The 57671-nt window shown below is 47.1% G+C and carries 46 protein-coding genes and 5 pseudogenes (1 of these 51 running past the window's edge); 8 read left to right on the top strand and 43 right to left on the bottom strand.

The features are described 5' to 3' along the window. The 9 genes from ISF27_RS11795 to ISF27_RS11755 all read right to left on the bottom strand — a co-directional run. Positions 1-1140: the 5' portion of an ATP-binding protein gene (locus ISF27_RS11795; protein WP_207727448.1), read on the bottom strand. The gene continues 369 nt to the left of window position 1, outside the view; 1140 of the gene's 1509 nt are visible here — the first part of the coding sequence; the start codon lies at positions 1138-1140; its stop codon lies off the left edge, out of view. A 134-nt stretch (positions 1141-1274) separates the two neighbouring features. Beyond that, the gene (locus ISF27_RS11790) at positions 1275-2390 is read right to left on the bottom strand and encodes a cysteine desulfurase family protein (RefSeq protein ID WP_194611689.1); all 1116 of its coding nucleotides are present in this window, start codon (positions 2388-2390) and stop codon (positions 1275-1277) included. A 14-nt stretch (positions 2391-2404) separates the two neighbouring features. Beyond that, positions 2405-2602, bottom strand: a complete 198-nt coding sequence (locus tag ISF27_RS11785) for a hypothetical protein (protein WP_194611688.1) — start codon at positions 2600-2602, stop codon at positions 2405-2407. Beyond that, complete coding sequence (gene brxL, locus ISF27_RS11780; RefSeq protein ID WP_194611687.1) at positions 2599-4047, bottom strand: BREX system Lon protease-like protein BrxL; 1449 nt, start codon at positions 4045-4047, stop codon at positions 2599-2601. The genes ISF27_RS11785 and brxL overlap by 4 nt, the downstream gene beginning before the upstream one ends. A 15-nt stretch (positions 4048-4062) precedes the next feature. Further along, positions 4063-6378, bottom strand: coding sequence for a BREX-4 system phosphatase PglZ (gene pglZ / locus ISF27_RS11775; protein WP_194611686.1), 2316 nt, complete (start codon positions 6376-6378; stop codon positions 4063-4065). Positions 6379-6382: 4 nt separating this feature from the next. Next, positions 6383-10600, bottom strand: a complete 4218-nt coding sequence (locus ISF27_RS11770; protein WP_194611685.1) for a hypothetical protein — start codon at positions 10598-10600, stop codon at positions 6383-6385. Between the two features lie 14 nt (positions 10601-10614). Beyond that, on the bottom strand, positions 10615-13026 hold the full coding sequence (locus ISF27_RS11765) for a phosphoadenosine phosphosulfate reductase domain-containing protein (protein WP_194611684.1): 2412 nt from the start codon (positions 13024-13026) through the stop codon (positions 10615-10617). Between the two features lie 4 nt (positions 13027-13030). After that, the gene (locus ISF27_RS11760) at positions 13031-15451 is read right to left on the bottom strand and encodes a hypothetical protein (protein WP_194611683.1); all 2421 of its coding nucleotides are present in this window, start codon (positions 15449-15451) and stop codon (positions 13031-13033) included. 32 nt (positions 15452-15483) lie between these two features. Then, positions 15484-16518 (bottom strand): helix-turn-helix transcriptional regulator, encoded by a 1035-nt coding sequence (locus ISF27_RS11755; RefSeq protein WP_194611682.1) that lies wholly within the window; start codon positions 16516-16518, stop codon positions 15484-15486. Between the two features lie 333 nt (positions 16519-16851). Here ISF27_RS11755 and lexA point away from each other — a divergent pair, with 333 nt between their 5' ends. The 8 genes and pseudogenes from lexA to ISF27_RS11720 all read left to right on the top strand — a co-directional run bounded on the left by lexA (position 16852) and on the right by ISF27_RS11720 (position 24802). Beyond that, positions 16852-17457 (top strand): transcriptional repressor LexA, encoded by a 606-nt coding sequence (gene lexA / locus ISF27_RS11750; RefSeq protein WP_194611681.1) that lies wholly within the window; start codon positions 16852-16854, stop codon positions 17455-17457. 291 nt (positions 17458-17748) lie between these two features. Beyond that, positions 17749-18126, top strand: a complete 378-nt coding sequence (locus tag ISF27_RS11745; RefSeq protein ID WP_194611680.1) for a plasmid mobilization protein — start codon at positions 17749-17751, stop codon at positions 18124-18126. A gap of 52 nt (positions 18127-18178) precedes the next feature. After that, positions 18179-18487 (top strand): annotated as a pseudogene (locus tag ISF27_RS13640) (relaxase/mobilization nuclease domain-containing protein); the annotation flags it as partial. Between the two features lie 309 nt (positions 18488-18796). Next, positions 18797-19735 carry a hypothetical protein gene (locus ISF27_RS13635; RefSeq protein WP_407926088.1) on the top strand — a complete coding sequence of 313 codons (939 nt, stop codon included), beginning with the start codon at positions 18797-18799 and terminating at the stop codon, positions 19733-19735. 184 nt (positions 19736-19919) lie between these two features. Beyond that, positions 19920-21452, top strand: a complete 1533-nt coding sequence (locus ISF27_RS11735) for a hypothetical protein (RefSeq protein WP_194611678.1) — start codon at positions 19920-19922, stop codon at positions 21450-21452. After that, complete coding sequence (locus ISF27_RS11730; RefSeq protein ID WP_194611677.1) at positions 21445-23259, top strand: SEL1-like repeat protein; 1815 nt, start codon at positions 21445-21447, stop codon at positions 23257-23259. The genes ISF27_RS11735 and ISF27_RS11730 overlap by 8 nt, the downstream gene beginning before the upstream one ends. A gap of 77 nt (positions 23260-23336) precedes the next feature. Continuing rightward, the gene (locus ISF27_RS11725) at positions 23337-23636 is read left to right on the top strand and encodes an HIRAN domain-containing protein (RefSeq protein ID WP_194611676.1); all 300 of its coding nucleotides are present in this window, start codon (positions 23337-23339) and stop codon (positions 23634-23636) included. A 173-nt stretch (positions 23637-23809) separates the two neighbouring features. Further along, positions 23810-24802, top strand: a complete 993-nt coding sequence (locus ISF27_RS11720) for a helix-turn-helix transcriptional regulator (RefSeq protein WP_194611675.1) — start codon at positions 23810-23812, stop codon at positions 24800-24802. Positions 24803-24899: 97 nt separating this feature from the next. Here the strand turns inward: ISF27_RS11720 and ISF27_RS11715 are convergent, their stop codons facing one another. The 34 genes and pseudogenes from ISF27_RS11715 to ISF27_RS11550 all read right to left on the bottom strand — a co-directional run. Beyond that, positions 24900-25472: a YodL domain-containing protein gene (locus ISF27_RS11715; RefSeq protein WP_194611674.1), complete on the bottom strand. Its 573-nt coding sequence runs from the start codon at positions 25470-25472 to the stop codon at positions 24900-24902. Beyond that, positions 25465-25680 carry a transposon-transfer assisting family protein gene (locus tag ISF27_RS11710; protein WP_194611673.1) on the bottom strand — a complete coding sequence of 72 codons (216 nt, stop codon included), beginning with the start codon at positions 25678-25680 and terminating at the stop codon, positions 25465-25467. The genes ISF27_RS11715 and ISF27_RS11710 overlap by 8 nt, the downstream gene beginning before the upstream one ends. Beyond that, positions 25677-27110: an ArdC family protein gene (locus tag ISF27_RS11705; RefSeq protein WP_194611672.1), complete on the bottom strand. Its 1434-nt coding sequence runs from the start codon at positions 27108-27110 to the stop codon at positions 25677-25679. Before ISF27_RS11705 ends, ISF27_RS11710 begins: the two co-directional genes overlap by 4 nt. A gap of 101 nt (positions 27111-27211) precedes the next feature. Next, positions 27212-27508, bottom strand: a complete 297-nt coding sequence (locus ISF27_RS11700; RefSeq protein ID WP_194611671.1) for an immunoglobulin — start codon at positions 27506-27508, stop codon at positions 27212-27214. 11 nt (positions 27509-27519) lie between these two features. Then, positions 27520-27657, bottom strand: a complete 138-nt coding sequence (locus ISF27_RS11695) for a hypothetical protein (RefSeq protein WP_194611670.1) — start codon at positions 27655-27657, stop codon at positions 27520-27522. Positions 27658-27670: 13 nt separating this feature from the next. Beyond that, on the bottom strand, positions 27671-28993 hold the full coding sequence (locus ISF27_RS11690; RefSeq protein WP_207727447.1) for a DUF5688 family protein: 1323 nt from the start codon (positions 28991-28993) through the stop codon (positions 27671-27673). Further along, on the bottom strand, positions 28968-29129 hold the full coding sequence (locus ISF27_RS11685; RefSeq protein WP_194611668.1) for a hypothetical protein: 162 nt from the start codon (positions 29127-29129) through the stop codon (positions 28968-28970). The genes ISF27_RS11690 and ISF27_RS11685 overlap by 26 nt, the downstream gene beginning before the upstream one ends. Then, positions 29122-31224, bottom strand: coding sequence for a DNA topoisomerase 3 (locus tag ISF27_RS11680; protein ID WP_194611667.1), 2103 nt, complete (start codon positions 31222-31224; stop codon positions 29122-29124). Before ISF27_RS11680 ends, ISF27_RS11685 begins: the two co-directional genes overlap by 8 nt. 124 nt (positions 31225-31348) lie before the next feature. After that, positions 31349-32191, bottom strand: coding sequence for a class B sortase (gene srtB, locus ISF27_RS11675; RefSeq protein ID WP_194611666.1), 843 nt, complete (start codon positions 32189-32191; stop codon positions 31349-31351). Beyond that, entirely contained in the window at positions 32188-35691 is a 3504-nt protein-coding gene (locus ISF27_RS11670; RefSeq protein WP_194611665.1) for a VaFE repeat-containing surface-anchored protein, read from the bottom strand. The genes srtB and ISF27_RS11670 overlap by 4 nt, the downstream gene beginning before the upstream one ends. A 20-nt stretch (positions 35692-35711) precedes the next feature. Further along, positions 35712-36623 (bottom strand): DUF4366 domain-containing protein, encoded by a 912-nt coding sequence (locus ISF27_RS11665; protein WP_194611664.1) that lies wholly within the window; start codon positions 36621-36623, stop codon positions 35712-35714. Then, positions 36613-36870: a DUF4315 family protein gene (locus ISF27_RS11660; RefSeq protein WP_194611663.1), complete on the bottom strand. Its 258-nt coding sequence runs from the start codon at positions 36868-36870 to the stop codon at positions 36613-36615. The genes ISF27_RS11665 and ISF27_RS11660 overlap by 11 nt, the downstream gene beginning before the upstream one ends. A gap of 57 nt (positions 36871-36927) precedes the next feature. Further along, positions 36928-39213 carry a C40 family peptidase gene (locus ISF27_RS11655; protein ID WP_235986381.1) on the bottom strand — a complete coding sequence of 762 codons (2286 nt, stop codon included), beginning with the start codon at positions 39211-39213 and terminating at the stop codon, positions 36928-36930. A 31-nt stretch (positions 39214-39244) separates the two neighbouring features. Next, positions 39245-39832 carry a hypothetical protein gene (locus ISF27_RS11650; RefSeq protein WP_194611662.1) on the bottom strand — a complete coding sequence of 196 codons (588 nt, stop codon included), beginning with the start codon at positions 39830-39832 and terminating at the stop codon, positions 39245-39247. Beyond that, positions 39825-42176, bottom strand: coding sequence for a VirB4-like conjugal transfer ATPase, CD1110 family (locus tag ISF27_RS11645; RefSeq protein WP_235986383.1), 2352 nt, complete (start codon positions 42174-42176; stop codon positions 39825-39827). The genes ISF27_RS11650 and ISF27_RS11645 overlap by 8 nt, the downstream gene beginning before the upstream one ends. A 43-nt stretch (positions 42177-42219) precedes the next feature. Continuing rightward, the gene (locus ISF27_RS11640; protein WP_194611660.1) at positions 42220-42645 is read right to left on the bottom strand and encodes a PrgI family protein; all 426 of its coding nucleotides are present in this window, start codon (positions 42643-42645) and stop codon (positions 42220-42222) included. A 22-nt stretch (positions 42646-42667) separates the two neighbouring features. Beyond that, positions 42668-43537 carry a VirB6/TrbL-like conjugal transfer protein, CD1112 family gene (locus ISF27_RS11635; protein ID WP_194611659.1) on the bottom strand — a complete coding sequence of 290 codons (870 nt, stop codon included), beginning with the start codon at positions 43535-43537 and terminating at the stop codon, positions 42668-42670. A 61-nt stretch (positions 43538-43598) separates the two neighbouring features. Continuing rightward, a pseudogene (locus ISF27_RS11630) lies at positions 43599-43697 on the bottom strand (Maff2 family mobile element protein); the annotation flags it as partial. Positions 43698-43848: 151 nt separating this feature from the next. Then, the gene (gene ltrA, locus ISF27_RS11625; RefSeq protein ID WP_194611658.1) at positions 43849-45732 is read right to left on the bottom strand and encodes a group II intron reverse transcriptase/maturase; all 1884 of its coding nucleotides are present in this window, start codon (positions 45730-45732) and stop codon (positions 43849-43851) included. A gap of 724 nt (positions 45733-46456) precedes the next feature. Continuing rightward, positions 46457-46585: pseudogene (locus tag ISF27_RS11620) on the bottom strand (Maff2 family mobile element protein); the annotation flags it as partial. A 19-nt stretch (positions 46586-46604) separates the two neighbouring features. Then, positions 46605-47654: pseudogene (locus ISF27_RS11615) on the bottom strand (VirD4-like conjugal transfer protein, CD1115 family); the annotation flags it as partial. 135 nt (positions 47655-47789) lie between these two features. Then, a complete protein-coding gene (gene ltrA / locus ISF27_RS11610; RefSeq protein WP_194611656.1) occupies positions 47790-49697 on the bottom strand; it encodes a group II intron reverse transcriptase/maturase in 1908 nt (635 codons plus the stop codon). Positions 49698-50387: 690 nt separating this feature from the next. Next, positions 50388-51140: pseudogene (locus tag ISF27_RS11605) on the bottom strand (type IV secretory system conjugative DNA transfer family protein); the annotation flags it as partial. Beyond that, positions 51137-51640 (bottom strand): PcfB family protein, encoded by a 504-nt coding sequence (locus tag ISF27_RS11600; protein WP_194611654.1) that lies wholly within the window; start codon positions 51638-51640, stop codon positions 51137-51139. The pseudogene ISF27_RS11605 and the gene ISF27_RS11600, both read right to left, overlap by 4 nt. Positions 51641-51706: 66 nt before the next feature. Continuing rightward, the gene (locus ISF27_RS11595; RefSeq protein WP_194611653.1) at positions 51707-52567 is read right to left on the bottom strand and encodes a DUF6017 domain-containing protein; all 861 of its coding nucleotides are present in this window, start codon (positions 52565-52567) and stop codon (positions 51707-51709) included. A gap of 71 nt (positions 52568-52638) precedes the next feature. Beyond that, a complete protein-coding gene (locus ISF27_RS11590; protein ID WP_194611652.1) occupies positions 52639-52836 on the bottom strand; it encodes a hypothetical protein in 198 nt (65 codons plus the stop codon). Beyond that, a complete protein-coding gene (locus tag ISF27_RS11585; RefSeq protein ID WP_194611651.1) occupies positions 52833-53084 on the bottom strand; it encodes a hypothetical protein in 252 nt (83 codons plus the stop codon). Before ISF27_RS11585 ends, ISF27_RS11590 begins: the two co-directional genes overlap by 4 nt. Continuing rightward, positions 53065-53355: a hypothetical protein gene (locus ISF27_RS11580; RefSeq protein WP_194611650.1), complete on the bottom strand. Its 291-nt coding sequence runs from the start codon at positions 53353-53355 to the stop codon at positions 53065-53067. Before ISF27_RS11580 ends, ISF27_RS11585 begins: the two co-directional genes overlap by 20 nt. A 597-nt stretch (positions 53356-53952) precedes the next feature. Continuing rightward, positions 53953-54144: a helix-turn-helix transcriptional regulator gene (locus ISF27_RS11575; protein WP_194611699.1), complete on the bottom strand. Its 192-nt coding sequence runs from the start codon at positions 54142-54144 to the stop codon at positions 53953-53955. Between the two features lie 20 nt (positions 54145-54164). Next, positions 54165-54686, bottom strand: a complete 522-nt coding sequence (locus tag ISF27_RS11570) for a DUF6442 family protein (protein WP_194611649.1) — start codon at positions 54684-54686, stop codon at positions 54165-54167. Between the two features lie 163 nt (positions 54687-54849). After that, positions 54850-55143 (bottom strand): hypothetical protein, encoded by a 294-nt coding sequence (locus tag ISF27_RS11565; protein ID WP_194611648.1) that lies wholly within the window; start codon positions 55141-55143, stop codon positions 54850-54852. Positions 55144-55171: 28 nt separating this feature from the next. After that, on the bottom strand, positions 55172-55504 hold the full coding sequence (locus tag ISF27_RS11560) for a helix-turn-helix domain-containing protein (protein ID WP_194611647.1): 333 nt from the start codon (positions 55502-55504) through the stop codon (positions 55172-55174). A gap of 133 nt (positions 55505-55637) precedes the next feature. Continuing rightward, on the bottom strand, positions 55638-56456 hold the full coding sequence (locus ISF27_RS11555; protein ID WP_194611646.1) for a protein-ADP-ribose hydrolase: 819 nt from the start codon (positions 56454-56456) through the stop codon (positions 55638-55640). Then, positions 56407-57671, bottom strand: a 1265-nt coding sequence (locus tag ISF27_RS11550) for a helix-turn-helix domain-containing protein (protein WP_207727446.1), incomplete at its 5' end; no start/stop codon positions are given. The genes ISF27_RS11550 and ISF27_RS11555, both read right to left, overlap by 50 nt.

Here is a 57671-nt window from a genome sequence, read left to right as displayed (position 1 = left end):
AAGTCCTGCCTCCTCCATATCGGAATAGATCTTCTTTACACCCTCATTCAGCTCCCGGACCCACTCGAACTCCGTCATAACTCTGGAGATCTTCTTATTTCTGGAAAAACGTGTGTAGGTGATATTGTCCACGGTCACAATGTTCGGAAGCCGTCCCGGAGTCTCGATCTCCATCCGGTCATCATACAGGCTGACCTTGATATACTGCCCTGTCGCCGCGTAATCTCTATGGGCGATGGCATTAATCAAGCCTTCCTCCCACGGAAACCGGGGATATTCCGGACTGCTCTCGAATCTTCCGCTCTTGCGGTTCTGATGCGTAAAATCCCTCAATTGTCCGGAGATATACGCCTTCGCATCATCCACCAGACGAAGGATCGGCTCATCAATATTCTTATCCTTTACGACGTTGTACTTCTCCCCCACCTGCATCTGTCTGCCGTCAATCTGGATTATGCGGACACGGCAGCTAACCGAGAACTGCATCACATTCTTGGCAAAAAGAAGGACAGCAGCATTGGTCAGACGTTCTCCCCCGTTCTGCTCTGTAAGAAAGCCTCTTGCCCTGAGAACCTGCCGGAAGGGAAGTCCCTCCGCGCCGATACGCCTCTCATAAGCCTTCAAAAGCTCTTCATCCAGATCTTCCACCCTGGCATACGGGCAAATCTCCTCTTCATAATGCCGGGATCCCTTTGCATATTCCAGATTTCGGAGATTATCCCCTAGCATCTCCCGCGTTTTATCGCCGATTCTGAGATACGTCTTGTCATTGGACGTCCGTATGATCTGATCAAGACTGCTCTCAATGTGGAGAAGGAGAAGCCGGTCGGGTTGTCCCTTCTCATTCGTGATATCAATAAACTCTTCCTTGTACTGCGGCATAGGACGGCAGCAGTCTCTCGGGACATTCAGAAGCTCATTGATCTTGTCCTCACCAATACTGTTAATGCCTTCCAGCGTCAGTTTCTTATCGCTAATGCCGATAACCAGTGTGCCGCCATCGGCATTAGCAAACCCGGAAATATGCGGTGCGAGATCCGATGGACGGATCGCCGCAGATTTCCGGTCAAAATATTTGTTCTCATGCTCCGTTTGCATATATTCAAGCGTCAGCATCGGAGTAATTTTCGATCCATTCATAGTTGCTTTCCCCGCTTTATTCCAAATTATTGCTACCTGTTGTCATTAACACCGTCTTAATGGTAACAGGCGGTAATGTTCCTTTTTCTTATTTCCAAATAGCGTCCCATAAGCACTCGCTTTTACGTTTATCTTTATATCAAGATTTTTCTCAAAGCATTAGCAATTTCTACAGCTTCTGATATCGTGTTTTCCGCGCCGAAAGTAATCCGGATCGTCCCTTGGGCATAGTCAGCGGGAACGCCAATTGCCTTAATAACGTGGGAAACCTGTGTGTGTACAGAGTCACATGCTGAACCTGTAGAAATGCAAATTCCCATCAGATCAAGGCGGTGAAGAAGCATTTCTCCATCTGCTCCGCGGAAAGAAAGACATACATTTCCTGGCAGATGGTATTCTGAACCATTGCGAATAAAATCAATATTACTCTCTCGCAACTTGTTGAGAAGAACGTCTTCTAGAGATTGAAGTTTATTTGCCACGTCTTTCATTCTGGCAGTATTAAACCTTAACGCTTCCGACATTCCAACAATAGACGCAATATTCTCTGTTCCAGCACGGAGACCATTCTCTTGAGAACCGCCGTCTTCATAAGGATGGATATGAACCCCGTTACGGATATATAAAAATCCAATGCCTTTTGGTCCATTAAATTTATGCGCAGAAGAAGATAATAGGTCAATATTTTCCTTGTGAACATTTATTGGAATATGGCCAACTGCCTGAACTGCGTCAGTATGAAAGAGAGCACCATGGGCATGAACGATTTTAGCAAGCTCAGCAATAGGTTCTATTGTTCCAATCTCATTGTTTCCATACATGATAGAAACAATGGCGGTCTTATCTGAGGTGGCCTTATCGAGATCCTCTTGGCTGACTATTCCTTTCCTGCTTACCGATAGGTAATGTACAGGGATACCAAGTCTTTGGATGGTTCTGCAGGAATTTAAAATAGCATGATGTTCAATTTCGGAAGTAATGACTTCGTTTTTCTCTTTTTTTAGAAAAATCGCAGACTTCAACGCCCAGTTATCACTTTCTGTACCGCCGGATGTGAAATAGATTTCTTCAGGTGATGCGCCAATGCAATCCGCAATCGTTTTACGAGCCAATTGCAAAGCTTTTTTTACTGTTCTTGAAAATGAATATGGCTGTGAAGCATTCCCGTACTGTTCAAGGAGGTAGGGCTTCATGGCATCAAACGCCTGCTTGCATAATTTAGTTGTGGCTGCATTGTCTGCATAGATCATTAAGCTTTATCTCCTTAATCAAAGAGGGTGCAGCCCTCATCCTTGAATTCTTCTATTTTGTCATTTAGATCATCTACCGTGCATTCTAAATAATCAGCAAGACAATCCATGCAATAGAAATTTTTTATGTTCTTGCCTAACAGCTTCTTGTTAAGGCCAACTGTGTTTTTATCTAAATTTTTTTTGCCACAAATAACGCATTCGTAACTCATGAGAATTCCTTTATTGTAAAAGTCGGCATCTGTTTATCGTCGTTCTTATATTCTGGATCGAGGATAGATAGTTGTCGCCATATAATTTTACGCATATTGATGGCTGGACGGAGGCAGTAGCGATTAAAATCTCGTGGATTTATATCATCTACAGACTTTACGTTTGGAAACAAAAGCTTGAGATACGCGGTTGCTATCCTCTTTACAGCCTCTGTGTGTCTTACGTAAGCGTTTTCAGAAGTCTCAACAAGCTCATCAACAACGGCCCTGTAGCTGGCATCATCACGAAGCATATGCATCACAGTACAGAAATATTCCGTATTTAATGCCCAGCCACAAACCTTTAGGCTGTCGCTCATCTTCGGAATCTCCCATCCTTTAATAAAACCATGGATCCGGTCAACAAGAGCACTTTCCTGGAATAAAGAAGGAAGTTCCGTAAACATACTCTTATATTCATCCATGTTGTCGATGGAAATATTTCCTAGAAGGACAATTCCAGCGGACGACTCGCCCTCATACCCGCCGATATTAAAGCGACCTCTTTCCATATAACCCTGCATGATAGAGCGCATTTCGTTGATGTCATTAAAAGTCACGAGCTTGACCTCATCAATGGCTACATAATCTGTTCCAACAACAAATCCTGGGGTGTGCCGTGCTGTATCATAAAACATTTTTGCACGGGTAATTTTGCCACCATCAGTCAGAAGACCATATTTACTTATGTTTCCGAATACATAGGACTTTCCGGTTCCCTTTGGCGCTAGTTCAAGCAGATTCAGCCTTTTTTCCAGGAATGGAAGCAGACGAGTTAGCATAGCCAGCTTTTCATCGGTATTTTTGTAACCATTCGCATTGTAGTCAATTGCTCCAAGTAAAACATCGATCCATTCTGAAATCGAGAATTCGGACCGAGCGTCCTTGAAGTATTCAAGGTCAGCAATGTAGGGGCGAAAACTTGTGAACCCTGTTAGCTTGATTTTTCCAGGAATCTTAGGTTTTGCCGTGTCATCCGGAAGCCTGTAGCCCAGTTCAATAATTCCCCATGTTTCCTGGCTTTGGGTAAGTTCATCCTTATATCTTTCCCAGACTGCCGGTTCTATGATGGTTTCTTTATGAGTAAGATCAAAATTCGGAAGAGAAAATGTAATATCTCCAGTTCGAATATCGATATCGACACTTATTTTTGTGAGAATTTTGACACGTTCATTCTCATAAGTAATCCGATTCTTTATGCTTAACCACTCATCCTTTTTGGGGAGATAAGTACTTACAAATTCGGTGACATCTTCAATATCATAATTTCCTTCTTCATCCTCAAATCTTTTTAGTACCCAATCTCTTAGAAAAGAGGGCAGACCAAGCGAAGAAAAGAAGTTGCTCTTCGTAAGATCTTTATATACTACCATATCCTCAAAGCATTCTCTCAGCTTGTCATCCATTTATATAAAACCTCCCTATAGCAAATCATTTACTTTCTGACCTTCACGTTCCACGATCAGCGGAAGTTTTTCAGCAATTCGGTTATCTCCGGAATACACATCTACATAATATGTGCCCTTTTTCTTTATATCAGGCATATCTACCCGATAGTATCCATTTCCCATAGGGTCAGCCGAATACTTCTTCTGATTGATTCTGACAGAGACATCTTGTTGCTCTTCTGTGAGGAATATTTTTATTGCTGCCTTCTTACGGAAACTGACTTCAATTTGAGGAATTGTATTTATATCATCCAAGTGGGAGTCAACCGGCATAATGTAAACTTCAATGCTCTTGTCCGAATATGTGAGGGTAATAAGAGGAACACATATCTCTTCAAGTGTAGCGCCTCCATGTGTTTCAACTCCTATCTTTCTGCTTCCTTTGAAACGGTCATAATTTGCAAGGACCCAGTAATCTCCGGCATCAACAGCATATTCGGGCTTTTCATCTAGTTCACTCTTTTTACAGCATCTTCCCGAATGAATCCCTTTTTCAGCCATTTCGTAAACGTTTTCCCTATCATGGAGAATGACCAAACGACTTGCTCCATGATCAGCAATCATTACTGCTTCAGCAATATCCCCATTCAGAAGCTTTGCCTTGATCTTTCCTAATACATCTCGGATGATCTCCAATTCTTTTATCAGATGGATCGGCAGTTTTGAATGCTTGTAATAGTCGTAGTTGTTTTTACCCTGGTGCTTGACCTCATCAATATCCTTAATGTTTACAATATGGTCTTCAGGCCACCCTTCCACAAATTCCCTATTGCATTCTGTAATAGACGGAAGTTCGGAACGACAGACTTTAATCTTGATTTTTAACTTGAGATCATTGCAAACACTCTGGATATATCCAAGATATTCAACTCCCATTGCGTCCATAAAATAGAGCAAAGCATTTGGCTTTGAAAGATTCTCCACCACAGCAGATCTCGGCTGAAGGATGGATATATAATCGCGTTTTTTTGCTTGTTCAAGCACAAGATCGTAAAAATCAGGGAAGATTTTGTTGACCACCTTCTGATATTTGTACTCAGAGAAATAATGATTAAGCAGGTCGACTTGGAAATCATATGGTTTCAAATAAGCAGCTAATTCAGGATATATTTTTTCAAGGATATTAGTCAGCTCTTCTCGATTTTCTTTTGTGCCATAACGATTCAGATACGCGAATATTTCCTCCTTTTCCTTTTCTGTATTGTCCGTCAAATAGTAAATTTCTTCTGCTTCTTTAGCATGCGCGATCTTGCAATAACTGACAAGCTCAGCCGATGGATTTCCTATCTGGTTGAGCAGGATTTTTCTGCTTGAGTAACATTCCCAGAAGTCATTATCGGAGGGAGACTTGCTGAGTATTCCGCGATAAATATTAGAAGCCATTTCCTTTATTGTAGAAGCATGCGCGGCTGCATAGTTAAGGCACCAATTGTTTTTTACGCTGTAAAGTTTCAATGCAATATAGTACAACCACAGGCGATTATAATTGAGCTGCATATCTTGGATGCTGGAGACAAAAATGTCGAGTCGTCTGTGATCTCCAAATGTGCTATCTATGGCATTCGCCCAGTTGGAATTTTCATTGACTAAAGTGAGGGCATAATTCCATTCCATTTCTGTGCCCATGCTCTCGGAAAGATTTTTGGTAAGAGGATCCTTCAAGGCGAGAACATCATAGGCCTTATTCAGATTAGTAATATTGTATAGTGCATATGGAAACTGCTCCTTAGTCTTGTTTGTAACCAGATAAACCTTCGGTTCAACTGCCTGCTCTACGGCAACAGCAAAATTCTCGAGCCCGCTTGCAACTTTTAATTTTTCGGGAAGTGGCAGGTTTGAAGAGCAGAAAAAAATGTCCGGAATTTGAGTCACATTTCCTTCAAGTAAGGCAATTCGGCGTTCCAGACGCGGATCCCGAATATTCAAAAACTGTCTGCATTGATAAGTGAAGATCACAACATGCCCATTTGTCGACATGTTAATTATTTCAGATAACCGACTTGTTAAGTTCTCCTCTCCAATCAACCTCAGATACGAAGAAAGTCCGGTCACAAAACAGTTGTGATCTTTTGTCTGTAGATCATGAAGAAGATCTTCGATTTTGGGGAACCCGTCTCTGGAACAATAGTTCGAGGCAGGGATGACTTCTGAAGTTGTTGAGGTTATAGGGCATAACTCGGTCAGAAGTCTGGAAAGATCATCTCCATTCTGAACATCGACGATTAAAGGCTGATAGTCGTCCTTCATAAGGAATCGTTTTGCTTTTTTGATACATTCCTCGTAATTCATAAGATCAGTTTCCTTTTATGATTTCCATTCCAACAATCATATTGTCTCGAATCAGTTCCTTCAGATACCTCTTTACAGCATCGACATCCATTTCATCAATCTTTTTCAATGCCCTTGCTGAACCGCTCTGATTATACTTAGCTTCTGCCATTTGCCTCAGCTTTTCATTTACTACAGGAGACTGGAACCAGTCGTAAGGCTCATCAGGAACCCGCTGGGTGAGATATTGCTTTACTTCATTGATATCAGTAAGCAAAACTGCGTAATTATCAATGACTTCTGTAACAAATATCTGATCTAGTGCATCATTATCGCTCAATTTGGCAAAGATATCAGTTGTTTCAAGATATTCTTTAGCTCTTGCTACAGATGCGGCATCCGGATGATTTCGATTAAGCGTTCCGAAAGCATCTCTGGCTTTTGTAATTTCATCTGCTGGCACAACAGCAAGGATTGGCATTTGATGCTTCAATGACCATTCTCTTGGTGTTGCAGAATGGGTTTTATCCCTCCAAAACTTCTTGAGCTGTGCATATCCGAGAGAATCGCGATAATCTTTGACAGTATTGTCCACCATAGTAAAATAGGCGGACTTGTCCATTACGAAGGTTCCAGAACTTGGGATCTTATTGAAGAGTTCCTGAATCTCTTCATTGTCAAAAGCGTTCAAATAGTATTCGCATACTTTTTGGAATAAATCTGTCTGGTTCCTATAAAAGCGCTCAAAGGCTTCACCTTCTGCCTTCAACAGATCAAGGAACTGCTGTTTCTGCTGTTCATCCGATAGTCGACCACTTCTCTTCAAGTTATAGAGCATCTCAACAAACGGTTCGATTCCTCCAAGCGAATCCCTTGCAGCAGAAAAGGCTATTTTAATATTATTACAGCGGCTGATCCAGGCGTCCAATGTTCCGGCGTAAGAAGAGTTTCTCGGGAGAATTTTATTGCTTTCACCCACAATCTGGTATTCGAGAATCACTTCTTCGATCTTCTGATTTGCCGTGTCGATACTCCATACCCAGGTAGATGCATCCGCATCAAATTTACGGCGCACTGCATTAATGTACTGGCCACCGTCTCTTATTTCATTGGCGAGAGATGGGAGCTTTCCTGCATCGTATCGCTGCAAGTATTTTTCCATACCTCTTGTGCAGTTATCTTTTGTGAGAAAAACTTGCAATTCTGCTGCAGCATCAGGATTGTCAATATAAAGTTTCCCGATTTCATTTGCAATATCACTATCGGTTTTTGTACTGCTAAGATTACCGTTATTTGCAATTCCCGTATATTCATCAATCAATGATGAAATAACGCTTGCTTGTGTTTTGAAAGAAGTCTCCGGTATTAACTCTTTCAGAGTCCAGATGGGGAATCCATATTCTTTCATCTTGTTCCGGATTACCCCTCTTGTCTGTTCTGCAGATGTACAGAGAGATTTTGAGACATTAAAAGCGGTCGCGCTGGACTCATTGAATGCTTTTTCTTCTGCGGTCAGCGCAACAATATATTTATCCTTATATTTATTGTTCGGGGTGATCTGTAACTTAATCACCTCATCAATCATTTCTTTAAGTCTGTCCAGTGTAAGAGCATCATTCGAGAGGCCATCACTCCATGAATATGTACCATCCGTGTACTCTTTCAGCACAAAACCAATAATAAATGCAGAGAGATTACAAGGCATAAATCCATATGGATACCCTTTTAGAAAGTCATAAATTTCACGGATAGAAATACGTCCTGCGCTCTGAAATCTTGACTTAATTTCATTATCCACAGCAATTTTAATTTTTGAAATTAAGATGTTAGGATGTGTTTCCCAGTATACAGAATCATCCCACGCATCCTTCAGAGCTGTTTCCAACTTAGTGTGAACATTTCCTGAAGAAAATGTCTGTCTTGTTTTTCTGTTAACACCACATTCAACACCGAGCTTCAAACTAGTCGGTGTATACATGGTTGGAAGGACATTGTACTCAGCTTCCAAACAATCCGGAAATTTTTTGTGATCTATCTCCTGAAGAATATTTTCAAGCAACTTTTTTGATGTAGCTCTTTCTCCTGCAGGTTTCTTCTCAGTAAATACGATAAATTCCCCCGCACTGATACGTTCTTTCCATTTTTTTAATGCTTCTTTTGCATTTCTTGCATACTGACTGGCGAGACCGTTATCTTTACCAGTCTGGTACATAGACTGCGCCATTTCATCACGATACTGATTGTATCCATCCTGACCGAAGGGCGTTAGAGTAGCATCTATGAATATCAGATGATAAGAGCCGTCTTGAATAGCACTTTGAATCTTCTTCCCCAGAAGAATGGATTCATTATCGTCTTTGGCATAGCAAATAACAGCTGGGATCTTACTTACAGATTCTTCTTCTAAGTTCCGCATGCGACGGATTGTCGAATCAAAATCAGTTGCGGATACAGGCTGTATTTTGTAACGCAATTTCAGAGCGGCATCATCCAGGGTGAGGGCATCTGATACCGTGGAATTGTCATTTAACTGCTCTGTGATCAGTGCTGATGTGGATTTTTTATCTATTTCTTTTTTGAACTTATCCAGTTCAGCGCCGCTTATTTCATTGATATAAGCGTTATATTGAAATTTTCCATTTCCAAGAGATTTTTTATATAAAATCTTGTCACGGACAAGCTTATCAGCAATATGCACAGCTTTGTTTTCCAGATCTGATCCTTCAAACGATAATTCAAGATTCTTGTCGTTAGGAATAAACATTTCAACAGCATCTGCTGCATGTTGAGAAATAGCCTGCAGGAGTAAGACTGCTTTAAGAATGCGTTTTTCTTCTGAGTCAAGACCACGGTTCGCAGTTCGCTCATAATAATCGAGGACTGTACGTACATCGTGAGCGAGACTGTCTCTGCCCTTGTCATAGAAAAATTCCCAAAGCATATCGACAGTTAGCAGAGGGTTATCACTGTCTTTTCCACCATCAGGGCCATAGTTATCTATAAACCACTGAAACCCTTTGATTTCATCCCCACGATCATTTTTAATGAAGTCGAACATGCTTCGCTGGTTCGAGTCAAACACTTGAGAAATGTGTTTCAGAAGCATGGCGGTGTAAGGGTGGATTGGCAGAATGTCAGTCATCTCCTCATCTTTAATTCTGGCAGCGTTACCGATAACTTTTCTGGAATTTTTGGTGCGATCAATCAGATCCCCCAGCATATCATCCCATTCCTGAAGAACGGCAGGATCGTTTGTTTTCTCCATAGCTGCTCCCATGAGCTGGAATGCGATATTCTCAGGAAGAGAAATCTGGCTGTGAGGTGCGACGAAACGACCATTCAGCTTGATATAATCCTTGTCTCCTTCTGGAAAGAGACCGGCACTTACGTGCGTCACCAAGACAAAATAGAAAGGCTCTGTTTCACTTAGTTCGAGAATTTGCTGAAATCCAGTGAGGTTTCTAGAATTATTCAAAAAATATTCTGTAAACTCATCCCATATAAAAACAATAGCCTTGAGATTGTTAGCCCGAATAACCTCCTTGATCCAATTAGTAAGATCTTCGGGAGTCATGGAAAAGGCACGAATCTGACGGTCATGTGCAACTTTGAAAATCTTTTCCATTAGGGCATGAAGCGACTCACCCGAATATTCTCTTAGTTTCGTTACAATCGAGTCAACGTCATCGCCACCAAAAAGATTTGCATATCCCTTAGTCACAAGAATGTTAAAACTCTGTTTATTAAGGTCGTCTGAAAGATACCTGATGATTGCTTCCTTTAAGGAGTCCTGGCCCTTATTTTCTAATCCCGCCTTTTCAAAAGCTTTTTCAATGCTTTCCTGAATGGCAAAAACAAGATCGTTGTCGCCGTGGATATTGGAGGATCCATACCGATGCACGGTAAGGATTCGTCCACTGCTCTTAATCTGCTTGAAGTTGTTTTTCAGATCATTGTCCAGCCCATATTTGTTAAAGTATTCTTCTGCTTCATCATTACCAGCATCTAGCAGTTTTTTCAGCGTGAGGACCGCATGAGACTTTCCTGTTCCATACGCGCCCTCAACCCAGATGGAAAGTTTCTGTTTCCGGTTAATAACATTAATAGTTGTTTTAAGTAGGCTAATAAAAGTCTTATGTGGATAAAACTTCTTCCACATATCTGGGTTGTCATTTATAACCTTCTCATTTACTGCCGGAAAATAATCCGGGTCTATATCAAAGTAATGGCGATAGGTTTCCATTTGTAGATTCCTCCTTAAAACAGTTCAAGCACATCGCCGGATCTCTTCTCGGCATTTAATGTTATAGTATCCAGGTTCAAGTTAAACTGCGTTGTGAGGAAATCTGGATGGTTGATCGAAAGGCTGGTTATAATTTTCTCCATTATATCTCGATCGAGGCCGAAAATTTCTGCCGGACTGACCCCGTTGCTGTCCACACTGAAATCAAGCAGACGAGCGAGAGTAAACTGATAGTAATCACCGCAATTCTCCGCAAATTTATAAAGAGAGTAAAGGATTACTTTCGGATCAGGAGAATGCCAACTTCCTCTGTGAAATGAATTAAGAGTTACAGTCTCGTTTCCTGAAGCGTTTACCTTTTCTGTATAATCGCAGTCACCAAGACCAATGGGCTCGCCCAGTGGTGTTTTAACTAGGATTATTTTAAGAGCATCAGAGATATTTCTTTTCCCAAGTCCTTTTGTATCGTTCGTCATGACTTCATTTAACATATATTTAAGCCTATCTTGAGTTATATTCTCATTAAATGGAACGCTTTTAATAAACCAGTTAAATTCAGGTGTATAGGCTAAATTGCAAAGCATAAGAGCCCAAGCAGAGTCGGATTCACTTCCTAAATCAAAAAGAATATCTGCGAATTCATTTGGCTCATTTCTCGTGTATTTATCGTCTCCATAAAGCCTATTAAATGTGACGAGACCGGCATCCTTCACAAAATTTAGGAATGCATCTTTCTTCTTGTTTGCAACTTCTCCATGCCCATCCGAATTCCAGAATTCTGTTGTTCCACGGTCTTGAAAATAGAGCTCAATCCACCTTTTTCTTACGCCAAAACTGAAATACCTATCTAAACTTTTCATTTGTCGATCCCCTCCAGCTTTATTACGGATTGAGTTATATCTTAAACAATGTTCATATATGTCATGGCATTGGTAACAATGGATACAGCTATCAGATATCTTTAAGCCATTCGTCATATCGATACAATTTGCTGTACAGTTTGCTTCGCAGACGCCGCAGCGAACGCAATATACGCTTTTGACAATTACGCTTCTAAAAAGCGATATAAATTTAATATCATCCTTTCCAGTGCCACATTGAGGAAATGTAATTCGTATTCCCTCTTTTTCTGTCTGTAAATGAACAGAATAGTTCTTTTGCTTAAAATTTATGGTAAAATCGGTTGGGGTAAGTTCAACAAAATCACCGATTGTTTTAGCCCATACTTTCCACCGATCATTTAAGTGCCGAACCATAATTGTTGTTTTTCCGTTTTTTATGTCAATTAAATGGCTATCGGCACCGAAATTGAGTTCACGCCCTGTTTTTCTTGTTTTCCATAGACCATCATCAACAAATTCATCCATCTGACTTTCAGTCAAATTTATTTTACCACTGGTGGCTTTTATTTTGTCCAGCAGTGAATTAACTTCTGTTGGGTAACATACTGCCTTCATATATTCATGTTTCCCAGAGGACATCGGACAAACAAGGCATCCAACTCGTGAATTTCCTTTTTTATAAGCTGCATTAAGGCGAAGTTTACGCTGATAAATATAGGAAAAAAGCTCAGCAGAATTCCACTCCAGAATTGGGTGAAAACTAAACTGGCCTCTTATTTTTTTCCCGTCGTTTACTTCTTCGTATTCGCTTCTAGATAGGCTTTCATCACCTCGAATACCGGTAAAAGCCATGCCTCTCACATTCGGGTTCTTTGTATATTCTCTGAGCAATAATATCTGAGGAGCAGATTTATGGACACTGCAGCACCACCGTATCGTTACTGCTGGGGGACCGAAAACATTCCAGCTTTGAGCAGGTGATAAACGAGATTTTGCTTTTAAAAATTCTATTTTTTCTTCCCTGCAATCATTTTCAATCGATCGCATTTCCTCATACGTATCTGGAAATTCCATCCCAGTATCGCCAAAAAGCACCTTGAATTTATTATGCGGTAAAGCCCTCTGCGTAAGATCAAGTGTCACTACGCTGTCTTTTCCACCACTGAACGCCACATAAAATACATCAACCTTATTACTGTATTCTATATAGGTGTTGTAAATTTTCTTAATCGTATCCTGTGCGAGAGTGTCGATAATTTCCTGATTTTTTGAAACCATAGCCGGAATATCAACAAAACGCAGGGGCATACCATCTGGTTCAGGGTTTTCAAGCAAAATGAGTTCCGGCGCAGTATAGACCGAGCCACCTTTTGTTTTGGCCACAAGCCTGCCTCTATATATATAATTATTCGCCTCAGCCCACATATATGGGTAAGAGTCGTCTTTTTCGTAATTCCAGTATCTGTCAAATCCAAGAATATCTAGCTCTTTATAATATACTGGTCTTGGCTCCTTACTGAACTTCAGCGGCGAGCTATTTAATAGAAGCCCTCCTGTTTCAGGATCCCAGTTATATGAGTACATGTTGTTATTGTTCCTTTCTGTTTCGTATCTCGCGCGCTTTGATTAATAGAGCCTCAATTCCCTTATATGTACGACGACCTATATACCCTTGCTCATAAAGGAAGGAAAGTGCATCGGATTTTTTCAACGGCACATCAGCGTCAGCTATTACCCTAGTTATAAGATCGTCATAATTCTGAATCCCACTAGATTTCCTGACCATGGCTCCAACAACGCAATTATTGTTATAGCCAGTGTGCATAAGCTCAAATAGCTCGCTGTGGAACGCAAGATAATTCTCAAGCAGATACTGGTTCCACGGATAAGAAGCATCCGGAAAAAGCCCGAAATTATCGATTTCCGAAATTGGCACATATGCACCTGGGCAAAAACGGTTCAAAACCCTATCAGTTTCTTTTGTCTGATATGACACATAGTCTTTCCTGACAAAATTGGTTTCACTGATACGCGTCGCATATTCGTATAAAGAGTCAAAATAGATTACCTTTGATCCGATGTCAGATACAAGGGCTAAAACATCTGCTAACGTAAAACTTTGTCTGTTTTTCCCATACAGAGAAAAAACATCGCTCATCGAAAGGGCATTTTCTCTGCTGCTGATAATGTTCCCATTGAATGAAAAGCGATCACGAAGTTTGTATTTTAGAGTGTCGCGAAATCCAATCATAGGAAAAGCTTCGTTCTTCTCGTAGACATATGGAAAAAGTCTCTTTATATTGCTATAAAGTTCGTTGCCGCTTAAATAACCATTTCTATTGAGTTCATCCTGAATAAAATCAGCAATATCATCTAATTCTTCATCGGATACTTCAAAACAGTCTGCATGAAAATACACACCCTTACTTGCACGGACAAATTCCAGATTGGTGCCCAAGATACTCCGGATATTTTCTTCTGGTATATGAGGCAAAGTTTTGGCTATATCTGTAATCTTCATTGGGAGAACGTGATTTTTGAGCAGTTCTCGTATCTCGGTCGTAGGGTCGGTTTCTCCCAAGTGATCCTTTGAAAGATAACTTCTTTCTAGGGCATAGTTATCTCCAGCATAATATGCAATGTAAGATTTCAGCATTTCGGCATCATAAATCCCATAGTCGAGGAAATCATCATGGAAATGCTGAAACAAAGCTTCGTAGTATACTGCTGTTGCTCCACCAGAAAAGCAATGCTTAATGTAATCAAAAAGTCTTGTACGGAGATTTTCACTTAGCAGCACATCTGGAAGGTATATCCTACCTTCATGTTCAATTCCACAGCTCCTGATAATGCGATCTAATTGATCGTTGTCAAGAGAAAGCGATTTTTCATTGTCTTCCTCGTAGTATCGTCTGAACTTACGAATATCGATGGCTGATCCTATACGAAACCCATTATTAAAATGTTTCTTCAGAACGAATTTGAAAGGATCCGTATCAACTTCCGAGCGCTCATTTCCCCTTGTGTTCACAATCTCTGAAGGCGCCTTTTCTAATTTACCCCCAAGGAACTCAAGAAGTTTGGTTATGGCAGCTCGAAATCGATTATGTTGGTCAAGATCATAGGCGGCAAAATCGCTATCAGAGTACAGGGCATCTGTAGTATTGCTTGCTTCTTCCAGACTCGCAAAAAACAACTTTGTAGAAGCGAGATTATGCGTCTGCGCATATTTTTCAGCCGAATAAATGTTCGAAACATAAGAACGGCAAGTTGACTCAGCAAGCTTTTTTTCATGAAGCATCCACTGAAAAAAGTCATCTACATTGCCATCAGACTTTTTATACACAACCTTCTTGTTATCTTCATTCTTTTGATTATGGCTAGAAGAGTAATTTTGAACAGACTTTCCCTTGTAATCCCTAACCGCCAAAACATATGCTAATACTCGTGTAGAGAGTTGTCTGGAGTGAATGATTTTTTTTGTTTTTATCCGTGCGACAAGCTTATCAATAGTGCTAAGAGCATTAATGTCTAATACAGATCTTTTTATTTCACCACTTTTGCGAAGGAGGAGGTCAGCAGTCGATATAGAATTTGTTATTTGTTCCGATTTTTCCGCTGACATATTCCTGTCAAGCCATGCTATGAAATCAGACCTTGTATCAATAATTGATTCTGACACGATATTCACCTCCTCCAACATTTCTTTATATCTCTCAGGATCATTCCTAAAAATTTCAATAATGTTGTATTGCCATTTATGCGCAGGACCAAGCCCAGTTTTTCCATTGGTTAGGGCGTACTCAAGGTGCGACATTTGAAGACTTATCCCGTTTATATTCCGGAACTTTTCGTCAACCTTATGTCCGTTCTGAACTGCCAGAGAACGAAGGCGAGACGATATGATTTCAATAGTCTCAGCTCTCGGCGCCTTATTTGCTCTAATATCTAAAAGACCTTGCAGCAGGATAGCAGCCTCGCGCAAATCCCACGGTATTCTGTTCGCCACAATGTCATTCCTTCCCGATAATTCATTGAAGTTTATGCCTTATCCTCTTGAACCACAGGTCTGTCATCATTGACCTCCGGTTTTTCCCCAGTCAAGACTTCCTGGCATCTGTCCTTATATTCCTGCGCCAGTGTATTCGGTGAAAGTATCCTCATTCTCCCGACGAATTGAAAGATCCATCCCCAGAAGGTGGGGCTGACCTGAATCTTGACAGTGGCGATGCACTTATTTCTGGAAAGACGGATCATCTCCGTGTCCTCGCCAAACTTGTCGTAGACCACGCCAATAAGAGTATCGTCAAACTCTATTGCGCAGTCGCAGACCTGGCCGCCATACATCTTGAATACCTGCTTCGTGTATTCGCCTGCATCAGCAATATGAATGACGGCTTCCTTCATTACGTTTTCATCCTCCACCTGAACTTCATCCATCCGATCCACACGGTAATTGCAGATGCCTTCGTACTTGCCTGAGTAGCACATAAGATAGTAATTATCTTCGTTATATATAAGGGCAGTCGGATCAGCGACATACCTTTTCTTATTTTTGCGGTAAACCCGCTCGCCTTTCTCATTGAGGTCAAAGTAGTAGAAGGACAACTTTTTTTTATTTTCAAGAGCATCCTCTATCACATCGACACTGTAGAAAATCTGCTCGTTCGTATGCTTTCTCGTATTGAAGCAAACGATATTCTTCTTCAGGAGATCCGCTTTATGCACACCGCCGAGACTAGCAAGCTTATCAACAAGCTCCGCTGTCTTCTTATCCGTGATGAATGCAGCAGCCTGCACGGAGTCCATCAGGATCTTTATCTCCGGCAAGGAGAAGGAACGATCCTTCACATAGTAGGCCTTCTCATGACCGATGTTCATGGACATAATCTCAAATCCGTACTGGTTGAGAAGATTCACATCTTTCGTCAGCGTTCGACGGTCGCAGATGATGTCGTCTTTACCAAGCCGTGCACATATCTCCTGTGTGGTGAGTGGGTGCTGTTCATCGGTTTCCTGCAGTAAAAGCTCATGCAAATACAGAAGCTTCACTTTCTGGTAGTTCTCTCTGGGCATGGTCTCATCTCCCTGGAACGCAGACATAAAAATACTTATTTATCATACTATAGTATACTGCTAGAGTCAACGAACACGAGTCGCAGAAATATGACTTGTTCAACAAAATTACTTTATTCGATAAAATGCTGTCTTAATCGTTTAAAGTCAAAAATGAATACGTGTTTTAAGGCTGGATTTTCATACTTAAGTGCAGAAAGCATAACGACCAAATTTCAGGATGAATTGTACTGTGTTGTGCCTGTTGACCTATGTTTCACTCATGACTATTATATTTTATAATGGATCATATGAACCGTTTAATGGCGATACGGGAAGGGAGGCGCGTACAGGTTGAGAGCCTTGCAGCCAGAGAGGGAAAAACGAATACAGAATTACATTCAAGGATTCATTGAGAGCCATGGTTGTTCTCCATCCAACAGGGAAATTGCCGTAGGTACAGGACTCCCACTGACAACCGTGCAGCGGTATTTGAAACGGATGAAGCAGAATGGAATTATCAACTATGATGGTGTTCGCAGTATTACAACAAGACAGCAAAATCAGACAAAGGAAACCTCGAATCTTGTCCCCGTGCTTGAGAGTGTAACACGCGGCGTTCCTAAGTATGCAGAGGACAACGTTAAGGAGTATGTGAGACTCCCCGTAGCTCTGTTCGGTAGGGGTGATTTCTTTCTTTTACGTGCGTATGGAGACTCCATGACAGGAGCAGGAATCGATGATGGTGACCTGGTTCTTATCCGCCAACAGAACTATGCCGATCCAGGACAGATTGTAGTAGCCCTAATGGAAGACGAAGCGACGCTCAAACGTTATTACCCGGAGCCCCGATACCACAGGATAAGGCTGCATCCGGAGAATCCAGACTATCAGGAAATCTACGTTAAAAAATGCATTATCCAAGGCGTGGCCGTCAAGCTCTTAAAGGATCTCGTTTGAAAACGAATTTGACCATACGAACAGAGTTATGCTGAATTCGGGATAATCAGAGCAAGTTTCGCCTTGTTTAACAGTTATCCGATTCCGGACCTCTGTTAACCGGCAACTTGTTGGGAATTCCGCTCCCCAAGCCCTCGTGAAAAAGCGCCGGCTTTTTCAGCACTCTTGTCATTATCCGTCCACATCTAATCTACAAGAGTGCATTCATTTACTGTCGCACGGATGCTCCGGTTCCAGCCTGCGGCAGTCACAGTTTTTGACCACCTGCGTGGTTCAAAAGGAGGGATTCCCATGAGCAGAAAGAAGAAAGAGATTCCGCCGACAAAGGAACATTTTGTCGGTGTCCGTATAACAGACGAGATGTGGAACGTACTGGAGAAAAATGCTGTGCTGGCCGGCATCTCTCCATCGGAATATATCCGGCGTCTGATTCTGAACCAGAAGATTGTCTTAAAGCCCGAGCTTGTGTTTGACAGCGCAGAACTGCTCGATGTCTTCCGCAACCTGGGCAAGATCGGAGGCAACCTCAATCAGATTGCCAGACACCTGAACGAAGGCGGTACATTCACAAAAGAAATGGCTATAGAAATCTCAGAGTGCATCACACAGCTCCACCAGATGAGGGATACGGTCAAAGAAATGGCAGGTGAATATCGTGGCGATTGTTAAGCATATTTCCATCAAGAACGCCAACTATGATGCCGCGATCGATTATCTGACTATGCAGCATGATGAATTCACGAATAAGCCCATTCTGGACGATTCCGGCAATGAGATTCCTCGCGACTTCTATCTGCTGGATGGCATCAACTGTGATCCCTTCAGCTTCCATGCGGAATGTCAGGCAGTGAATGCAAAATACGGCAAAAACCGCAATCCATCCGAGATCAAAGCTCATCATTACATTATCAGTTTTGACCCGAGGGATCGTGATGAAAACGGTCTGACTCCGGAGCATGCCCAGGAGATCGGCATGGAGTTTGCCTGCAGTAATTTTCCCGGCCACCAGACCATTGTCTGCACCCACAGGGACGGTCATAACAGCGCCGGCAATATCCATGTGCATATTGTGATCAACAGTGTCAGAAAGCTGAATGTGGAACAGCGGGATTTCATGGAACGGCCCGGTGATGCGCTGGCCGGACACAAGCATCACGTGACCAAAAAATATCTGAATTATCTGAAGCAGTCCGTCATGGATATCTGTCAGCGTGAAGACTTCTATCAGGTCGATCTGCTCTCTCCTGCCAGGGTAAAAATCACGGATCGGGAATACTGGGCGAAACGCCGCGGACAGGCGGATCTGGATCGAAAAAATGAAAAAAAGATGGCTGCCGGAATGAAGCCGGAGCAGACTACCTACCGGACAGAAAAGGAGGTGTTGCGTGCAAAGATCCTGGCGGTTGCCGGTGACTGCCATAGCCTTGATGAGTTCCGTAAAAAGCTGCTGGAGCAATATGGGATCTCCGTGCATGAATCCAAAGGCCGCCTCTCCTATCTTCCCCCAGACCGCAGCAGGCCTATTCGCGCAAGAATGCTGGGAACCGATTTTGAAAAGGAACATCTGAAGGAAATTTTCAGAGCCTACAGTCGTGATACACAGATGCATTTTCCTGCTGAGACATCCGGGAAACACACCTACGTTTCCGGGACGATGCAGCCACACACTGCTCCTGCTCTTTCCGGGAAATCCATCCGGCTGATTATCGATGTGGCAACATTGGTGAAGGCGCAGCAGAACCGCTATTATGCCGAGAAGGTCAAGATCGGCAATCTTCAGCAGATGGCAAAAACGCTGTCTTTCCTGCAGGATAACGGCATCGGATCCGAAGTAGAACTTACTGCCTTGCTTGCCTCCACAAAGGAGGACGTAAGCAGAGAACGCTCTGCGCTGAAAGAAACGGAAGCACAGCTCCGCAAGACCAATCTTCTGATCCGCAACACTGGGCAGTATCTGGCAAACAAAGCCGTTTACAGGGAATACCTTGATGCCCCGGACAAGCAGAAATTCCGCAGAGAACATGAGTCTTCCATCCTGCTCTATGAGGCCGCAAGAAAAGAATTGCGTGAGCTGTCGGAAGGGAAAAAGATCCCCATGTTGAAGCAGTTGAAAAAGGATAAAGACGCGCTTGCCGCAAAGAAAAATGCACAGTATGAAAGTTACTCCTTTGCCCGGTCCAAACTTCGGGAACTGCAAACCGTAGAGCAGAATGTCCGCTCCATTCTTGAGACCGACAAAGAGCAGGAAATTATACAGAATCAGGAGCGCAAGAGCTGATTTTTGTGTCCTGTTTTTAAGACTCGATCATTTCTTTACATCTTTCTTCATGGTATCATAAGAGAGATGTAATGAAATCTCGTAAATCTTTTCGCAGGGGCGTTCAGAGTCCGTTTTTTTGTACAGAACATCTGATAATCTCTTCTTATAAACAGTGAAAGCAATTAGTCCGCGGAGGTGCATGATGGAAAAATCGATTTATCAGCAGATTTGCGACAACATAACCGATGGAATTCTTGATTCCGACTTTGCTCTTTACGAGCAGGATTCCGATGCCTCTGAAATCAAATGGGCACCCGGCGCATTGGATGGTGTCTACATTTATCATATGCCCCATGCAGATCTGGATGCCGCACAGACAAAAAGAATGGCCAGAGCGCTCAAATGTGCCGCTGGCGGGGACTTTCCAAAAGCGGACGCCATGTTCTTCGAATGGACGAAAGATGTCCGTGCCGTCAGCTGCATTGATGAACTGCAAAAGTACGTCATTGATCATGAAAGATCTCTCGATGCCGGAAATATATTTCACACCGCTCTGTTCCTGGTTCTGTACTCCACACACATAGAATGCGTCAAGATCGGGCTCGAACTTCTGGAGCTCTTCGGAGATCCACAGGAGAAGCTGAAAGAGATTATCCGCAGGATCGGCCTGTACGATGAATTCACAATCTTTGCTGTCTGGAACATGCTGAAATGGGAAAAAGGCAACGATGAAATCTTCGCTCTTGCAAAAAAAGTGTACAGCTGGGGACGGATTCATGCCGTAGAACGTCTGAATCCGGATACGGATGAGATCCGCCATTGGATTCTGACAGAAGGAACCATCAACACAGTCGAAAATGCCTATTCCTCCCTGACCTGCTGGCAGAAATCAGGTGCTGAAGAACTCCTGTCCGGAAAGCCGACACCGGAGGAATACGCGGCCATTACGACGCTGATCGACGGGCTGATCGATGAGGGTCCGGTACCCGGTATTTCTGAAATTGAAAATGCAGAATCCGTCCTGCTTCGTTATCTGGAGCTTTCATCAGACTACACGCTCGGCACAGATGAATATGATGTAATTCTGTCCATCAGGCAGTGGGCGGATGATGAGGATCTGCCGTCCGTTTCCTCTGCCTGCGATCAGATCCTGCATTCAAAGTGCTGTACGGAAGCCGTTCTGAACGCGGTCAAAAAAGGACAGGCGCTTCGGCTGGCGGATGAGCTTGGACTTCCGTTCCGCAGGGAACTGCTCGAATTCATGCGGAAAGATTTTGATAAGAATTTCTACAACTGCGGCTATCTGATGAAGAACAGGGATTATATTGAGCCCACGCTGCAGCTCTTCCGTGAAAAACTGCCTCTTTCTGAAATGGCGGGCGAACCGAAGGACAATATAGGCCTTGGTGAAGAATACAAATCCTATGACCAGCTCCAGTTCATTTTGCAGGAGCTTGCTCCTTATCCGCTCACGGGAATGGATTTTATGACTGCCGGTCTGCAAAGTCCGCTCACACGCAACCGAAACCGTGCTCTTACAAACCTGAAAAACTGGGTGCAGGAAAAACAGCTGCCACTCGCTTCTCTTTCTCCTGAATTGTATAAGCTTGTAGAGGATCTTCGGGACAAAGAAGTAAACGACGATGCTATGGCTCTGATTCTTCCACTCCTGGATGGCCAGACGGTCTTTACCGATGAAAATGAGGATGATGTTGACGAAAGCGAGGATGAGTGATATGGCGGATCACACGATTACACTGACGACTGCAAAAATGAAGCAGATCGCCAGATATGAGATCACGTTTAAGGATGTACTGGATGGAGCGGACTTTGAGGATGGCAGCATCACCTGCCCGGAAGTCTACACCTTCACGCTCGACGATCTGTATCATGCCATCCAAAACATGAAAGCTGCCGACCCGAGTGTCAACGAATTCGGCGAATTCTGGTTCTATCCGATCACACAGCTGTCGGACGCCTTTAATCTCGACCGTGCGCAGGGCTTTAGCGATGACGAGGATCAAATTGAGCGCATTCCTGATTCCATGAAGGGATATCCCGGGCTGAATCTCACGGACAGCGCCTGGTTTTATACGCTCTGGCAGGAACTCGAAAACTGCTGGGTAGACTGTGAAGACGAGACCCGGCTCTCTGAATTTCTGGACTATGATTCGATCCTATCAGGTCTTGACCGCTATCATTCCAATAAAGGCAAACCACTGGAGGAATGGTCATTCTCCAAAAGAGAAATGGAGGATTACATCCGGTTTTTCGATGACGATCAGTTCGTAAAGGAAGCCGATGAAAGAAAGCTTGCCCTCGCCAGAAAGTTTGTTGACCAGCTTTGCGATGAGGACAGCGAGCCTGCTCTTTCTATCAAAGGATATGCCTGCTATGGTGGAAACCGCCTGTATCCCTGCGACTGGAACACTTCCAGGGACTGCATGATCCGTCTCTTTGAAAAGAAAGATGATCCGCAGTATGCTAATACCCTTGGGTACATCTACTACTACGGGCGCTGCAATGGCGGCGTGCCGGAATATGACAAGGCCTTCCATTATTTCGGCATTGCTGCAGCAAACGGTCTGTACGAAGGGATGTATAAGCTGGCCGATATGTACTGCCACGGATATGCCTGCACGCAGAGCAAACGTACTGCCCGATCCCTTTACAAAATGGTCTACGACGACAGTATCAAAAACTTTCTGGATGGGCATGAGGCAAGCTTCGCCGATGCAGCCCTGCGTATGGGCAATGTCTATGAAAAAGGGATCGATGCAGAAGCGGATGCAGCTGAAGCCTATTACTATTATCTGCAGGCTGACTATGCGGCGAAGCTCCGCGCGCAGGAAAATGAATTCTTCGGGAATACGACCGTCGTGATCAATGCCCAAAAAGCATTAGAAGAGACCCGCAAACAACTGCCCGAGGGTTTTCTCAGAGATTATACGGTCTATGATATACCATGGCTTTTCAGGCAGCTGACAGAAGAAAACAACCGCTGTGAAATCCGCAAAGTCACAAATGCAGACGGCCATACGGAACTGATTGCCAAAAGGATTCCTACCCGCTCCGTCCCTGAACCTGACTCTATTTTAGTCACGATTCCGCAGCTCTCCTTCTGTGTCCGGACAAGGGAAGTTTCCTTTACAATCAATGATACCGCAGAAGTCTGGTTCACCGGCAATGAAAGCCATGTCCGTTTTGATTTCTGTGATTGGAATGACGTCGAATGCCGTTATGAATTCTTCTATGATGATACGGTCGTTGCATGGTCAAAGTCCGACGAGTACCGCTTCTATGGCAATCCCGTTGAAGAACCCCATGGTCCGGAATACCGCCTCGTCAGCGTCCGCTTCGGGCCCAGTGGCAGAACCTATGATTATATCTGCGAAGACAAGGCCGTACAGGCTGGCGATACCGTCGTCGTGGAAGGCTATGACGGCGAGACCGAAGTCGAAGTGATCAGTGTGGCGGTCAAGCGGGAATCTGAGCTGGGACTGCCCGTGGAGAGATACAAAAAAATTTTGCGGAAGGCATAAAATCATTCTATAAGTCCGTTTTTTGGTACACATGCTCCTCTATACTTAGATTATCAAATAGATGAGGAGGCTGTATCATGAAACGGATTTTCTTTACAATCACTGGAACAAATCATTATTACGGCCAGGAATTTTTCAAACCGGACATGGCCGTTAAGCTCATCAAGGAACCGGACAATGAAGCGGATCGAGAAGCGATCCGGGTTGAACTTGAAGGTCTTGGACAAGTCGGCTACGTAGCAAACAGCCCATACACCGTAGCAGGTGAGAGTTACAGTGCAGGCCGTCTCTATGACAAAATCGGTGACACGGCAGAAGGAACGGTCCTCTATATCCTTCCAAAGGGTGTGCTCTGCTTTCTCAATTGTCATAAATAAGTTGTGGCCTGTAGAAGAATGTGCCCCCAATAAAATACGCAGTACAAAAAATAATCCTCTACGAAAGTCAGACTGCGGAAGCTGATTTTTGCGTCCTGTTTTTAAGACTCGATCATTTCCTTCCATCTCTCTTCATGGTATCATAGGAGAAATAGGGGAAAGGATCTGATGCTATGGCAAAGGGAGAAAACCAGAAGCTGAAAATGCTTTATCTGGTAAAGATTTTTACGGAATATACCGATGACCAGCATTCTCTGACGATGCAGGAAATCATCAAAAAGCTGTCGTCTTATGATGTTTCTGCGGACAGGAAAACCCTGTATCTGGATTTTGAAGAGCTGGAGCATTTCGGGTTGGATATCATCAAGGAAAAGATCGGCCGCAATACGTACTATCATCTTGGCAAAAGGCAGTTTGAACTGCCGGAGCTGAAGCTCCTGGTGGACTCTGTACAGGCCGCCAAATTCATCACGGATAAGAAATCGAAGGCTCTGATCAAAAAGCTGGAAAACCTCGTCAGCATATATGAGACAAGGCAGCTGCAGAGACAGGTCGTCATCTCCGGGAGAGTCAAGACTCCGAACAAACTGATCTACAACAACGTGGATACCATCTACTCTGCCATTGCGGACAGCAAACAGATCTCTTTCCACTATTTCCAGTGGGATCTCAAGGGCAATCCGGTTCTGCGGCACAATGGCGCGCTGTATCAGGTCAGCCCCTGGTGCCTGATGTGGGACGACGAATACTACTACCTCGTTGCTTATGACACAGAGGCGGACAAGATCAAGCATTACCGTGTGGATAAGATGAAGGATCTGCGCGTTGTCGAGACAAGGCGCGAGGGGCAGGAAGCCTTCAAAGGCTTCAATATGGCGAAGTATTCCAAGGCGGTCTTCGGCATGTTCGGCGGTGAGGAAACCTGCGTGACACTGGAATGCAGCAACGACAAGGCCGGAATCATCATTGACCGCTTTGGCAAGGATGTTACTCTGATTCCCATCGATGAAAATACCTTCTGCGTACATGTGGATGTGATCCCCAGCAGCCAGTTTCTGGGCTGGATCATGTCTCTTGGCGCCGGAATAAAGATCACAGGTCCGGATAAAGTCGTTCAGCAAATGCAGAATGAAGTGAAACGGCTGGCAGAACAATATCTGAAATGAATTATGTTTGCACCTCAGCGACCTGAACTCCATATAAAAAACGGCCCGGAAAAGCACCCGATCCCTATGTGGATCAGATACCTCTCCGGGCATCTTTTTATCCGCGTGTTCTTTCATCCGGCGTGACTGCCGGAACCTTATCTCCCGTCTCTCTTGCTGTCTGCCTCTGCATCTGCTCCGCTTCCTCCTTCTTGGTCTGGAGCTTCTCCAGCAGAGATGATTTCTCCGTTTTGTCTTCCCTGTCACGGGCTCCATTGTTGATCAGTCCGTCAATCATGCCGTAATCGTCCTCTAACAGTTCCTCCACTTTCTCCAGAGGATTGGCCGCAAAGAACTCCGGCACTTCCATAAACCCAAAGGAATCCACGTAGTAAGCCTGGTCCCTTCCGTCTTCTCTGAGAACCACAATATCACTGACGCTGAGGGAATGTCCCCGGAAGTCATCCGGATGATGCAGATTAAACCGCTCATAGATACTATCCAGAATCTCTGCCGTGTTCTGACCGGATTCATCTACTTCTCCCTGATAGACCGGTTCGTAGTTACTTCCATCGACTGCCAGGTGCTTCTTCCTTAAATACGCAGAATCCATAAATAGGAGATCACTGGCATTTTCCACATTATCTTTCAGCTGAAAGAGATAATACCGGATCCTTTTCTCATCACTCATCTTCTCCCTCCTCCGGAATCGTCAGATCAAGAGCAAGGAATTCTTCGTCTGACATCTGCTCCAGTCGTCTGACCGTTTCCGCACAGATCTCTTTCATGTCCTCGTCATCCACATGTGGAAGAACATGAAGCAGATCCCGGACAGCCGCCTTTCTGCTTGCATGATCAAGTGCACATAAGAGATTCCTCTGTTCCTCATTAAATTTCATGCCTGCTCCATCTCCTCTCTTTTGGATCTGTTCTGCTCTTTTGGAGCATTTACTCCATTGACACGGCTCTTCTTATTGCGAAGGTCCGTCAGTACGGATCTCTTTCCATCGCTCTTCGCCGCAGGAGTCCGGGCTCCGTCTGCCACGTCCAAAACAGCCTGCTGTTTCTTTTCCTCCAGCAGACTTCTGCAATCGGCTACGGCCTGCTGCACCAGAGGACTTTCGCGGTAATCTTCTACAAGATCAATCGAATCCGTCGCCAGCTTTCCGGCTTCCATAAGAGGAAACTCCCCGTCGTAAATACTGCCGTCCCTCAGATCGAACCCGATGCCCTTCACACCATGCATCCGTTCCGCCGGAATGCTGTTATAAATTGCGAACGCTTCCGGCAGAGTCAGATTTTTATGAAATTCTCCAAGTTCCGGGAATTCCATGCATTCGGCGACATAGAAGGTGATCTTTGCGTCTGCGGAAAGTTCCTGTTCCTTCTCATACTCAGGATGGACCGGCTGAAATTCCTGCTCTTTTTGCAGAAGCTGCATCTGTTCCTCAATGGCATCGATCAGCTCTGCGGATGCCTGTCGGATCGTCCTTAAGGATGCTTTCAGTTCCGGTGTATCTTTTCCCTGAGACCAGCCGGCGATATAGGCGAAACTGTAATCCGAGGTGTCCAGTCCGAATCTCTGACACACCGTAAACGCAACCGATTCAGCTTCCACTTCCTTCGCATTTCTGGTCAGCCGGCTTCCTTCTTTCTTTTCTCCCTGTTGTTTCAGGGAATGAAGCTTCTGGTGGGCCATTTCATGTACGGCGGTCTTTGCTGTCTGCAGCTGACTCATGCCTTTCTTGATGGCAATCCGGTTCTCCTGCAGATGGAAATACCCCTTGGCCCCGCCTTCGATCTTTGTCAGTTTGATAGGCACCGGGCAGACACGCTTCAAGGCTTCAAAAAAGAGATCAAAATCTCTTACTTCACCCGACAGTTCATCCACACCCAGAGTCGGCAGATCCCGTCCTTCGGTCTGGCTCACATCAAAGACATTTACCACCTTAAATGCCGTGTGCAGGATCTCCTGCGTCTCCGTAACCGGCTTTCCGTCCTTGTCCCTCAGCGGCATACGCGTATCCGGATCCAGCTTTTCCTTATCAATCCTCTGCTTGTAAGGAGTGGGAGCCAGAATACGGATCGCCTTTTCACCCTTCTGCACCTGCCTGCCAAACTGATTTTTCCAGGTGCTGTAACCGGCAACCAGCGTCGCATCCGGTTTCTGTAAAGCAATCAGCAGGGTGTTATTCAGGCTGTAGTCATGAAACCTGCTCATGGTTGTCAGCCATGTCTTATACCGCTCAGAATCAAACAGTTCCTGGATTCCCTGCTCCAGCTGATCGGTAATCTCTTTTACCCTGTCATATCGTTTGTTTTCCGCCAAATGTTTCCTCCTTTTTCACTTGATTGAATCCAGTTAGAGAGAACACGGAGACAGGCCCTATGACCTATCCGCGTGTTCCCACCTGTTGTTTCCCCGAGGAGTTACGGCTCCTTATTCTGACGGTTTGGAGGCATTCTGCCGGATGCCAGCGCCTGCCGGCGGAGCATTTCCCGTCTCTCTTTGGAGTATAATTTCCGCACCTGGATCAGCGCCTTGCTGATCCGGTATGTCACCCCTCCATAATCGTTATCCCGAACGAAGCAGCATTCTTCCGGGAACTGCTCTGCAATTTCCTGAAGTCTCTGCTTCAGCCTGGCATTGTGCGTATAAATATCAGCCGTCAGCTTTGCTTCGTTGTAGCTGATGATGGTCTCTTGTTCCACTTTGCTCAGCTTCACAAGGCGTCACCTCATTTCTTCTCCGTTTTTGGAACCTTGCCGTCCTTTGATTCGGCGGCCTGTGTGCAGATCCCTTTTTCTGCAAGAAGCGTCTCATAGGCCATCAGGCGTCTGCTGTTCATATCCTTCATTTCTTCTGTATTCTTCATGTCCGCTTCCTCCTTAACGAGCTGCTTCCGCCGTTTTTGCTTTCTGATGATGCCTGTCAGGCGCATGTTTTCCGGCCTCATGCTTCTTTTCATCCAGCTTGCGGAGGATGGAATCCTTGCCCTTTGCCTGTTCTTTCTGATTCATACGTGTCTCATAATCGGCTGCAAGCTCGAACTTTCTCTCCCGGGCATCAAAGTGATAGACATGGTCCGACAGCTGATCCCTGGGTTCCACCTGCGACGCATTGATTTCCGTCACCATCTCTTCCAGATCCTTTGCTTCCAGGCTTCCGTCATCCGGAACGGCAATGATCTCATGCACGGAAGAGGGGAGAACGAAGTAACTGCCGCCCAGCTTTTCTTCCATGTTTTCAAACTGCTCCGGATAGAACAGGGCGGACGCGCCATAAACCTGCTTTTCATTGGTCAGAACCATCATCGGGATCTCTCCCTCTGCCATGGCCTGCTCCTCCGGAACGCCGAACAGGATGGTTGCCATCGGCGCAAATTTTGCAGGAAGCATCTCCTTACTGTTCTGCATGGCATCCTCATGGAGCTGTGCTTCGGATACGCCGAAGTTCTTCAGCATTTCATTCGTCACCATCGCGCTTCCCATACCTTCTCCAGGGAGATCAATACGAACGTGATAGGTCATGGCCAGATCCGCCTCCTGCCTATGGGGCACCGCTTTAAGCGCTGTCGAATTCTTCTCCGCATTGCAAAGGCGGATGAAGAGATTCTTCTTTACCTGACTATAGTCATGGAGAACACTCATTTCTGATGGGTATGCATTTGCCATTTCGCTTACTCCTTTTCTATCTGCTGTCATTCTGGAAATAAAAGAAAAATCAGGGGACCCGTTGAACAGATCCGGCTGATCTTCTCTGAAGCTGTATCTTCTTCCTGCTCCCGCGCCGATAATCACGTGGTCGATGACGGGAATATCCATCAGCTTTCCCGCCTCCACCAGGCGTCTGGTGATCTCATAATCTTCACTGCTCGGCGTGATCTCGCCGCTCGGATGATTGTGGATCAGCATGATGGATCCGGCGTTGGAAAGGATGGAACTCTTGAACACGTTCTGAACCGGTACAACAGATGCGTTAAGGCTTCCGATCGAAACCACGTTATAGTTGATCGGCCTGAGATGGTTGTCCATGTTGACGACGCAGACCATTTCCCGATCCAGATCCTTCATTGCCTCCGCCATGATCCTTGCCGCCTGCTCAGGCCCTGACAGGGACTCCGTGCTGTACAGCGATGCGCTTTCCTTCAGAACCAGACGGACATCCACCTGCGCCAGCTGGTAGTCATCGATGCTCTGCTGTCCCGGCACTTCCCGTTGTCTTTTCCCCGGCATCCGCATCACCTTCCTTTCCGTAATCAACCCGGATCCTGACATTCGTCAGGTCCGGAACACTTCGAAGGAACTGATTCAGCTCCTCCATCGAATGCAAAATAATCTCACTCACAACTTTTCTCCTCTCTCTTCGGAAATTCCATCCGGTAATTGATATATTTGCCCGTGTCCTCCATGGTAAGGTCTGCCTCGAAATTTCTCCCCTTCTTCTCTGAGTAAAGGGTGATGTTCCTGGCCCTTCCTGTCTTCAGGAACTCTCTGGCCATCTTCTTTGTCACTCTCGCGTGATGCGCCTCCAGCCATCTGCTCTCCTTCCAGAGGCAAAACGAACAGGAACGGTTAGCGCAGTAATAATTCTTTCTGCCTTCGTAGACCGGTGATCCGCATCGCGGGCAGGTGCCGATGACTTCTCTCTTTTCATCTGCACTTCCAAATCGCGTCTGCTCTTCTTCCGGGATACTCTGATGCGAATGGACAAGCTCCGTGACCATCGACGAAATCTCATTCATAAAAGCTCCGGCATCTCTATTGCCGCACTCAATTTCCTTCAGATGGTTCTCCCACTCTGCCGTCATCTGCGGCGACCGGATCTCTTCCGGCATGATTTCAATTAGAGCGATGCCATCATCCGTCGGAAGCAGCTGCTTGTTTTTGCGCTTCATATAGCCGGATGCCACCAGCTTCTCGATCATAGATGCCCGGGTCGCAGGAGTTCCCAGGCCTTTGCGCTCCGCATCCGGATCAACCAGATCCGATCCGGCGGTCTCCATAGCTGCAAGGAGTGTGTCTTCGGTAAACGCCTTCGGAGGCGAAGTGAAATGCTCCACTGTCTTTGCTGCTGCATCTGGAAATGTCTGCCCTTTCGCCGCATTCGGAAGATCCTTCTCATCTCCCTCTTCTTCACTCCGGCCGCTTCTCTGCCTGTCTCTGAACTGGTTTTCATACGCCTTCCAGCCGGGATCCAGCACGGTTTTCCCTTTTGCCGAAAAGAGACGTCCGGCGCACTCTGCCCTGATCTCTTTCTCCAGCAGAACCTCTTTTCTTCCGGTCGCACACAGCAGCTGCCTGGCAATCAGCGCCAGAATGTCCTGCTCAGCCTTAGGGAGACTCTTCAAATCAATCTCAGAAAGCATCGCCGTCGGAATAATGGCGGTGTGATCCGAAACCCTGGAGCTATCTAATACTCTGGAAATATTCCTCTCTTCCGCATCTGATGCGCTGTAACCGAACTTTTCCATGGCAAGCTCTGTCATAGCCAGCGCGGTATCCGCCATATCTTCCGTCAGATACCGGCTGTCCGTTCTCGGATAAGTCACCAGCTTCTTCTCATACAGGCTCTGGGTGTAACTGAGGGTTTCCGCGGCCGTATAGCCATAAATACGGTTTGCTTCTCTCTGCAGTGCCGTCAGATCAAACAGTTTCGGCGGATTAACCGACTTCTCCATGCTCTCAACTTCCGTAATCCTTACCGTCTTTCCTTCGCAGTCACTGCGGATCTGCTCCGCCTCATCTGGATTATCAATTCGCTCACTGCTTACGGTAAATTCTCCCAAGTGCAGGTCGATGGTGAAGTACTTCTGCTTTTCAAAGTTTCTGATCCTGTCATTACGATCAACAACCAGTGCAAGCGTCGGCGTCTGCACGCGTCCCACGGTCAGGCGATGATTGTACAGTGACGTAAAAAGTCTGGTGGCATTCATGCCGACCAGCCAGTCCGCTTTCGACCGGCACGCTGCCGCATCATAAAGCCTGTCGTAGTCTCTTCCATCCTTTAACTGCTCAAATCCCTGACGGATCGCTTCGTCCTCCATGGAGTTAATCCAGAGGCGTTTCATGGGCTTCCTGCATTCTGCTTCCTGATAGACCAGCCGGAAGATCAGTTCTCCCTCGCGTCCGGCATCACAGGCATTTACCACGCAGTCCACATCCTCCCGATGCATCAGCTCCTTTAAAATGGCAAACTGTTCTGTCTTATCGCGGCTCACCTCATACATCCAGTTCTCCGGAATGATCGGAAGGTCCTCCAGACGCCACCTTCTGTATTTCTCATCATAGGAATCCGGCGGAACCAGCCCGACCAGATGGCCGATGCACCAGGATACGAGGTATCCGCTTCCCTCCATATATCCCTTTTCTCTCTTGTAGGCGCCGATCACTTTGGCGATGGATTTGGCCACGGACGGCTTTTCAGCAATTACTAACTTCATGTTTCTTATGCTCCTCTCTGCATTAAAAAACTGCATAGAGTGATTCCCTGCAGTTTCTGTATTTCTTATATTCAATTGCCGGTGCCCAAGGGCATCACCTCCCCTCATTTTGCTGTATTATGTATCATTCATCAATCGGCACGAGCTTCGCATGAACCACAAACCTGGCATTATGAAAGCTGTAGGCACAGGTGGACAGGGTCACGATTCTGTCGTTTTCTGTCACGGCAACCGGTGTATGAATAGCTGATTTTTCCCGAATCTCCTGCAGCCAGTCCGCGTGCTCCTTCTCTGTCGCAAATTTCAGGGTATAAGCGGGAGAGTCATACGTCGTGGTATATGCGGAGAAGATTTCCAGCCTGTATTTTCCCTGTTTCGTTGCCAGGCAGAAGACCGGATGTTTTTCGTAATAGGACTGATCCGCGTACTTTACCAGGGAGGCGAACATCTTCCCGCTGTTCATGTGATGACCATAGATAATGGTATTGGGATCAGAAAAATCATCTCTATTTTTGCAGTCGATGAAAAGACAGCCGTTGGCATTTCGGCTTCCGTCTGCCAGATGATAGAGGTAATAGCTGTTATTCTCCGCCTGGGCGACCGGATAATTGATGACCGTATCCGGCAGATAAAGCCAGGCTCTGATATTTCCGCTGATCTCTCCCAAAGAATCAAAGTTAATATCCGGCATACTGTCCTCTCCTTCAGATGGCAGGTCTCCGGAAGTTTCGTCTGACTGTTCTGATTTTACAGGGTCTGCAGGTCTCTCTGATCCAACAGGGCCGGAGGAGTCCGGACTTTCACCCGGATCCCCCTTGTCTTCTGCCTGTTCGATCATCCGCTCATAGACATCATCTCCTCTCTTATATTCCATGGCCTGATCCGCGATCTTCCAGATAAAAAATGCCGCCGTGCCCAGGCAGATGACTGTCAGAAGCACAATGGCCGTGGTTTTCAGATGTTTCATCCGTTTTTCTTCTTTCGTCTGCGGATCTGGCTGCCTGCAAGGCCAGCGCCTGCAAGAAGCGTGCCTCCCGCAATGACTGCCCACAGGATCATATGCGAGTCATCTCCGGTCTTCGGACTGTCGGATGTCACCGTTGTTCCCTTCGGGGAATCGCTCTTTGGCGTATCGCCGGAAGGAGATGTCGGCTGCTCCGGTGTCTCCGGCTTTTCCCTGACGGTGATGGTCTGATCCTTATCCTTCAAATCCTTGTGCTCGGCAATGACCGCTCCGGTCTTCGCATCCGTCATTTCCTCAAAAACGACGACGCTGTGGCCTCCAAGATCCTTTGTGTTAAAGGTGAATTCCACATCGACAGTTCCTTCCGCCTTCTCCGCGGTGAACTCGGATTCTGCAGTGACGTCTTTGCCGTCCTTCTGAATTGCCTTGCCGGTTTCCTGATCCATCAGGGTCCCGGTTACATGATAGGTCTCACCAGCGGTCAGATTGCTGTAGGAGACGGTATCGATGATCGTGACATCGCTGTCCGCTTCAACTTCCTGATCATTGTCCGCTTTGTCCTTAGCCGTGGTGTGGATGCCTGGGAAATAAATAGTCTGTTCTTTATCTTCCAGATCTGCATGGACTGCGATCTCCTTATCCTCTGTCTTGACAGATTCAAAGGCAACGACAGTCTTTCCTGCAAGGCTGCTTCCATCAAAAGTAAAATGCAGTTCTACCGTCCCCTCGGATTTCTCAGGGGTAAATTCTGTCCTGGCCATGACCGTATCGCCATCGACAGTTACCGCCCTGCCGGTCTCCTTGTCCATCAGCGTGCCGGTGACGGTGTAAGTCTCTCCCGGAACCAGTCCCTTGTAGGAAACAAGGTCCGTCAGGGTAACTTTCTTTTCCGCAAGAGCCGTGTGATCCCCGGTCTTGTCATTGGCCGCGGTTGTCCCGATCTCTGGGAAGTGGACCGTCTGATCCTGATCCTCCAGATCCGCGTGCGTGGTCAGAAGCAGATCGCCATAATAGAGATCCTCGAACACAACGGTGGATTTTCCGGCCATAGAGGAAGCGTCAAAAGTGAATTTCACCTCTGCCGTGCCTTTGCTCTTCTTTGCCTTAAAGGTGGTCTCGGCCGTAACCTCCCTGCCATCTGCATCCTTCAGGACTTCACCGGTTGCCTGATCCATGAGCTTGCCTGCAAGCCTGTACTCCTGCCCCTTCTTCAGCCCCTCGTAGGATACGGTATCCACAATGGTCACTTCCTTCTCCGGCTTCGCGTAGTGTGTGCCGGAAGCCTCGTCAAGTGCAGTCGTTCCGATCTCGATGCGGTCATCCGTCAGCGTACCCATCTGAACGGTCACGCTGTCTCTGTGGATGCTGACTTCGATCTTCAGAAGATCCATGCCCTTGTTGGCCTCGCATCTCTGCTCCTCAATCACGTAGGTGTCGTAGGGCAGAGCCCCTTTGGAGTCATCGGGATCAGATGTACCGAACCAGATGCCGTCTGCAGAAGTCTTCCCGGCGTTCGTATTGGCCGTATGTTTTACCCAGGAAGATGCTGTGTTTACATAGCCGTTCTCATCCGTGACGATGGTGTGACTTTCGCCTGTGGCCTTTGAGGTGATGGTGAAGGGAACGCCTGCCAGTCTTGCCAGGTCTCCGTCGGATACCTTCACAAATTCCAGATCGCCGCGATAGACCTGCTCGGGAGCCGTGCTGGTGTTAACTGTTGCAATAGTCTCATTTCCGCCGTCTTCTGCCAGCTTCATCACAAAGGTCTCCTCATCAGCAAAATAGCCTTCCGGTGCCTTGGTCTCCTGAATGGTAATGGTGCCGATCGGCAGGCAGTTATTTCCCTTTGTATCAGTATAAAATGCGTCTCCGGATACCAGATGCTCTGCGTCAAGCTTTGCCTGCGCCTTGTCATCGGTCTTCAGGATCCAGGTCCGGACGGCTTCTTTTCCATCTGCTGCCGGATCTGTGTCACTGACTTCTTCGTAGTACTTTACGGTGAACTCGGCATCCGCAAGACTTGCAGCGCCCTGCGGCTCTGCCTTTCCGGTCTCCTTATCGGTCTTCTGCACAAGGATGTCCGTCAGATAATTCTGCGGAACTTCCTGCACCTCTACGGTGGATGTCTGATCATTCGTCACGGTCACGTTATGGCCTTCCATATCAATGGCATACCCTGCGGAAGCGTTCAGCTCCTTAACCGTGTAATCACCGATTCCAATTGCTTCAGACTTCGCATAACCGTTTTCATCGGTTACAAGGGTTGCCACCTGTCGCTCTCCCATAAAGACACCGTACTCGGCACCTTTCAGGGAATAATTTCCGTTTCCTTCACTGACATTCGGATTGGCAGTGGACTTCTTCAGCTCGATCCATCCGCTCTGGGGTACTTCGGTCACGTCCGCCTTCGCTCCGGCATCTGCGGTGACCGTTACGCCGTGCGCTTCCAGATCCAGCTTGTAGCCTTTCGATTTCTTCGACTCCTTCAGCATGTATTCGCCCAGCGGAAGATTCTCAGCTTTTGCGTAACCGTTCGCGTCCGTTACAAGGGTTGCGACAAGAACATCTCCCCGAAACAGTTGATACTCAGCGCCTTCCAGGGAATAATTCTCATTCTGGTCCGTGATCTTCGCGTCCGCCGTGGACTTCGTCATTTCCAGCCAGCCAAGAGACGGCTGCTCCGCAGATGTCACTTTGGTTCCCACGTCCGCACTTACTTCAACATCGTAGCCCGCCGTGTCGATCTGGTAACCGGCGGAAGGACTGATCTCCCTGACTGTGTAGTTTCCGGTTTTCAGCTGGCCGGATTTGGCATACCCGTTGTCATCTGTCACAAGCGTCTCCACCAGCGTATCCCCGGAATAGATGCCGTACTTTGCACCCCTGAGAGAATAGCTGCCGTTTCCATCCGTGACGGAGGGATCTGCGGATTTCTTGTTCAGTTCAATCCATCCATAGCGCTGGAACCATGTGCCGACCATGGCCTGCGCGCCGCCGTTTCCCGCTACGATAAAGGCCTTGAAATCATCAGACGGATCCGCCAGGCCCCGGATGGCATTGGCCACCTCGATCGCTTTGTTCTTATAGTTCTCGGGTGCGCCGTAAAAAGCATCTCCGGCTGTGGAATACCCGTCATTGATAAAGGATACGACCAGATGCCCGATGACGTAGGCATTGTCCTCACTCCAGTCCGAGAGGTAAGCGCCGTGGATCTGCTCATAACCGGGACCGCCCTGCAGATAATAGAGGGCCTTCCTGAGCGGCGAATCCGTTCCCAGGTATTCAAAGCTGTGCGTTCCTGCCATCGGTGTCTTCTTATAGGGCTCCGCACAATAGGCAATTCCTGTTCCTCCGTCGATCGACATCTTTGTTGTCGAATAATTGCCGTAAGGAATACTGTATCCTGGCTCAAATTCCACGGTGTTCCCTGCAGCGAATGCCTTCGCCGGCAGGACCGTAAAAAACGCTGCCGCACAAAGCAGCAGCGCCAGTACAAAACTCATGCTTCGTTTCAGTTTTACGCTCATTCACGCGCTCCCTTCTCCGGATCCTCCTCTGAAGACACATCCTCCTGATCCGGTTTCTGTCTGGTTTCCTCTTCTTCCTCTTCGAACGCAGGCTCCGCATCCGCCTCATCTTCGTTCTCATACTCCTCATCATCGTAGAACTCCAGATCGTCTTCGATGGAAGCTCCCTTCTTTTTAGGCCGGATCTTCAGGAAGTAATAGGCCCCGATCAGCACAAGGCCGATCACACCAAAGACTGCGCCCATAATCAGGTTATTATCCATGGCGCTGCGGACTTCGTTCTTTTTATTCTCTGTTTCCGCCTGATCCGTATCCGTCTCTGCAGAATCCGTCTTTACCGAAGGTGTCACAGCCTCCCCGGTTTCTTTCTCTGTGTCAGCCGTTTCCTCGATGGCCTTCTTTTCATCATCCGTCATAAGCGCCATCAGATCAGACTCATCCACCTGGTTCAGGAAATAGACGTTCTCCGCATTGCTGCTGTGGTCGATGACGATATAGAAGACGTGGCCGTCCTTACTGGTCACGGTCATGAAATCCAGATTTTCCTTGTCCTCTTCCTTCACGTTATCGACAAGGCTCATATTGCCGGAAGGAGTCAGTACGCCGTCATCGGATTCACTGTCCGAAGTCTGGGACGCAGTTCCGGTAACCCTTCCTTCCGCTTTGTTTTGATCCGATTCGACGGATGCTGCGGTGCTTTCCGCATCTGATTTAGCTGCGCTTTCCGTCGTGCTTTCAGTTGTATTTTTATCTGCACTTTCAGAAGATACACTCTGCGCGGTCTCATTCGTGCCTGCCGTATTCACGTCATCCGGCACATTCGCATAGGCGCTCATACTGCTTCCCGCAAGCAGCGCCACAGAAAGAGCAAGTGCTGCTCCTCCCAGTTTCAGTTTCTTAGAGATCATGCTGCGTCCCTCCTCTTGTCCCTTCTGTTTCCGGCTCGCTGCCGGACCGGTTTCTGTTCTGTACATCACGGAGCACATCCATAATGTCTGTGCCTTTCCCCTGCATGGCGCGGATCCGGGCGATGATTTCTTCATCCTCCAGCTGACGTTCCTTTGCCCGGAGCGTTTTTACATACTCCTCCGCTTCTCTGGCCCTGGCCTCCGCCTTGCGGATGTCCTCACGGACCTTTGCAATTTTCCGATTCAACTTTCTTCCTCCTTCAAAAAAGCAGCCGCATCTCTGCTAAAAAACGCCCTCCCTGTATCAGGGAAGACGTCCAAAGCAGTAGAAATGCTGCTGCCAGTAACTGGTTTCAATGGATGCGTATTGGATAGGATTTCCGCAGTGGATCATCATACCGTTTCCGACATAAATGCCCACATGGCTGGCTCCGGCCGTATCGTAGGTTCCCTGGAAAAAGATCAGATCACCTGGTTTTGCCTCAGATGGCGGTACATAGGTGCAGGCATTCCGCAGCCCCTCAGCAGTCAGCCTTCCGTAATTCCATCCGTTTCCGCTGTGATTGATGACCCAAGATACAAATCCCGAGCAGTCAAAACTGGTGGACGGGCTTGCGCCGCCCCAGACATAAGGATATCCAAGGTACTTTTCAGCCTCGGTGATCATCCTTTTAAAGCGCTCATCGCTCAGTGCCTCCGGCGGAATCTCATAGGACATGCCATCCGGAATCTGAAGTGCTGCCACATCAAACAGGTCCTGACGGTTGCCGTAGGTGGCATTGTAGAGCTCATACTGCTGAATCTGATCCTCGTTCATTCTTGCCCGTAAGATCTGATCCAGGCTGTTTCCTGTCATCACGGTACTTAAGCGCCGGATCTTCCGGGTCGTGGTCACTTCCACGGTTTTGGATGAATTATCATCGGCCAGATACGCTTCCCAGGTCTGATGCCCATGGGCTGATGCGGCGGCATGGCTGTCATAATAAACATCAAACTGCACGCCATATCTGGCAAACGCGCCGGTATCCTCTACCGTGTATTCCACACCGTTCATGATGACCTTCGTCCCCATGGGTACAAACGGGTTGGATGCGTCCACCGCGATTGTATGGTTTGCCGTCGGATATACCCCGCTGGCGGTCGGTCCGCCGGACCATACGCCGCAGCAGATCGGGCAGTTGCAGTAACCGCTTGTCACCACAGAACCCAGGGATTCACCGACACCGACTTCCTTTGTCTCCGTTACCGTCGCCTTCTCACCGGTAATATTGAGTCCGTACTGTTCCCGGAAGATTTCTTCCACCTCGTCCTTTACCTGGTCATAGGTAAAGGCGCCATACTTCGTTGTAAAATACGAGATCAGCTGGTATGGATTGTGATAGATTTCATCGATCTGATACCGGTACTCGTCATAACCGGGATAGGCTGTCTCAATGCCATCAATCTGCCTCTGCAGAGCAGCTTCCAGCTCCTTGTAGTGCGCTTCCACCGCCAGCATTTCATCATCGGCCGCCAGATAGGTCGTCTCCACGATGGCATCTCCGGCCACAGAAATCATGGATCCCATAGTGGCAACGGTGGATGCGATAAGCACCGCTCCCAATCCCAGGCAGATCAATACGGCCAGGACCCCTTTGTGGCGTTTGCCAAAACTCTTTACGCTGTTTTTTAACCTGGCTGTCAGTGAGGATCCGACTGAGGAAGTGGATCCAGAAGCAGCCTTAACCGAAGCCGCCCCTTCTGCCCTTGCCGCCCACCAACCGGCAGCATAACCTCTCTTCCGGCGTTTCTTCTGCTGGCTCTTCACAAAGTTTTTTGTCTCTGCTTTTGCATCCTCCGGCATGCGGTCAAACAGGAGACGATGTGTCTTTTGTACTTCTGATTTTTCCAGCCGGTATGCGCTCTGTCTGCTGTTTTTGTAGCCGTGACCGGCTGCTCCATTAAATCTGCCCGCCGTTTTTTCCGTAACCTTCTCAGCGGAGGCGGCAGCCTGAAGTGCTGTGTTGTCATCCTCATTGCTTTCCATGCGCTGGCGGATCTGACCGGATACTGCAGCCGCTCCGGCAGATACACTTCCCGTTCCGACTGGCATCTTCAGCTTCTGTTCATCACCAAAAGCCAGCCTGGATTTCTTTCTTTTTCCTGCCTCCTCATACAGGCGTTTCTTATTCCGCTTCTTTCGTTTTGCAGCAGCATGCCTTACCGGATCCTCATCTTCCAAACTCCGGCTTCTGACGGACTGCTCCTGAATCGGGCCGCTATTTCCGGCTTCCTGCGCGGAATGCGCATCGGCATTTTCTTCCAGCTGAGCAGAAGCTTCTGCCGGATCTTTCTCTGCTCCCTTTGATGCCGGCTCCTTCACTGTATCCGCGTCACGGATCCTCTGTGCTCTTCGTTTCTTCCTCGCACGGTCCACGGAAGCAGCTTCGATGATTTCTTCTCTTTCCGTTTCCTTTTTCAGGACCGCGTCCTCGATGCGTCCGGATACTCTGCGGGTGCTCCTATCGGCAAGGTTCTGCTCTACCATGCCATCTCTGGTCATCTTCTGAACAACCTTTTCCCTTGCCGCCAGCTTCTGATCATCATGCATGGCTCATCACCTCCCTTCTGATGTGCAGTGCTTATCCCAGCGCAATGATTTCTGCGTCATCCCAGCGTTTGAAGACCTCTTCCGAAAGGACCTCGCCTCTCTTTACGGCTTCTTCCGCATCTGCCTTCCGGATCGGAATTCCTGCAACGCCGGAGCGTAAGAGCGCGACCATGTAGTCAAGTGCGTCTGTCAGCTGCAGCATATCATCCTGCATGGTCCCCAGCGTGCCGGTTGTCATCAGGACCAGTTCTCCGGGAAGATTGAAGTTATCCATGAAATATGTTTCGCTGTTGCCATGGCGGCCACCGTCATGACATTCTTCCGGATCGGGTTCCTGATTCGTCTTTTCTTCTGCCATATCATCAAAATCCAGCACCGTATGTAAAATGGATTCCACTGCCTTTTTATCATTCTCGCAGACCTGATCCGCATGTTCTCGTAAGTAGAGGTACGGCTTGTGCTGTTTCTTTAGGCGGCTCTCCTCCTCATACAGTTCGATCAGTCCCAGATGCATTTCTGCCAGTCTGGTCATGCTGACCACGAGCTGTTTCAGCCTGGGTTCCGGCACCATAATCATGGCCGGCATCTTCGCAGCTTCTCTGTTCCTTTCCTTATTCAATTCCCTGTCCTCCTTCCGTCTCGTTCGGTTTTGTTGTCATGATGCGGTACAGTGTGGTATCTTTCGGGAAATGATCCTTGAACGGAATGATCGTATTCCCGTAAAAAAGAAGTCCTTCCCCTTCGTTGCTGTTTGTCACGAACGAAAGCTGGTGAGGACTGATGTTGAGCTGTTTAGCCAGGATCTGGCGGTCGCCGCCTGCCTGGTTCAGCATATAAATAAAATCGGAGTTCTCAAAAATGTTCTCGATCTCCCGGGAGGCCAGAAGGTCCTTGACGTTCTGGGTGATACCCGTCGGAATGCCTCCCCACTTGCGGAACCGCTTCCAGATCTCTACGGAATAGGCTGCTGTCTGCTCATCCTTTAAGAGCAGATGAAACTCGTCCATATAGTACCGGGTGGCCTTATGTTCCGCGCGGTTGATGGTGACGCGGTTCCAGACCTGGTCCTGCACAACCAGCATGCCGATTTTCTTCAGCTGCTTGCCAAGCTTCCTGATATCAAAGCAGACCAGACGGTTGCTGATGTCCACATTGGTCCGGTGGTTAAAAACGTTCAAGGATCCTTTGACGTAGATCTCAAGGGCAGTAGCAATCCGCCTCGCCTCCTTTTCCGCCTGATCCAGGATGCACGTATACAGGTCCTCCATGACCGGCATGTTGGCCGGATCCGGATGCTCCAGATAATCCCGGTAGACCAGACGGACACAGCGGTCAATGATGGTCTTCTCCACCGGCTCAAGGCCGGTCTTGCTGCCCACGATCAGCTCACAGAGCGACAGAATAAAATCCGCTTTCAGGCTGATCGGGTTTTCATCCTCGGAATAATTGAGGTTGATGTCCATAGGATTCACATACTGCTTACTGTTGGGCGAGATATGGATGACCTGTCCCTGCAGCATATGGACGAGCGGCGAGTACTCCCCCTCCGGATCACAGATCACGATGTCATCATTGGTGATCAGGAAGGCATTGGTCATCTCCCGCTTGGCGGAAAAGGACTTGCCGGAGCCCGGCGTCCCGAGAATCAGGCCGTTGGGGTTTTTCAGCTGCTTTCTGTCCGCCATGATCATGTTGTTGCTGATGGCGTTAATGCCGTAATACAGGGCTTCTCCTCCCTGAAAGAGTTCTTCTGTAGTAAAAGGTACAAAGATCGCAGTCGCGGAGGTTGTCAGGCCTCTCTGGATATCGATCTGGTTGACGCCGATGGGCAGGCTGCTCATGAGTCCCTGTTCCTGCTGGTAATCAAGACGTTTCAGCGCGCAATTGTATTTCTGCGCAATGCCGGCAGTCTGAAAAATAATGTTATCCAGCTTCTGCTTCGTTTTCTCTGTGTTCAGGATCAGTACCGTCACAAGGAATAGCCGCTCATTTCTGCTCTGCAGATCTTCCAGAAGCCTCTTGGCCTCTTCCCCGTAAGTAACCAGATCCGACGGCAGCACATCCATGTCGTAACCGGAACGGACTGCCTTCTTCTGCTCCTCGATCTTCATTTTGTCCAGATCGGTGATTTTTCCCTTGATCTGGCGGATGGCCTTCGCCTGGTTGATACTCTGTACATGCAGGTTGACGATCAGGGAATTATCCATATCAAGAAAGTCCGCCAGCATCTTGTCCGAGAGCTCCGGCGCCAGAATCTGCAGGAAGGATACCGCTCCGATGGTTCTGCCCATACGAAAATAGCGGGCATCCCGAAAGTCAAAGCTCGTCGGCGCAATGAAATCCTTCGTGCCAAGGCCGGTCTCTGCCACCATGTCATAGTTAAAAAGAAAGGGATCATGGCTTTCCTCATTCATGGCCTGATAGAGGACTTTCAGTCTCTCATACCCGGAAAGCGGTCTGGCCGCCACACCCATGGCCTTCAGATTATTCATGATGTCCGTCTCGATCCGCTCCAGCTTCGGCTTGGCACTTCTGACACTGTCCGCCTCGATGCCGAAGGTCACATATTTCCTTCGAATGAGACCGTTATTGCCCCTGGCCAGCTGCGTCTTTAAGATTCCGGCATATTCCTTTCTGACCGGATCAAAGGCATCTCCCGCCAGCGGAATATCGATGGCCTCTGTCATCTCCGCCACGTTGGCATACTGGCTCATGCAGGTGATCTGCAGAGAGATGCTGGAATCAAAGTAGTTATAAAAATCACACCAGTACTCAAAGGCAGCTGTCTTGTCCTCGTTCTGCGCCAGCTGATAGTTGATGTCTCCAAAGGCAATGGACTTGGTGTAATGCCTGTCATCCACACGGCAGATCCCATCACGGAACATTTCCTGATAGGCAATAGAATCCTGCGCGCTGTGCGGCACCTTCCGCGCCTTCTTTTCCTTCAGCTTCTGCTTTACCAGTCTTTTTTTCTGTTCGCCGGACAGGATAGACCCCGTCTCCTGTTTATTTCTTACGTGTGTTTTCGCGTCTGCTCCTGCCGGACGCTTTCCTGCCGGCTTTGCGGCTTTCTTTTTCGCCAATCCCCAGTACCTCCTTCTCGTAAATTTCCTCCTGGACCTTTTTGTAGAAGTTGTCCGTCTGATATGTCCGGATGCCCGGACGCTGCACGCTCTGGCGGAACATCATCATCAGGATCTTCTCCAAGGGTCTTCCGTCCTTCTCATACATGGCAAACAGAAAGAACGGAAGGACCAGGACAACCATCAGCGATGCTGCCATGGTGGAGCCCAGCATCCGCCTGGTCAGCAGGTAAAAGGGCGCCCCCACTGCTCCTGCCAGAGCAAAGCAGATCAGCTGCCGCTTTGTCAGGTTGAACATGACCTTGTTTTTGACTTTTGTCAGATCCTTCGGGACCTGTACGTATGCCATGGTTTTCACTTCCTTTCTCCCATCAGTGCGCGTTAAAAATCAACTTGCTGATGGATCCTGTTTTAAAGAGGGCAAAACACAGGATGACCGTATAGGCGGCAATGGAAAACAGCGCCGAATGAATATCAGCTGCAACCGTCATTGCCTGCACCAGCACGCAGTAAATGCCCACGATCACCATGATAAAAAATCCCTGGAACCCCAGAGCGATCAGCCCTCTTGCATAGTTGTTTCCGATCTGTCCCCACTCCCGGTTCGTCATGGTCGCGAACGGGACAGGTGCGACAGATGAGTACAAATAAATTTCAATCATTCGTCCGTATAGGACGACGGTGATGAGTACCGATATAATCTTCATACACAGCGAGATAAGCCCCGTCTCCAGGGCCAATGCCAGCAGTTCCCCGAGTTCCATCGTCTCCATCTGCGTCTGAAATTCCGCGATGGTTGTTGTGATATCGATCGCCGTTTCCGCTCCGATCACCCCCGCGGCCGCATTGACCAGGTGCTGCCCGACGTCAAAGACCGCCATGACAATATCGAAGGTGTGGGTCACAAGATAGACCGCAACAAAGGCCTTGAAAAACCACTTGAAAAACATCCAGGTGTCTACATCGTGGAGATTGTTGCGGTCCGTGATCATCGTAATCAGCTCGTAACAGAGCACAAACGTAATAATGAGACCGGCGATCGGAACCATCACGGTATCGGAGAGGGAATGGATCATGTCGAAAATGCTCCCGTTCCAGCTCTGCGGCGTCTGGCCGACCTGTGATGCGATCGATCCGGTCTTTTCATTGACATCGGTGAACATGGTAGTCAGATTGCTCGATACAAAGTTCATCAGAAGATCGCGGATGGCCTCCTCGATCTTGTCGAATAAATCAAACAATCACTGCTCCTCCTGTTCTCTTTCGTACCGGCAGTCCGTAAGGTGACGGCTTCCCCTTCCTTCAACTGAACAGTCCGGAAAGCAGAGGAACCAGAGTCGTTCCGATCAGGGCGACGCCGCCTCCTGCCATCAGTTGTTTCATTCCCTGGCTCTTCGCGCCGGATAGCGATAGGTAATCCCTTGAAATTATCACAGGATTTTCCCCCGCTCCACACCGTGCGTGCGGCTTTCGCCGCACACGGCGTTCCATCGAATTCAGTAGTTTTGGGACCTGAAGCACACAACTTACACACTTCGTTACAGCATTTCATTCAAAGAATAATGGGTGGCATTTCTGCCAATGCACGAAGCTTATTAAGTTTTACAAGTTGCTTTTGTTCAAGATTAAGGAATTTCAGGAGTCTCTCGACTGTTGGGTCTTGTGTTGCATGGATTATGGTATGCACATCCTTCTTAATCAAAATCAGGTTGGCATATTCATCGGTTCCACCTTTGCTGACAGGAAGTTTATGGTGACAGTGGATGTCATGAGGAGCCATTGGCTCCCCAGTGACAGCACATTTGCCGTACTGCGCCGCATACAGTGAAATCCTGTTATCCGCATACTCTATAGATCGACCCCGGACAGGATTACGCATCACCCAAAGCATTGTTTCTGTGTCAATTTGAAGATTCTTATGAATCAACTCACGACCTTCCACCGTATACTTTTTGACCGCCTTGCGTTTGTGCTGGGCGTTCTTGGGCTGTGCAAATCCCACCGGAACCACAGGCCGCTTGTGAAGAAATCTCAGCTGTCTGCTTTCTCCATATTTCCGCTTGATAAACCCATCCTTGAGATATCCTGTTTTGGACAGATCGCCTTTCAGCCTGTTTCTGAGCTGTTTGTTAATACTGAAGGCAAGCTTTCCGAAGTCATGAGATACTTCTGTAGCAATACAGTAGTATTCGTGAAGTCCTGCAACGACAGAATTGTATTTCTGTAACTGCATGAACTGTGCTTCTTCTGACGAATGAGCCAGCTTCTTCACTTCTTCGGATAACTTTTCATGCGCCTTTTTGTACGCCTTATCGCTCATATGAGACCGAATGACATATTTCCTGCCCTTTTTACGAACTTTCAGCTTGAATCCGAGAAATTCAGAATACTGCCGTTTCAGGTTCACGACCTTGGACTTATCAGGACTGATATCCAGCCCCAGTCTGTCCTTCAGCCATAATTCTGTAGCTTTATAGGCTCTGACGGCATCCTCGTGAGAGGAACAGAAGATTTTGAAATCATCTGCGTATCTGACCGCGTGCATTTCTTTCAGTCTGCTTCTGCGCAAAGCTCTGTAAGAATGGCTCTTGATCTTTGTGCCACTCGCATTTTCTCTTATCTTGAATTCTGTTTTGGTCGGCATTTCTTCCCATTGGGAAGCAACCCACCAGTCCAGTTCATTCAATACGATATTTGCAAGTAGCGGTGACAGGATTCCGCCCTGTGGTGTTCCCTTGGTCGGATAGACCTTTTCACCGTTTGGCATAATGACCGGCGCTTTCAGCATTTCCTTAATGATGCATATCAGCTTTTTGTCACGGATTCCCAATGCCCAAATCTGACGAATCAGTTTTGTATGGTTGATGTTGTCGAAGAATCCTTTGATGTCAAGATCAACGACATGATACAGGTGCTGTACCTGCACCAGCCGCATACACTGTGCAATCGCTGTTTCAGCTGAGCGATTCGGGCGGAACCCGTTTGAATTCTCACTGAATTTTGCTTCACAGATCGGCTCCATGACCTGTAGAACGCACTGTTGGACAATGCGGTCTATGATCGTGGGGATTCCCAGCGGTCTCATCTTTCCATTGGGCTTTGGTATCTCCACACGCCTTACGGGGCGCGGGTGATAGTTGCTGAATTGATTTCGTATCCGGCGGACGTATTCTTCCTCACTTAATTTCATGAGGCTTTTTATCGTCCGCTTATCCACACCAGCCGTATTACTTCCTGTATTCTTTTTGATCGTCCGATAAGCCAGCTTGATGTTTTCCTCGCTCTCAATGATTTCCATCAGATGATTGAAGGTTTTTCCATTTTTGCTTTCGGCATACAGACGGTCAAAGGTTGACTCCATGTCGTAATACTCTGAATTGCGGATTTTTCTCTGTTTACTTTTCCTTTCTTGCTGCTCCGAAGTGGGCACAGGCATCCTCTCCTTCCGGTTTGGATTTTCTTTGTCATACTCGAAGCTGTGTTTGTTGTGTATTTTATGATTTTTACTGAATTCGACTTGTGGCCGTCCCTCCACCGCTTACTTGTTCACGGCTTCATAGGTACCATGCCACTGCTCTCACTGGAATAAAGAATGGTTATTGCCCTCTCGCGAAGGTATTCCCATCCACCACTTCATCGGTCTGCAACAGCCTCCATGTTCCCAGCTTTCCACGTTCCGATATTCCTATCATTGGATACCTTTAGGTCTTTCCTCTAAGCCTGTATCCGGTCATGCATAACCGCACCGCCTGTAACGATGCATGGACTTTCATAACAACCAGTCTTACTTATCCACGGATACCACCGTAAAAGGTGTACTGCCTTTCGACAGTATCAACGTTTAGACTCGTACATTCAGAAATTCGTCAGATATCTCTATCATCCTGACCATGGGTAACCGAACCCCGGCATATAGGCAGCACCATCCACCGCTGGACAGCTTTCGTGTATCGTCTGAAAACCATACTTACGACTGCTCTCTGCCGACTTCACCGAGCTCTATAACATCTTTTGGGGAAACCTGTTGCATGGTTTCCTGCCATTCGGAGTATTAGGTAGGCGCTTCAGGGCGTTACTCCCTCATTTCACCAATCGGAATATCAGTTCTCCAAAGTTTTCGGGTCAGTGCCCTTCGACTTTGTGCGCAAGCTTTTCACTTACGAACGTGTCGCACGATTATCGTTGCCATACCCCTCCATCAGGTTGATAACACCCCAGATGCCGAGACCGGCACCGAGTGCGACAACGAGAGTCTGCAGTACATTTACTGCGCTGCTGAAAAATGCCATAATGTTTTCCTCCTTCTTTTTACTCGTCTTTTAGTTCTTCCTCTGTCAGCTCCACCTCAAAGGGTTCCACCCGGTCCGATTCTTTCACCACGAGCCGGTGCTTCATGTACCGCTCGATATCAAAAGCCAGACGCTTGTCACTATCCGAGAGCTGCTTGTACCTCCTGTGTTTTGTGATGTCATACTTGTCGCTCAAGAAAGGACGGACGCCCCTCAGCTGCAGGATGCATTTGCCGCCATCCATGACCGCCAGTTCGTCCCTGCTCATCAGGTCCTTTCCGGTCTTCTGGTAATTGATTCCGTAGCTTCTGCTGGTGCCTCTGGTATCTGAGGTGTTGTACATATCGATGGTTTCTTTGCCCAGCATCTCCGACATTTCTTTGAGCGTGGTCGTCTCTTTTCCTCCCAGAAAAATAGTGCTGTCGCAGTTGCCGAGAATGGTATCCGCACTGTCCTTGTAGATCGCCTTCAGCTGAGACTGGGACTGGAGAATGATCGCCGCCGAAATCTCCCGGCTTCGGATCGTGGCAATCAGCTTGTCAAACTTAGGAATCTGCCCGATATTGGCAAATTCGTCCAAAAGACATCGCACATGCACCGGCAGCCTGCCGCCGTAGCGGTCATCCGCCCTGTCGCAGAGCAGATTGAACAGCTGGGTGTACATGATGCTGACCACAAAATTGAACGTGTCATCCGTGTCGCTGATAATGACAAAAAGAGCCGTCTTTCGGTCTCCCAAAAGATCCAGCTCCAGCTCGTCATAACGCATCAGTTCCCGCAGCTCTTTGATGTCAAAAGGCGCCAGTCTGGCACCGCAGGAAATAAGGATCGATTTGGCCGTTTTTCCCGCCGCAAGCTTGTATTTCTTGTACTGCCTGACCGCGAAATGACCCGGCTCTCTCTCCTCCAGTTCCTCAAACATCAGGTCCACCGCATTTTTAAAAGTTTCATCGTCCTCTCTGGCTTCGGAAGCATTGATCATCTCCAGAAGCGTGGAAAAATTCTTTTCCTCGTCAGGCGCTTCATACCAGATATAGCCGATCAGAGCCTGGTAATAGAGTTTCTCCGCCTATAGTGATAGGTAATCCTTTGAGGTTATCGCCGGATTTTCCCCCACTTCACACCGGACGTGCGACTTTCACCGCATCCGGCGTTCCATCGATTGTTTTCACAAGCATTTAATCAATCTCCAAATGAAATACTATTATTCTATTGCGGACAAACCAGCCCGCTCACGCAGACTGTTCACTTTTAACATCAGTTCCTTTGTTGTTTTGAGAGTATTAGCTATCGCTTTCAGCTCATTCATCGGGCGTCTTTGCAGAAGCGGAAGGAATCTCCGGTGGAACAAAATCATGTTTTGATAGCGTTCCTTGCCGCCAAATTCTGCCGGAGTTTTCAGCCAGCATACGATGTCAGCCGCATTTTCAAAGAGTTCTCCACTTAGTGCACATTTTCCACGTTGAGCAGAGAATAATGAAATCCTGCTGTCTGTGAGTTCTGTGCTTCGACCCATAGACGATTGATTTCTCAAACCTGCCAGAACAAATGAGTTCAGGCTTAGGTTTGTGTGTATCAATGTCCGTCCGTCGGCCGTGTAACTGCATACCGCTGTTTTCTTTGCCATCGGTATCTTGTTCTTGATATATGCGATAGGGTAGATAGGTTGGTCGATTCCTGATACATATCGCACCATTGCCGACTTACCGAACCGCTCCTTTTCGCTCTCGGTCATTGCACCGCCTTCTCGAACAAGTTTGCACCCGGTTTCTGTATTGAGCCGGTTGGTTAAAACTGTCATGACCTGCCTGTGGATTTTTCTGCAATCAATACTGATACAGGTAGCGAGCTGAAAATAATTCTGTATTCCCAGAACCATTGAATTGAACAGCCTTATCTCGTCTAAAGGTCTTTTTCCTTTGGACGGTCTGGCAATCCGCTTCGCTTGTTCCACCAGCTTCTGCCTTTCCAGTTCCAACTTTTTGTCACAGATATGAGATTGCACAGCGTACCTACCGCTTTTTGGTCTGACCCGTATCTTGAATCCGAGAAACTCTGAATAGCGCTTTCTGACATTGACTATCCTTGTTTTCTCTGGCGATACTTCAAGCCTTAGCCTCTCAGTTATCCACGCTGTTACAGCTTCTTTTGTTCTCAAAGCGTCCTCTTTATTCCGACAGAAGATTCTGAAGTCATCTGCATATCTCACGATGTACATTTCTTTCAGTCCCGTTTTCCTCATTTTGAGAAATGCCTTGCTCCGGTCAAAAGTAATCGAGTTTCTGATTTTCCTCTCATACCCGTATTCCTTTACAAGAGGGTGGTTCTGCCATTGGCTCTCTACCCAGTTATCCAGTTCATTCAGCACGATATTCGCAAGTAGCGGTGAAATGATACCACCTTGCGGTGTGCCTTTGTCTGGAATGAGGGTAGTGCCGTCTGGCATTCTAATCGGTGCTTTCAGAATCCGCTTGATAATAAAAATCAACTGTTTGTCGTGTATTCCCAAAGCCCATATCTGCCGCACCAGCTTACTGTGATTTACATTATCGAAAAAGCCCTTTATATCAAACTCAATCACATAATGCAGATTCATTCGCTGGAGCATGGTATAGGTTCTCTGCATGGCGTGTTCTACGGAGCGGTTAGGGCGAAAGCCGTAGCTGTTGTCGCTGAATTTCGCTTCGCAGATAGGCTCCATGACCTGCTTGATACATTGCTGTACCAGCCTGTCCCAGATACAGGGAATACCCAACGGGCGGGTCTTGCCGTTTGGCTTCGGAATGTCTTTACGCCTGACCGGTTTGGGTCGGTATCCATGCTGACTTCCTGTGACAATAAACCTCACTTTCTCCACAACTGTTTCGGGCGGTAAACACCCGATGTCACTGATGTTTCTGTTGTCTGTTCCTGCTGTGTAGCTTCCTCCGTTTGCTTTGATGTTCCGATATGCCAGTAGAATGTTATCCCGGCTTAGGATTATATCCATAAGGTCGGTAAAGTTGTCTCCGTCCAGACTTCGGCGATAGAGTTCATCAAAAACTGGCTGCATACCGTAATACTCGGCGTGCCGTAAATCGTCTACACATAGATTTTTGCTTTTCTTTGGCATAAGGCATCACCTCCTTTTACGAAAGTGACCCTTTTGGTCTTACTCGAATCCTTATGTTGGATTGAATAATGCCTGTTTATCTCAACCGACTTGTGGCCATTCCTCCGTAGCTCACATAACGCAAGCACATCATAGGTTCGACCACTGCTTTTCAGCAGCAGTTCGTCTGCTTATTGTTCTTCGTCAGACTATTCCTTGCGGAATCTGCTGCCTTTCCTCGTTCCGATAGTTCTATCTGTACATACATACCCTTAGGTTCCTGCTATAGACCTGTCGGCTTGCCTGTGCCTATAACACAGCATGGTCGTTCGTAGGGCAAATTTCTACTGAACCACACCGACTGCGCTTTAACGCACCCACGCATTTCTGCGTGGTCTTCTTTTAGACCTGTACATTCGCAGGTTCGTCAGTCCGCCCGCCAAAGCGAACATTCTAACCATAGGTATCTTATAGACCCTCGGCCTATAGGTAACACAGTCTGCCGCCAGACCGATTTCGACCACTTTTGGCAGTGGTTACGGTTACTCTCAGCCTTTGTCATGGGGCTTCGTACAAAAGCCATTACAGCTAATGCACGCCCATCAAGGGTAGGCGTTTCAGGGCGTTACCCCGTCATTCCACCTATCAAACTATCAGTTCTCCGAACAACGGAAAACCGTTGCCCGTGCGCAGACTTTTTACCGCCTGCGAACGAGTCGCACTCACCCAGAAATCTTCGCCGGACTTGTCTCCCTCGCCTTTGGTATTGGCGATGATGGTGTTTACCAGCTTCAGGATGTCCTTCTCGGAGCGGATGTACATGAACGGGTTATAATGACTGGACTTTTTGAAATTAATCGTATTCAGCGAACGGATCTCGTAGCCGGCATGCTCCAGCATCCTTCCCGTCTCAACCAGAAGCGTTCCCTTGGGATCCGTGACCACAAAGCTGACCGGGTAATCCCTGCTGTAACACTGCATGAGGTTGGGCTTGACGAAGAACCTCGTCTTGCCCGATCCCGAGCCGCCGATCACTACAATATTCTTGTTTCTCGCGTACTTAGGGTTCTTCGGCCGACTGCTCATGGTCAGGCTCTCCGTCTGGGTCAGGATGATGTTGTTTTCCGGATCCGGATCCATAAACGGCTTAATATCCGCCGCATTTCCCCATCGGGCAGAACCGTATTCCATACCCTGCCGGTACTTCTTTGCATTTTTGCTGCGGTAACAGACAATCCCCCGCACAATCAGCGCCCCTGTAATGCCTGCCAGCACATCCAGCGGATGAAAGCTCGGAAGCTTCCCGACGAACGCCTCGCCGAAGTGCAGAAATGCATAAACCATCTTTTCCCCGGCCCTGTCACCCTCTGCAATCCGGAAGAGCCAGCCGATCTTATCGGCCAGATACCAGACAAAGATGTAGGGCAGGCACATAATCAGGTGTTTCTTTTTGTCTCCTTTCATCGTTCCTGCCCCCGATCCCGTTCCCTGGTCTTTTCTCTCTGTCTCTGATTGACCTTCTGCCGGTACAGATACAATTTCTTCATCACCGAAGGTTTCTTCTGCTTCAGGACTGTCCTTGCGGAATATTCCTTAAAGGCAGCCGTCATGACATCCACATCCCTGGCTTTAAAGAAGACCAGATACCTCGGTTTCTCTGCGGCCTTATCCTTTTTCAGCGCAAAATCGATGTTGTACTTTCTGGCCGTCTTCTCAAAATCCCTGATATTGCGGTCCGTCACCTCGATATTGGTGAGTCTGGCGTTATGCCGCATCAGATCTTTCATGGTCTGTCGGCCTTCCGGCAGACGCTCCGCATTTTTCTCTGCGATCTGCTTCTGTTTTTCCAGATGCTGCAGATACTTCCGTATGGCAGCTCTCAGCATGGACGCCGTCAGATGAAGTCCTTTCTTGCCGGTATTGATGACCAGAACAACCGTTTTTTCATTGACCTCGTCCTGCATCGCATCCCTCCTTCCCTAAGCCAAAGAAAGCAGGGAGCGCAGCTGATGCCGTTTTCCCTGCTTTGGTTAATTGCCTCCATACAGATCATGGTTGACGAGAGCCCCGTAGTAATTGCTGATTGTCACCGGTGCATTGTAGAGCGTGGTCAGAAGGTACTGCCGGATGTTCCGGATCTTTGTCGTATTCTCCTTCATGCAGGCCATGACAAAGCGGATATGCTCGCAGTCCAGCTTCAAAAGCTGTGATTTCACCACCTGCGCCGGTTTCTTATCACCGCCCACCACGAGGAAGGGCTTCGTTGAACATACGGTGTCGACCAGGATCTCCACGATCTCATCAATGTCCTCCTTGCGGAGTCCATCCGTGATCAGAGCGTCGTAGGAGATATTCTCCCTGATCAGATCTCTGTATGCCTTTCTTTCCTTTCCCATCTCATCGGCGGTTTCTTGCGCCGCTTCCTGATAAGAATGGAATGGATACTTATTCTTATTCGTATTTGATCTGTCTGTATTTGCTTTCTCAGTATTTATTTGTACAGGACTTTCCGAACACGGTCCGTCCGTACACGGAGAAGCCGTATACGGTTTTACCGTGACCGGATTTTCCGTACACGGTGAATCCTGACACGGAGCTCTCGGTTCCTCGTAAATGGTATATTCGGTCTCGCCCATGCGCCCCCGCTCGCCACGAAGCTGCCTTCTGGTCAGATATCCTGCCGCTTCCAGCTCTTTTAATCCGGAACTGATGCCGTCCGGACTTTCCTTTGATATCTTCGCCAGGCCCCGGATGCTGTAATGCCAGTCATCCGGAAGGCTCAGCAGCAATGACAGGAGTCCCTTTGCCTTCAGCGATAAGTTCTGATCTCTCAGGTGAACATTCGACATGACCGTATAATTTCTGTTCTTCTCAACGCGGAATACAGCCAATATGCATCACCTCCTTTCACCGCCTGCCGCTATTATTGCTCTGTACTGTGTCTTCATTACCTCAGCCCTCCTTACTCCAAATATTTATCCCGGAATGTTGTCATGCCCTTCATGTGAGGGCATTCTATCTGAACACAGTACCTGTACTTCCAGTCAGGCCTGTGATTCTGGCATCCGTAGCAGAATGCATCGTCCTTCAGCTCCCTGCCGCCAGGCGTCTGGCACATCAAAAACCGGTAAACGGCAAGGCAATCATCCTCCCTGCTCATTTACCGGCCTCCTTATTGCCGTGCATGATCTCTTTCATGCAATAGCCAATGCAGGGGTTCACACGTCCATAGGAACATCCGTCGCACCTGCTCTTCTTTTTGTGTTTCTCAGGGGGAAGAATGTAATAACAGTTCTTCTCTCCCAGCTCACATCCGCCACTCAGGCTGCCCCACCAGTAACAGTAGCGGCAGTCTTTCGGCTTGTCCTCCGCATATCTCACGGAAGGATTATTCTGCTTCTTTTCCATCCTTTTTCTCCATCTCCCTCAGTTTTTCTTCCATCCAGATGTCTTCTTTTTTCCCGGCAGCGCACATCGCCCACAGGATAAATGCGTTGAAGACAAAGACAGCCGCTAAAATTCCAACGATGTATTTCATTTCCCATACCCGCTTTCTAAATTCCTTGTCTGCAGTTATTTCCTTCCGGCCAGTGGTGTGGACAAAGGCCATCCGGATTTTTGCTTTAACAGCAAAAGGATATGGCGGAACCTTTTGATGATTCCGCCACATAGTTTTCACTGTTAATGTGTAAACTTCATGCGTTGTTCTGTCCTATTTGCCGCTCGCACCCCGGACGGATCGGGAACACTCAGAACATAGGGCGTTACCCCTCCCCGCCTTCTTTCCGACCGGGCCGCGAATTACGGAAGTATCATTATGCTGCACAGGTTAATCTCCTCTCATCACGAGACCATCATCGCGATCGGATCCGCTGATCCGTTTCACATCTCCGTTTATCGCTCCCCGGAACAATCCGGATCATGGCGGCGGAATGCATGTCGCTCTTCCTGTGCGGAACTTCTGAGTGCTGAACTGTTCAGTTATCAAAGATCAGCGGGAAGCAGTATCGCTTCTCACTAACTTGATGTGGACGGGTGGCGCTCAGGTCGCGGAAACTTTTTTTATTTTTTAAAAGATCTTTCTATGGAAAATGCCCCGGATCCGGGGAAAGAATGGTAAAAAAATAACCGGCCACTTATGTGACCGGCTTTACGTTGTGTGAAGTCGTTTCAAATATCATGTCAATCACAAAGCCCTCCTTCTGGTCAGGCTTCGCATGGACAGACAACCCCAGCTGCTTGGCTCGGAGCATATATACGACGGTATTCAATTCTTTTACTCCCAGAAGAGGTCATCAAGGGTCTTATCCAGTGCATGACATATAGCAATACAGAGCTTTATTGTCGGATTGTAATCACCTTTTTCGATTGCATTTATTGTCTGACGGGAAACACCGCAGATATCTGCCAGCTCCTGCTGTGACAAATCCTTAGCCGCTCTCGCCGATTTTAGTCTCAGGTTTTTCATAACAGCACCCCTTATCCTGCTCATTCTCTGCATTTACTATCGATAAACTGTTTTGCAATGAGCATGATGAAAAAGACTATAAAGAAACCTGCTATCACAATCGGCAGGCCGCCAACAAATGTGACATAGCCGTTTGAGATGACCTGGCCGTGCGATATTTTATCAATCGACTGCAGAAGAAAAACAACGAGAAGGATGATCCAGCATATTATAGACACCGCTGATTTCTTCTGCTTCGTACCCCAGTAAGAATCATGAAATATTGTGTAACCTGCCAGCACAAGCCCTGAAATTAATAACACCGTCGTCATCACAAGCTGAGGGCTGATATTAATCTCTGTTCCTGCTGATAAAATGATGTAAAGGATTGACAGAAGTCCGAACGTCAGATAAGCATATTTATACCCGTAACCACGGATTGATTCCTGACGCTCATCATACCTAGGGCTTTGTTTCTTCTTTCTGTCACGAGTCGCAATAAGGAAAACAATGAGAAGTGCAGCCAAAAAGCCGATTATCATTCCTATAGAATAACTGTCCATAATATGTTGCCTCCTGTAAAAAGCTTAAGTTTGATATCAATTACATATTGTAAAATATACCTTACACTTACAAGATAGCACGCATGTTACTTTTTGTCAATTATATTTGTCATTATTCCGGGGAACAACTGATAGCCGGATGCAGAACAAAGAAGCCAGCTTTTCATGCAGTTAATAGTGCGGCCACCGTTCCAATTGCTCCTCCAAGAAGAGCCGTCAGACCTTTAAGCGCTAGGACCACGACCAGGCTCAGTCCCATGAAGATGGCAAACGCAATAGCCTGCGGCCACATTCCGAAGAGTGCAGCTAAAATCACGGCAAAGATCATCAGCGCCCAGAACAATCCATGGATCACTCCGTAGATTCCGCCGATAACAGCAACCGCAATACTCAGAATAAAAAGTACAATCAGTACTGGGATCAGGAGAAGCTTCCCAATTATCTTTAACAGAAACATTCGCTTGCCTCCTTTCGTTCACTCAGATTCAGTCATCCGATGATCTCTGGTCTTTCATATTTTTCATCATGCTTACTATCTGCTTCTGCTCGTCTGTAGTAAGTTCTGCAAACATTCTGGAATAAGACATGAGACGCTGCACCTGTGGATTCGATTCTTCCATCCCATACAACAGATATTCGGATGTCACATGATACAGTTCCGCAAAACGAATGATTTCCTCTGCGGTCACCGTTCGTTTCCCGGACTCAATGGCGCTGAGAGTTGGTCTTGACATCTCCATCTTTTCTGCTGCATCAGCCTGGAACATCCCTGCATTTTTTCGCGCTTCCCGCAATCTTGATCCGATCAACTGATCCATAATCTCCTCCATGGCAGTATTTCTGACTTCAATCTTAGTATATCACAGCAAAATAGCAATGTCAGCATTTCCGACTTCAAAGACAAAAAATAGGGCAGGGATCAGCTTATATCCTCTGTCCTATTGCACGTTATCAGATTCTGATTTTCTTATTCAGTCGAGCATCATACAGCCGCAGATCCTCGTCTTTATAAACATTAAAAACGACCTTCTTTACTGTCGTATCCGGGTGCTGATCCAGCCACCCTCTTACCGTCTTAACAGCTATCTCGCAGGCCTTGTCCTGAGGGAACATGAATACACCGGTGGAGATGCAGCAAAAGGCAATCGACTCACATTGATTATCTGATGCCATCTGAAGACTTGCTCTGTAACACTCGGCCAACTGATCTTGATGCTCCTGTGTCAGGAATGGATATACAATTGGTCCTACAATGTGAATGACGTTCTTAGCAGGCAGATTATATCCCGGTGTAATCATCGGAACAGCTGTCGGCTGTACATAGTCCGGTCCATGTAGTTTACGCAGTTCCTCCATCTGGCGATGACACTCACAGCGCATTTGAACACCCGCGAAGCTGTGAAAGTTGTTATCCACGCAGGTGTGTCCAATTTTCCAACAGCCTTCCATTTGGTTATTGGCAGCGTTAACCGCCGCATCTACCTCAATAGTTGTAATGTCTCCCTGCCATACGTAGAGCCTGGAATCTATTCTTGAAGGTTGTAGGGTCTCAATCCTTGTGATTCCTTTATCCTTCGCAATCTGTGTAAGAACTTCATCCTGAATCTTAAGGAACTCCTCAGATGCCGGGTATGGTGGTCTTACATTAAATAATGCTCTCAGTAATTCCCATCTTGATGCCGCATCCTCCGGGATACTGTACTTGGCATACTCCGGCATTTCATTCTGAAGTACTTGTATCAGATATTTGATTTTTTCTTGCTGCGTCATCTATATCCACTCCTTTCTGAAGAGCATAAGTCTTTAAGGCTATGTAAGATGCCCTTCCGGGTATGACTTTTTTGTGTTCCCAATAACCTATGATACTGACACTTACTGACAGAGCTTCGGCCAGAGCCTTTTGGCTGAGTCCAAGTTCTTTTCTGAGCATCATTATTATATTCCAATATGCTGAGCTGCAGAAGATTTCAAAGTTATCTTCGCATAGATCCGGATTCTCATTTAACTTACGGATAGTAAGCTTTTTCCTTCTTGCCAGCATCTCTATTGTTCGGAAATACTTAAGTTCCGGTGTACACAAGCCATTCTCCCATTTAGATACAGCCACATCACAGCATCCGATCAACCGGCTGAATTCTCTCTGCGTCATATCATACGCCATGCGGATACTCTTCATCTTTCTTCCGCAATCTCTGGCGATGAAATTCTCAAAGTCACTTGTATATCGATCAGGATTTTTATTCAGGCTATCCAGATTGATTTTTTTATCTGCTGCCAGTTTTTTGATTGTCCCGAAGTATCTTCTCAGCGGCTTTGAGCATTCAAGTTCCCAATGTGTAAGGGTCTGTTCCTCACATCCAAGAATCGTAGCAAAATCTGACGGAATCATACCATAACACAGGCGGATCCGTCGAAGCTTCTTTCCCCAATCCTGTGCGACGAATCTCTCGTACTCGTCTACATATTTTTCCTGGTTCTCAACCTGCTGTATAATATCGATTCCATGCTCTGATGCATATTGCTTGAGCAGTTCATACATTTCCCTTGCAGGATGATGATTATCAAATTCAGATTCCCAGATACTCACTGTAGATCGCAGAACTCCCATCTTATCTGCTAACTGCTCTTGCGTAAGTCCCATGGCATGTCGTATAGATGCTATACGCTTTCCATATCCCGGTCCGCAGAAATTCGAATACTCATCCAGGAACTCCTTTGGATCGACGCTTAAAGCTTCTCCAAGCTTATGAGCATCCTCATACTGGATGTCATTAAAACCGGATTCCAAATTAATAATTCCGAAAGATGTCATTCCAAGACGTGATCCCAGCTCTTCATAACTAAGACCACTGACCATTCGATAATACCTTAACTTCTCCTGGGGAGTAGCATTTTCATCAGGATCCGGCATCCGAGTCGCAAAATTGATTAAACTAAGGCCACTTCTCTGTATGATGCCTGTGTGATTCAGCCAAGTGCAGCATT

The sequence above is a fragment of the Clostridium vitabionis genome (genome assembly GCF_015351765.1).
Taxonomy (GTDB): domain Bacteria; phylum Bacillota; class Clostridia; order Lachnospirales; family Lachnospiraceae; genus Clostridium_R; species Clostridium_R vitabionis.
This window is presented reverse-complemented; position numbering and strand designations above follow the sequence as displayed.

Excerpts from the sequence above, each read along its gene's own strand:
- ISF27_RS11790 (WP_194611689.1), bottom strand. The coding sequence starts at position 2,390 with ATGATCTATGCAGACAATGCAGCCACAACTAAATTATGCAAGCAGGCG.
- ISF27_RS11785 (WP_194611688.1), bottom strand. The coding sequence starts at position 2,602 with ATGAGTTACGAATGCGTTATTTGTGGCAAAAAAAATTTAGATAAAAAC.
- brxL (WP_194611687.1), bottom strand. The coding sequence starts at position 4,047 with ATGGATGACAAGCTGAGAGAATGCTTTGAGGATATGGTAGTATATAAA.
- pglZ (WP_194611686.1), bottom strand. The coding sequence starts at position 6,378 with ATGAATTACGAGGAATGTATCAAAAAAGCAAAACGATTCCTTATGAAG.
- ISF27_RS11770 (WP_194611685.1), bottom strand. The coding sequence starts at position 10,600 with ATGGAAACCTATCGCCATTACTTTGATATAGACCCGGATTATTTTCCG.
- ISF27_RS11765 (WP_194611684.1), bottom strand. The coding sequence starts at position 13,026 with ATGTACTCATATAACTGGGATCCTGAAACAGGAGGGCTTCTATTAAAT.
- ISF27_RS11755 (WP_194611682.1), bottom strand. The coding sequence starts at position 16,518 with ATGCCCAGAGAGAACTACCAGAAAGTGAAGCTTCTGTATTTGCATGAG.
- ISF27_RS11745 (WP_194611680.1), top strand. The coding sequence starts at position 17,749 with ATGAGCAGAAAGAAGAAAGAGATTCCGCCGACAAAGGAACATTTTGTC.
- ISF27_RS13635 (WP_407926088.1), top strand. The coding sequence starts at position 18,797 with ATGAAGCCGGAGCAGACTACCTACCGGACAGAAAAGGAGGTGTTGCGT.
- ISF27_RS11735 (WP_194611678.1), top strand. The coding sequence starts at position 19,920 with ATGGAAAAATCGATTTATCAGCAGATTTGCGACAACATAACCGATGGA.
- ISF27_RS11730 (WP_194611677.1), top strand. The coding sequence starts at position 21,445 with ATGAGTGATATGGCGGATCACACGATTACACTGACGACTGCAAAAATG.
- ISF27_RS11725 (WP_194611676.1), top strand. The coding sequence starts at position 23,337 with ATGAAACGGATTTTCTTTACAATCACTGGAACAAATCATTATTACGGC.
- ISF27_RS11720 (WP_194611675.1), top strand. The coding sequence starts at position 23,810 with ATGGCAAAGGGAGAAAACCAGAAGCTGAAAATGCTTTATCTGGTAAAG.
- ISF27_RS11715 (WP_194611674.1), bottom strand. The coding sequence starts at position 25,472 with ATGAGTGATGAGAAAAGGATCCGGTATTATCTCTTTCAGCTGAAAGAT.
- ISF27_RS11710 (WP_194611673.1), bottom strand. The coding sequence starts at position 25,680 with ATGAAATTTAATGAGGAACAGAGGAATCTCTTATGTGCACTTGATCAT.
- ISF27_RS11695 (WP_194611670.1), bottom strand. The coding sequence starts at position 27,657 with ATGAAGAATACAGAAGAAATGAAGGATATGAACAGCAGACGCCTGATG.
- ISF27_RS11680 (WP_194611667.1), bottom strand. The coding sequence starts at position 31,224 with ATGAAGTTAGTAATTGCTGAAAAGCCGTCCGTGGCCAAATCCATCGCC.
- srtB (WP_194611666.1), bottom strand. The coding sequence starts at position 32,191 with ATGAAACATCTGAAAACCACGGCCATTGTGCTTCTGACAGTCATCTGC.
- ISF27_RS11670 (WP_194611665.1), bottom strand. The coding sequence starts at position 35,691 with ATGAGTTTTGTACTGGCGCTGCTGCTTTGTGCGGCAGCGTTTTTTACG.
- ISF27_RS11665 (WP_194611664.1), bottom strand. The coding sequence starts at position 36,623 with ATGATCTCTAAGAAACTGAAACTGGGAGGAGCAGCACTTGCTCTTTCT.
- ISF27_RS11655 (WP_235986381.1), bottom strand. The coding sequence starts at position 39,213 with ATGCATGATGATCAGAAGCTGGCGGCAAGGGAAAAGGTTGTTCAGAAG.
- ISF27_RS11640 (WP_194611660.1), bottom strand. The coding sequence starts at position 42,645 with ATGGCATACGTACAGGTCCCGAAGGATCTGACAAAAGTCAAAAACAAG.
- ltrA (WP_194611658.1), bottom strand. The coding sequence starts at position 45,732 with ATGCCTGTGCCCACTTCGGAGCAGCAAGAAAGGAAAAGTAAACAGAGA.
- ltrA (WP_194611656.1), bottom strand. The coding sequence starts at position 49,697 with ATGCCAAAGAAAAGCAAAAATCTATGTGTAGACGATTTACGGCACGCC.
- ISF27_RS11600 (WP_194611654.1), bottom strand. The coding sequence starts at position 51,640 with ATGCAGGACGAGGTCAATGAAAAAACGGTTGTTCTGGTCATCAATACC.
- ISF27_RS11590 (WP_194611652.1), bottom strand. The coding sequence starts at position 52,836 with ATGAGCAGGGAGGATGATTGCCTTGCCGTTTACCGGTTTTTGATGTGC.
- ISF27_RS11585 (WP_194611651.1), bottom strand. The coding sequence starts at position 53,084 with ATGGAAAAGAAGCAGAATAATCCTTCCGTGAGATATGCGGAGGACAAG.
- ISF27_RS11575 (WP_194611699.1), bottom strand. The coding sequence starts at position 54,144 with ATGAAAAACCTGAGACTAAAATCGGCGAGAGCGGCTAAGGATTTGTCA.
- ISF27_RS11570 (WP_194611649.1), bottom strand. The coding sequence starts at position 54,686 with ATGGACAGTTATTCTATAGGAATGATAATCGGCTTTTTGGCTGCACTT.
- ISF27_RS11565 (WP_194611648.1), bottom strand. The coding sequence starts at position 55,143 with ATGTTTCTGTTAAAGATAATTGGGAAGCTTCTCCTGATCCCAGTACTG.
- ISF27_RS11560 (WP_194611647.1), bottom strand. The coding sequence starts at position 55,504 with ATGGATCAGTTGATCGGATCAAGATTGCGGGAAGCGCGAAAAAATGCA.
- ISF27_RS11555 (WP_194611646.1), bottom strand. The coding sequence starts at position 56,456 with ATGACGCAGCAAGAAAAAATCAAATATCTGATACAAGTACTTCAGAAT.